Annotated in this window: 47 protein-coding genes (2 of these 47 cut by a window edge); 19 read left to right on the top strand and 28 right to left on the bottom strand. The window is 65.8% G+C overall.

Annotation, left to right across the window (positions count from 1 at the left end; all coding sequences use genetic code 11):
* Nucleotides 1-778, bottom strand: partial view of a glycosyltransferase family 2 protein gene (locus tag THIMADRAFT_RS13050; RefSeq protein ID WP_007193521.1) — the 5' portion only. 674 nt of this gene lie to the left of the window's left edge; only the first 778 of its 1,452 coding nucleotides appear in the window; it begins with the start codon at nt 776-778; its stop codon lies off the left edge, out of view.
* 334 nt (nt 779-1,112) lie between these two features.
* Between THIMADRAFT_RS13050 and THIMADRAFT_RS13055 the strand changes: the two genes are divergently transcribed.
* Nucleotides 1,113-1,496 (top strand): hypothetical protein, encoded by a 384-nt coding sequence (locus THIMADRAFT_RS13055; protein WP_007193522.1) that lies wholly within the window; start codon nt 1,113-1,115, stop codon nt 1,494-1,496.
* A 43-nt stretch (nt 1,497-1,539) separates the two neighbouring features.
* Here the strand turns inward: THIMADRAFT_RS13055 and THIMADRAFT_RS13060 are convergent, their stop codons facing one another.
* The 7 genes from THIMADRAFT_RS13060 to THIMADRAFT_RS13090 form a co-directional block, all read right to left on the bottom strand.
* Nucleotides 1,540-2,445, bottom strand: a complete 906-nt coding sequence (locus tag THIMADRAFT_RS13060; protein ID WP_007193523.1) for a Tim44 domain-containing protein — start codon at nt 2,443-2,445, stop codon at nt 1,540-1,542.
* A gap of 121 nt (nt 2,446-2,566) precedes the next feature.
* Complete coding sequence (ggt, locus tag THIMADRAFT_RS13065; RefSeq protein ID WP_007193524.1) at nt 2,567-4,309, bottom strand: gamma-glutamyltransferase; 1,743 nt, start codon at nt 4,307-4,309, stop codon at nt 2,567-2,569.
* Nucleotides 4,284-4,535, bottom strand: coding sequence for a YfhL family 4Fe-4S dicluster ferredoxin (locus THIMADRAFT_RS13070; RefSeq protein ID WP_007193525.1), 252 nt, complete (start codon nt 4,533-4,535; stop codon nt 4,284-4,286). The genes ggt and THIMADRAFT_RS13070 overlap by 26 nt, the downstream gene beginning before the upstream one ends.
* 67 nt (nt 4,536-4,602) lie before the next feature.
* A complete protein-coding gene (gene coaD / locus THIMADRAFT_RS13075; RefSeq protein ID WP_040731437.1) occupies nt 4,603-5,079 on the bottom strand; it encodes a pantetheine-phosphate adenylyltransferase in 477 nt (158 codons plus the stop codon).
* A gap of 186 nt (nt 5,080-5,265) precedes the next feature.
* Nucleotides 5,266-5,871, bottom strand: coding sequence for a 16S rRNA (guanine(966)-N(2))-methyltransferase RsmD (rsmD, locus tag THIMADRAFT_RS13080; RefSeq protein ID WP_007193527.1), 606 nt, complete (start codon nt 5,869-5,871; stop codon nt 5,266-5,268).
* Nucleotides 5,858-7,216, bottom strand: coding sequence for a M16 family metallopeptidase (locus THIMADRAFT_RS13085; RefSeq protein WP_007193528.1), 1,359 nt, complete (start codon nt 7,214-7,216; stop codon nt 5,858-5,860). Before THIMADRAFT_RS13085 ends, rsmD begins: the two co-directional genes overlap by 14 nt.
* Nucleotides 7,206-8,582: a M16 family metallopeptidase gene (locus THIMADRAFT_RS13090; protein ID WP_007193529.1), complete on the bottom strand. Its 1,377-nt coding sequence runs from the start codon at nt 8,580-8,582 to the stop codon at nt 7,206-7,208. The genes THIMADRAFT_RS13085 and THIMADRAFT_RS13090 overlap by 11 nt, the downstream gene beginning before the upstream one ends.
* Nucleotides 8,583-8,859: 277 nt before the next feature.
* Between THIMADRAFT_RS13090 and ftsY the strand changes: the two genes are divergently transcribed.
* The 8 genes from ftsY to THIMADRAFT_RS13130 all read left to right on the top strand — a co-directional run bounded on the left by ftsY (nt 8,860) and on the right by THIMADRAFT_RS13130 (nt 19,564).
* On the top strand, nt 8,860-10,167 hold the full coding sequence (gene ftsY / locus THIMADRAFT_RS13095) for a signal recognition particle-docking protein FtsY (RefSeq protein ID WP_007193530.1): 1,308 nt from the start codon (nt 8,860-8,862) through the stop codon (nt 10,165-10,167).
* Nucleotides 10,168-10,179: 12 nt separating this feature from the next.
* On the top strand, nt 10,180-10,848 hold the full coding sequence (gene ftsE / locus THIMADRAFT_RS13100; protein ID WP_007193531.1) for a cell division ATP-binding protein FtsE: 669 nt from the start codon (nt 10,180-10,182) through the stop codon (nt 10,846-10,848).
* A gap of 2 nt (nt 10,849-10,850) precedes the next feature.
* Nucleotides 10,851-11,849, top strand: coding sequence for a permease-like cell division protein FtsX (gene ftsX / locus THIMADRAFT_RS13105; RefSeq protein WP_007193532.1), 999 nt, complete (start codon nt 10,851-10,853; stop codon nt 11,847-11,849).
* A gap of 229 nt (nt 11,850-12,078) precedes the next feature.
* Nucleotides 12,079-13,491 carry an SLC13 family permease gene (locus tag THIMADRAFT_RS13110; RefSeq protein ID WP_007193533.1) on the top strand — a complete coding sequence of 471 codons (1,413 nt, stop codon included), beginning with the start codon at nt 12,079-12,081 and terminating at the stop codon, nt 13,489-13,491.
* On the top strand, nt 13,488-15,482 hold the full coding sequence (locus THIMADRAFT_RS13115) for a sensor histidine kinase (protein WP_007193534.1): 1,995 nt from the start codon (nt 13,488-13,490) through the stop codon (nt 15,480-15,482). The genes THIMADRAFT_RS13110 and THIMADRAFT_RS13115 overlap by 4 nt, the downstream gene beginning before the upstream one ends.
* Nucleotides 15,479-15,964 carry a response regulator gene (locus tag THIMADRAFT_RS13120; RefSeq protein WP_007193535.1) on the top strand — a complete coding sequence of 162 codons (486 nt, stop codon included), beginning with the start codon at nt 15,479-15,481 and terminating at the stop codon, nt 15,962-15,964. The genes THIMADRAFT_RS13115 and THIMADRAFT_RS13120 overlap by 4 nt, the downstream gene beginning before the upstream one ends.
* 413 nt (nt 15,965-16,377) lie before the next feature.
* Nucleotides 16,378-17,217, top strand: a complete 840-nt coding sequence (gene rpoH / locus THIMADRAFT_RS13125) for an RNA polymerase sigma factor RpoH (RefSeq protein WP_007193536.1) — start codon at nt 16,378-16,380, stop codon at nt 17,215-17,217.
* 250 nt (nt 17,218-17,467) lie between these two features.
* Nucleotides 17,468-19,564, top strand: coding sequence for a YgiQ family radical SAM protein (locus THIMADRAFT_RS13130; RefSeq protein WP_007193537.1), 2,097 nt, complete (start codon nt 17,468-17,470; stop codon nt 19,562-19,564).
* A 187-nt stretch (nt 19,565-19,751) separates the two neighbouring features.
* Here the strand turns inward: THIMADRAFT_RS13130 and THIMADRAFT_RS13135 are convergent, their stop codons facing one another.
* Together THIMADRAFT_RS13135 and THIMADRAFT_RS13140 are read right to left on the bottom strand one after the other, a co-directional pair.
* A complete protein-coding gene (locus THIMADRAFT_RS13135) occupies nt 19,752-21,044 on the bottom strand; it encodes a BPSS1780 family membrane protein (protein WP_007193538.1) in 1,293 nt (430 codons plus the stop codon).
* A gap of 99 nt (nt 21,045-21,143) precedes the next feature.
* Nucleotides 21,144-23,105: a hypothetical protein gene (locus tag THIMADRAFT_RS13140; RefSeq protein ID WP_007193539.1), complete on the bottom strand. Its 1,962-nt coding sequence runs from the start codon at nt 23,103-23,105 to the stop codon at nt 21,144-21,146.
* A 218-nt stretch (nt 23,106-23,323) separates the two neighbouring features.
* On the opposite strand from THIMADRAFT_RS13140, the gene THIMADRAFT_RS13145 reads away from it, so the two are divergent.
* Nucleotides 23,324-28,261: a WD40 repeat domain-containing protein gene (locus THIMADRAFT_RS13145; RefSeq protein ID WP_007193540.1), complete on the top strand. Its 4,938-nt coding sequence runs from the start codon at nt 23,324-23,326 to the stop codon at nt 28,259-28,261.
* A gap of 243 nt (nt 28,262-28,504) precedes the next feature.
* Nucleotides 28,505-28,900 (top strand): hypothetical protein, encoded by a 396-nt coding sequence (locus THIMADRAFT_RS13150; protein ID WP_007193541.1) that lies wholly within the window; start codon nt 28,505-28,507, stop codon nt 28,898-28,900.
* 12 nt (nt 28,901-28,912) lie between these two features.
* On the opposite strand, the gene THIMADRAFT_RS13155 is transcribed toward THIMADRAFT_RS13150, so the two are convergent.
* A complete protein-coding gene (locus tag THIMADRAFT_RS13155) occupies nt 28,913-29,236 on the bottom strand; it encodes an SEL1-like repeat protein (RefSeq protein ID WP_007193542.1) in 324 nt (107 codons plus the stop codon).
* Nucleotides 29,237-29,475: 239 nt separating this feature from the next.
* Between THIMADRAFT_RS13155 and THIMADRAFT_RS13160 the strand changes: the two genes are divergently transcribed.
* From THIMADRAFT_RS13160 to THIMADRAFT_RS13170, 3 genes are all read left to right on the top strand, one after another.
* Nucleotides 29,476-30,720, top strand: a complete 1,245-nt coding sequence (locus tag THIMADRAFT_RS13160) for a DUF1015 domain-containing protein (protein WP_007193543.1) — start codon at nt 29,476-29,478, stop codon at nt 30,718-30,720.
* 165 nt (nt 30,721-30,885) lie between these two features.
* Complete coding sequence (gene relA / locus THIMADRAFT_RS13165) at nt 30,886-33,099, top strand: GTP diphosphokinase (protein WP_007193544.1); 2,214 nt, start codon at nt 30,886-30,888, stop codon at nt 33,097-33,099.
* 1 nt (nt 33,100) lies between these two features.
* A complete protein-coding gene (locus tag THIMADRAFT_RS13170; protein WP_007193545.1) occupies nt 33,101-34,222 on the top strand; it encodes a phosphotransferase enzyme family protein in 1,122 nt (373 codons plus the stop codon).
* Nucleotides 34,223-34,394: 172 nt separating this feature from the next.
* On the opposite strand, the gene THIMADRAFT_RS25715 is transcribed toward THIMADRAFT_RS13170, so the two are convergent.
* Nucleotides 34,395-35,429 carry a GNAT family N-acetyltransferase gene (locus tag THIMADRAFT_RS25715; protein ID WP_007193546.1) on the bottom strand — a complete coding sequence of 345 codons (1,035 nt, stop codon included), beginning with the start codon at nt 35,427-35,429 and terminating at the stop codon, nt 34,395-34,397.
* Between the two features lie 67 nt (nt 35,430-35,496).
* Here THIMADRAFT_RS25715 and THIMADRAFT_RS13180 point away from each other — a divergent pair, with 67 nt between their 5' ends.
* The gene (locus THIMADRAFT_RS13180) at nt 35,497-35,856 is read left to right on the top strand and encodes a hypothetical protein (RefSeq protein WP_007193547.1); all 360 of its coding nucleotides are present in this window, start codon (nt 35,497-35,499) and stop codon (nt 35,854-35,856) included.
* On the opposite strand, the gene THIMADRAFT_RS13185 is transcribed toward THIMADRAFT_RS13180, so the two are convergent.
* From THIMADRAFT_RS13185 to THIMADRAFT_RS13250, 14 genes are all read right to left on the bottom strand, one after another.
* Nucleotides 35,828-37,369: a B12-binding domain-containing radical SAM protein gene (locus THIMADRAFT_RS13185; protein ID WP_007193548.1), complete on the bottom strand. Its 1,542-nt coding sequence runs from the start codon at nt 37,367-37,369 to the stop codon at nt 35,828-35,830. The two genes, THIMADRAFT_RS13180 and THIMADRAFT_RS13185, sit on opposite strands and share 29 nt — an antisense overlap.
* Nucleotides 37,370-37,541: 172 nt before the next feature.
* Nucleotides 37,542-38,873 (bottom strand): sensor histidine kinase, encoded by a 1,332-nt coding sequence (locus THIMADRAFT_RS13190; RefSeq protein WP_007193549.1) that lies wholly within the window; start codon nt 38,871-38,873, stop codon nt 37,542-37,544.
* Nucleotides 38,870-39,532 (bottom strand): response regulator transcription factor, encoded by a 663-nt coding sequence (locus THIMADRAFT_RS13195; RefSeq protein WP_007193550.1) that lies wholly within the window; start codon nt 39,530-39,532, stop codon nt 38,870-38,872. Before THIMADRAFT_RS13195 ends, THIMADRAFT_RS13190 begins: the two co-directional genes overlap by 4 nt.
* 197 nt (nt 39,533-39,729) lie before the next feature.
* Nucleotides 39,730-40,032, bottom strand: a complete 303-nt coding sequence (locus THIMADRAFT_RS13200; RefSeq protein ID WP_007193551.1) for a PepSY domain-containing protein — start codon at nt 40,030-40,032, stop codon at nt 39,730-39,732.
* Nucleotides 40,033-40,282: 250 nt separating this feature from the next.
* A complete protein-coding gene (locus THIMADRAFT_RS27925; protein WP_007193552.1) occupies nt 40,283-40,456 on the bottom strand; it encodes a helix-turn-helix domain-containing protein in 174 nt (57 codons plus the stop codon).
* 127 nt (nt 40,457-40,583) lie between these two features.
* A complete protein-coding gene (locus tag THIMADRAFT_RS13210) occupies nt 40,584-42,854 on the bottom strand; it encodes a TonB-dependent copper receptor (RefSeq protein WP_007193553.1) in 2,271 nt (756 codons plus the stop codon).
* A 168-nt stretch (nt 42,855-43,022) separates the two neighbouring features.
* Nucleotides 43,023-43,943 (bottom strand): cation diffusion facilitator family transporter, encoded by a 921-nt coding sequence (locus tag THIMADRAFT_RS13215; protein WP_007193554.1) that lies wholly within the window; start codon nt 43,941-43,943, stop codon nt 43,023-43,025.
* Nucleotides 43,944-44,252: 309 nt separating this feature from the next.
* The gene (locus THIMADRAFT_RS13220) at nt 44,253-44,585 is read right to left on the bottom strand and encodes a hypothetical protein (protein ID WP_007193555.1); all 333 of its coding nucleotides are present in this window, start codon (nt 44,583-44,585) and stop codon (nt 44,253-44,255) included.
* 193 nt (nt 44,586-44,778) lie between these two features.
* Entirely contained in the window at nt 44,779-45,870 is a 1,092-nt protein-coding gene (wecB, locus tag THIMADRAFT_RS13225) for a non-hydrolyzing UDP-N-acetylglucosamine 2-epimerase (protein ID WP_040731326.1), read from the bottom strand.
* Nucleotides 45,867-46,646: a sulfotransferase family protein gene (locus THIMADRAFT_RS13230; RefSeq protein WP_007193557.1), complete on the bottom strand. Its 780-nt coding sequence runs from the start codon at nt 46,644-46,646 to the stop codon at nt 45,867-45,869. Before THIMADRAFT_RS13230 ends, wecB begins: the two co-directional genes overlap by 4 nt.
* The gene (locus THIMADRAFT_RS13235) at nt 46,643-48,511 is read right to left on the bottom strand and encodes a glycosyltransferase (protein ID WP_158308383.1); all 1,869 of its coding nucleotides are present in this window, start codon (nt 48,509-48,511) and stop codon (nt 46,643-46,645) included. Before THIMADRAFT_RS13235 ends, THIMADRAFT_RS13230 begins: the two co-directional genes overlap by 4 nt.
* A gap of 659 nt (nt 48,512-49,170) precedes the next feature.
* Nucleotides 49,171-49,773: a diheme cytochrome c gene (locus THIMADRAFT_RS13240; RefSeq protein WP_007193559.1), complete on the bottom strand. Its 603-nt coding sequence runs from the start codon at nt 49,771-49,773 to the stop codon at nt 49,171-49,173.
* 16 nt (nt 49,774-49,789) lie between these two features.
* Nucleotides 49,790-50,158, bottom strand: coding sequence for a DUF1924 domain-containing protein (locus THIMADRAFT_RS13245; RefSeq protein ID WP_007193560.1), 369 nt, complete (start codon nt 50,156-50,158; stop codon nt 49,790-49,792).
* Complete coding sequence (locus THIMADRAFT_RS13250; RefSeq protein WP_007193561.1) at nt 50,155-50,784, bottom strand: cytochrome b/b6 domain-containing protein; 630 nt, start codon at nt 50,782-50,784, stop codon at nt 50,155-50,157. Before THIMADRAFT_RS13250 ends, THIMADRAFT_RS13245 begins: the two co-directional genes overlap by 4 nt.
* 200 nt (nt 50,785-50,984) lie before the next feature.
* Between THIMADRAFT_RS13250 and THIMADRAFT_RS13255 the strand changes: the two genes are divergently transcribed.
* The 3 genes from THIMADRAFT_RS13255 (at nt 50,985) to THIMADRAFT_RS13265 (ending at nt 53,617) form a co-directional block, all read left to right on the top strand.
* On the top strand, nt 50,985-51,350 hold the full coding sequence (locus THIMADRAFT_RS13255; protein WP_007193562.1) for a PepSY domain-containing protein: 366 nt from the start codon (nt 50,985-50,987) through the stop codon (nt 51,348-51,350).
* Nucleotides 51,350-52,018 carry a response regulator gene (locus THIMADRAFT_RS13260; protein ID WP_007193563.1) on the top strand — a complete coding sequence of 223 codons (669 nt, stop codon included), beginning with the start codon at nt 51,350-51,352 and terminating at the stop codon, nt 52,016-52,018. The genes THIMADRAFT_RS13255 and THIMADRAFT_RS13260 overlap by 1 nt, the downstream gene beginning before the upstream one ends.
* A 222-nt stretch (nt 52,019-52,240) precedes the next feature.
* A complete protein-coding gene (locus tag THIMADRAFT_RS13265; RefSeq protein ID WP_040731467.1) occupies nt 52,241-53,617 on the top strand; it encodes a sensor histidine kinase in 1,377 nt (458 codons plus the stop codon).
* Here the strand turns inward: THIMADRAFT_RS13265 and THIMADRAFT_RS13270 are convergent.
* Nucleotides 53,596-54,249 carry a cytochrome b/b6 domain-containing protein gene (locus tag THIMADRAFT_RS13270; RefSeq protein WP_007193565.1) on the bottom strand — a complete coding sequence of 218 codons (654 nt, stop codon included), beginning with the start codon at nt 54,247-54,249 and terminating at the stop codon, nt 53,596-53,598. The genes THIMADRAFT_RS13265 and THIMADRAFT_RS13270 overlap by 22 nt on opposite strands.
* Nucleotides 54,249-55,904, bottom strand: a complete 1,656-nt coding sequence (locus tag THIMADRAFT_RS13275) for a tetrathionate reductase family octaheme c-type cytochrome (protein ID WP_007193566.1) — start codon at nt 55,902-55,904, stop codon at nt 54,249-54,251. The genes THIMADRAFT_RS13270 and THIMADRAFT_RS13275 overlap by 1 nt, the downstream gene beginning before the upstream one ends.
* A gap of 534 nt (nt 55,905-56,438) precedes the next feature.
* Between THIMADRAFT_RS13275 and THIMADRAFT_RS13280 the strand changes: the two genes are divergently transcribed.
* Nucleotides 56,439-57,030, top strand: partial view of a cobalamin B12-binding domain-containing protein gene (locus THIMADRAFT_RS13280; RefSeq protein WP_007193567.1) — the 5' portion only. Its footprint extends 62 nt past the window's final position; only the first 592 of its 654 coding nucleotides appear in the window; the start codon lies at nt 56,439-56,441; its stop codon lies beyond the right edge, outside the window.

The raw sequence follows: 57,030 nt of genomic DNA on the forward strand, positions 1-57,030 counted from the left end.
CCTTCATGAATCCGGAGCGCCACCCGCGCAGGCGTGCCCGCAGACTCAGGTCCAGATCCTCCGTGAGCGTGTCGCCTTGCCAGCCGCCCGCATCATCGATTGCGCGGCGACGCCAGACACCGCAGGTCCCGTTGAAGGGGACCGGCAGACCGAGCCGCCAGCGCGCCTCCTGCTCGACCTGGAAGTGCGAATCGAGCAGGCGCGCCTGCGTGCGGGTGAGCAGGCTTTCGTCCCGGTTGCTGTGTGCCCAGCGGGCCTGAACGTAGGCGAGATCGGGCTGCGCAAGCAAGGGATCGATGGTCTTGCGCAGGAACTCGGCCGACGGCATAAAATCGGCGTCGAAGATGGCAACGAACTCCGCATCCGAGCGCTCGAGGCCGGCCGCCAGCGCACCGGCCTTGAAGGCGGTGCGCTTGATCCGATGCAGGAGCTCGATCTGAACACCTTCCCGGCGCAGTCTGGCGACGGCCCTCTGGCTGAGCGAGAGCGAATACGCATCGGTGCTGTCGTCGAGCACCTGGATCTGCAAGCGATCTCGCGGCCAATCCAGCGCCATGACGGCCTCGAGGACGCGGTCGATCAGCTCGCCCTCATTGAAGAGCGGAAGCTGAACCAGCACGCTCGGCAGCTGTGCGGGCGCGTGCGGTGCCCCGGGCAGACGTCGGGCCGGAGTGACGAGACGCGCGAACATCAAGCCGAGCAGGTTGAGCGACGATATCGCCAGGAGGATCAAGCCAAGCGTCAGGAGCAGCTCGACAATCGGTTCCGCTGCGAGCATGGGGATATATCCGTAGGATCTGGAACGGTTGAAGATCGGGTTGGCCGGCCGGCGGCGAGGGGGACGGGGCGAGCGGATGTCTAATATCCCCGCCAAGGACATTTCGATCCGGGTCGGGGTGTTCGGATCGTTCGCCGATCATCCGACCGATCGGCGGCTCAGGCCGAACGCGCAACAGAATAGAGCCAGCCGTATCGCGCGGCAAGAGCCGCCTCGCGAAGGGTCTCTCGATCGGTGCTCGAAAGCCCGTCGGGCGACAAAAGGAGGCATTCGAGCACGTCGGGCCACATAAAATAAGGCGGTTATCCTACCTTCAATCGACCAGGCACCGGACATGCTCGATCTCATGCAGCACATCGCCGTGCGTTGCGCACCGGCCCGCGCCGTCCTAATGGGCCTTGCCCTGGTCGGCGCATTGGCCGCGGGGATCTCGCTCGTCGCGTTCGAAGCGGCGAAAGGGGATCTGATTCTGTTTCCCGCGTTGGTCCTTCTTCTGTGGGCCGTGCTGGGAGTGGTGTTCATCGATCTGTTTGCCCGAATCCCGATGGCGCCGGCGGCGGGGGGCGGCTGGCGCCGATGGGTGCAGGGGCTGTTGCGAAGGCTCTACTGGCTTCTTGCCGCGGGGTTCCTGATCCTCGGCTTGGTCGCGGTAGATGTCAGTCTTTCCATCGCACGCGAGTGGTTGAACGACAGGGCACCGATCGGTCAAGCCAAGTGAGAGTGCCGCCCTGCGCCGCATGCGGCGCAGGGCGGCAACAGGATCAGCCTTCGACCTGCTGGATTCCGGCAATATGCCAGTCGCCCTCGGCGCCGTCCCAACGATGCTGGACATGCCAGATCTCGCTGAAGGCATCCGCGGCGCCCTTCTCGTCCTCGCGGATCAGGCCGGAGAAGAGCACGCTCGCCACCACCAGATCCCCCTCGCGACGGACCCCGATCAGCTCGGCATTCAAACGCACGACCTCGGTGGATTGGCTCCCTTCGGTCTTGAGGCGCTCGCGCTGCAGATCCGCGAAGAGCTCGGGCGTCATGTATTCGCGGATGCCGTCGAAGTCGGCTTGGTCCCAAGCCGACTGAAGATTGATGAAGTGCGACTTCGAGCCCTCCAGGAACCCGGCGCCGTCGAACCAGCTCGGTGACTGGTTGTCTCCGGCCACCGGGCCGCCCTGAGCCCCCATGCCGGGGTGCAGGATGCCGCTGTCTGCCTGTCCTCGGCGCTCGTAGGCCGGCGAAGATCCAGACTGCGGGAATCCGCCGCCCACGCCGGCCGCGGCCATCGCCGGTTTGGCCTGATTGCGCTTCCACATGCGAAACAGCATGAAACCTCCGACCGCAAGCAGCGCGATCAGCAGGAAGTCCATGATCTGGAATCCCTCGAAGCCGTCGCCGAAGAACATGGAGGCCAGGAGACCGCCGGCCGCGAGACCGGCCAAGGGTCCCAGCCAACGGCTCGCACCGCTTGCCGGGCGCTGTCCGGCTGCGGCTTGCGCTGTGTTGGGCTGGGCCGGACGCTGCGCGGCCGGTTGGGCCTGGCGTTGCATGCCGCTGGACTGCTTGCCGAGGTTCATGCCGCCGCCGAGGCGCTTGGCCTCGACATCGGCCGGGACGGATAGGACGGCCACCGCGATCATGGCGACGGCCGCAGTCATGAGTGTTTTGAATCTCATAGGATTCGGGACTCCTCGGTCGGTGAGTTGACGTGATGATGTCGGAATTCGACGGCAACCCCTTAGGATCCGGGTTGCCGTGCGAAAAACAATTCGGAGCTGGTCGCCGTAACCGGCGGATTCACCGAACCTCGGCGTGCCCGGCACCGCGCGGGTCACTCGCGGCCTTCACCTGCCCGTTCGCGCGATCCCACACGATCGCCTGCATGTCCCCGATCGGGCGACTCAGCAGCTCGAGCCGATGCCCCATCGCGGTGAGCTCGCCGAGTTCCGCCGGGCTCAGAGCGCCCGACTCGAACTCGAGTCGGTCCGGAAGGTACTGATGGTGGATCCGAGGTTGCGCGATCCAGTCCTCGAGCGGGACGCCGTCGACGACTCCCAGGATGCCCTGCAACACCATGGTGATGATGCGGCTGCCGCCGGGCGTGCCCAGGATGGCGACCGTCTCGCGCGATTCCAGAAAGGTCGGCGACATGCTCGAGAGCATGCGTTTGCCGGGGGCGATGGCGTTGGCCTCGCCGCCGACCAGCCCGTAGGCATTGGCGACGCCGGGTTGTGCGGAAAAGTCATCCATCTCGTCGTTCAGCAAGACACCCGTCCCTGGCGGGACGAACCCGGAGCCGAACGGATAGTTGATGCTGAGTGTCGCGGCGACCCGATTGCCCTCCCGATCGAGGATCGAGAAGTGGGTGGTGTCGCGGCCCTCGGAGGAGGCCGTGTCGGTTCCGGCGGTCGTGCTCGGCGTCGCGCGGGTGGGATCGACATCGCGGATCAGGCCGGCCGCGTAATAGGGATGTGTCAGTCGCTCGATCGGCATCTGCACATGATCGGGGTCGCCGAGATAGCGGGCGCGGTCGCGATAGGCCCGGCGCATCGACTCCGTGAGCGCATGGATCCGTGCGGCTCCCGACTCGGGGCGCGGCTCGATGGCCGAGAGCATGTTGAGGATTTGGACCAACAGCACGCCCCCGGAGGAGGGCGGCGCGGCGCTGACGATACGCCAGCCGCGGAAGCTCCCGACGATCGGCTCGCGCTCCACGGCACGGTATTCGGCAAGATCCTCGGGCGTCCAGATCCCGCCCGCTGCGCGCACGCCCGAGATCAAGCGTTCCGCGGTCTCGCCGGCATAGAATCCGGCGTGCCCGTCACTCGCGAGGCGCTCCAGGGTGTCGGCCAGATCCGGCTGGTGCAGACGATGTCCGCGGGGCGGGACCTCGCCGTCGAGCAGAAACTGCGCGGTGGCTGCCGGCGAGGCTCGCAGTGCCGACAGACGCCATGCGGCGACACGTCGATACCTGTCGCCGATCTCGAAACCGTCGCGTGCGAGGCCGATCGCCGGAGCGAGGGTCTGCGCAAGCGGAACGCGTCCGTACTGTTCTGCGAGTTGCACGAGTGCGGCCGGTGTCCCCGGGATACCCGCCGACAGGGGTCCGTCGAGGGCCGCCGCGGGGTCGAATTGCCCGGCGTCGTCGAGAAAAAGATCGCGATGGGCCGCCAAGGGGGCCCTCTCGCGTCCGTCGAGCATGATTTCGAGGCAGTCTTGCGCGCGGTGGAGCAGCCAGAAGCCGCCGCCGCCGATCCCCGATCCGTAGGGTTCGACCACGGCCAAGGCCGCCGTGACCGCCACGGCGGCATCGAAGGCGTTGCCTCCGGCTTCGAGGATCTTCAAACCGGCCTCGGTCGCCAAGGGGTGCGCCGAGGCAATCGCGGCCTGATCCGGCCGAATCTGCGGCCCGTCGCACGCGGCTCGGACGCCCGCGGATGCGAGCAGGAGTGCCGCGATCCAAGCCGCGCCGCGCCAAAAGGCTCGGATGCGGCCCGCGGTGCTTCGGACCCTGTCAGCTCTCGCCGGTGATACGCTCATATTTGGCCCGAAGCTCCTCCTCGGTTTCTTCGTGATCCGGATCCTTGATGATGCAGTCGACCGGGCAGACCTCGACACATTGCGAGGTTTCGTAGTGGCCGATGCATTCGGTGCAGAGCGAGGGTTCGATCACGTAGATCTCGTCGCCTTGCGAAATGGCGCCGTTCGGGCACTCGGGCTCGCACACATCGCAGTTGATGCACTCGTCGGTAATAATCAGGGCCATGAAAATACTCCTGGTCGAGGGGGTTAGAGTAGCTGAACCCAAAGGGGTGTATGGGGATGCGCGGATCTTATCCAAACCGATCGTTTAGTGCAGCCTGTACCGCAGGCGCCACAAAGGTCGACACATCGCCGCCGAGCCTTGCGATCTCCCGCACCAGCGAGGAAGAGATGTATGAATAGGTCTCGGCCGGCGTGAGGAAGACGGTCTCGATCGTCGGGGCCATGCGCCGGTTCATGCCTGCCAGCTGGAACTCGTACTCGAAGTCGGAGACCGCGCGCAGGCCGCGCATGATGACGCTGACACCGAGCTGTCGGGTGAATTCCACCAGGAGTCCCTGAAAGGGAACCACCTCGACATTCTCGCGCGGGCCGAGCGCCTCGCGAACCAGTGCGACCCGCTCGTCGGTCGAGAACAGCGGCGTCTTACCGGTATCCACCGCGACCGCCACGATGACACGGTCGAACAGTCGCGCCGCGCGCAGAATAAGATCGGTATGGCCATTGGTGACGGGATCGAATGTCCCCGGATAAACCACGCGTCGCAAACCCGTTTCCTCGCTCGGATGAACCCCCGGGGCCCCCGGGCCGTCGGCGGCCCGCAAGATACCACAGCGGACGCTCGGTTAGGAGTGATGCGGTTCCGAGGAGCACCGGGGGTTTGCCTCCGCCGCTGAACCCGGCGATGCCATTCGTCGGCGGGGTGTCGGGGCCCGTTGACCCGGCCCGACGCGTCAAGCCGGGTCCGATGCAAGGTCTTCGGCGGCGGCGTCGTCGCACGCGCCGACGATCGCAAGGCCGTATCGAACCTGCCCGGCGCACTTGTCCCGAACGAGCTCCCAACCCCGCGGCAGATCCGGAAACCCGATGCGCACCGGCGTCTCCAGATAGACCCGACTCCCCGGTTTGACCCAGCCTCGGAGGCCCAAAAGCGCGATTGCGGGCGCCCAGAGCGCCTCTGCAAAGGGCGGGTCGAGGAAGACGATATCGAACGGCCGGCCCGGACCTTCGAGCCAGCGGAGCGTATCGGCGTGAAGGATTCGCATCTGCTCGGCCCCCAGTCGCCGAGCGTTGGCGTCGAGCTGGCGCGCGACCGCACCGGACTTCTCGATCAGGACGACCTCGCCCGCCCCGCGCGAGACGGCCTCGAAGCCCAGCGCACCGCTGCCCGCAAAGGCGTCGAGACAGCGCGCACCCGGAATCACGGGTGCCAACCAGTTGAACAGGGTCTCGCGGACGCGATCGGAGGTCGGCCTCAGCCCGGTCTCGTTCGGGATCGGCAGGCGACGGCCGCGGTAGCGACCGCCGACGATCCGCAGCTCCCCTCTAACCCTCGCCACCGACGCGCGCGGTCTGCTCGGTGCCGCCCCCGACCGTCACGATGGCCAACCGATCCGGATGCAGCCGGCGCGAGAAGGCGTCCTTGATCTGCTCGGCCGTCACCGCCTCGATGCGGCCGGTGAAGCGGTCGAGATAGTCCAGCGGCAGGTCGTAGAAGCCGATCACGGCGAGATACCCGACGATGTCCGAGTTGCTTGCGATCCGCAACGGGAAGCCGCCGGTGATGTTCTTCTTCGCCGCGGTCAGCTCCGCCTCGCTCGGTCCCGATTCGATGAAGCGACGCAGGGTGTCGAGCATGACCCCGCGTGCCTGATCGGCCTGATCGTTCTTGGTCTGCAGACCCATCAGGAAGGGGCCGGGCTGCGCCAAGGGCAGGAAATAGCTGTAGGTGCTGTAGGACAGCCCGCGCTTCTCGCGAATCTCCTCCATCAGCAGTGAGACCAGGCCGCTGCCCCCGAGGATGTGGTTGCCCACGTAGAGGGTGAAATAGTCGGGGTCGCCGCGACGCATGCCGGGCTGGCCGGCCACCACGGTGGTCTGACTGGACGGGAAGTCGATCTGCTCCGTGATCGCGGCGTCCAGCTCGGCCACGTCCGGCAGCGGCCCCATTCGCTCGCCTTTCGGAAGCCCGGCGGTGATCCTCTCGGCGAGCGCCTCGGCTTGCGGACGATCGAGCGCGCCGACGATCGCCACCACCGCGTTTGCCGCCGTGTAGTGACGTCGATGAAAGTCGATCAGATCATCGCGCGTGATCGCCGTGACCGATTCGGTCGTGCCGGACGGGTCGGCGGCGTAAGGATGACTGCCGAAGATCTTGCGGTAGAGAGCCTTTTGCCCGACGGTGCGCGGCGACTCTTCGTCCTGACGCAGTGCGATGAGCCGATTGCGACGCTCTCGTTCGAGGTCTGCATCCGCGAAGGTCGGGGCGCTCACCAGGGTCGCGAGCGTTTCTACGGCCGTGTCCATCGCGGGCTGCCGGGTCAGGGTGCGCAGCGACACCGAGGTCTTGTCACGGTCTGCACCGGCGCCGAGCTTGGCACCGACGTCCTCGATCCGTGCGGCGATTGCATCGGCGTCCCAATCACCGGCACCTTGTGTCAGCATTTCGGCGGTCATGGAGGCTAGACCCGAGCGCTCGCCGTCGCGGGCACTGCCGGCGTCGAAGGCCAGGTTCACGTCGACCATGGGCAGTTCGGGCGATGCGACGAAAAGCACGCGCGCACCGTTCGCGGTATGCCAGGTCTGGATCTCGGGGGCGGCCTGAAGAGTCCCGACGCTGCCCAGGGCACCGAAGAGAACGAGCGCACTCGACCAAAGGGTGTAGCGGTGGTGGTCAGTGCACATTGGTCTGCATCTCCAGCGCGACCGGCGCTCGCGCGGTTTGGTTGTCGTCCATCGGCTGCGGATCGAGCACGCCGACAGTCAGCTTTTCGGGAACCAGATACTTCTGCGCGACGGCACGGACCTGCTCGGGCGTGACCGCCGCAAGCCGGTCCACGTAGGTTTCGGCGAGCTCCCAACCCAAGCCCACGGTCTCCAGCTGACCGAGGATCATCGCTTGGTAGAAGAGGGAGTCGCGCTCGTAAACCTTGTCCGCGATCAGCTGATTGCGCACGCGCTCCATCTCGCGCTCGTCCACGAGATCGGTTCGGACCCGCTCGATCTGGGCAAGCAGCGCCGCCTCGACCTGCTCGATCGTGTGGCCCTTGGCCGGAACGCCGCTCAGCATGAACATGCCGGGCAGGCGACCGAAGGCGCTGTAGCTCGCGCTTGCCGAGGACGCGACCTGGCTGCCGCGCACCAGCTCGCGCTCCAGGCGGGTGCTGCTCCCGCCGTCCAGGACCGAGGTCAAGACCTCGAAGGCGTAGGGCTCCCATGCCTCTTCGGCGTCGATCAGGGCCGGCGCCTTGTAGCCCATCAGCAGGTACGGCTCTTGTGCGGGCGCCTTCACGACCATGCGCTTCGCCCCCAGCTGCTCGGGCTCCGGCTGTAGTTTGGGTGGGCTGATGCGCTCGGGCTCGAGCGGACCGAAGTGTTTCTCGGCCAGACCAAAGACCTCTTCGGGGTCCACGTCGCCTGCGACGACGAGGGTCGCATTGTTCGGGGCGTACCAGAGGCGGTACCAGTCGCGCAGGTCATCCACGCTCGCCTGCTGCAAGTCGCCGGCCCAGCCGATGACCGGATTGCGGTAAGGGGAGGCGACGTAGGCAACGGCATTGAAGCGCTCGAAGGCGAGCGACTGGGGGTCGTCGTCGGTACGGGTGCGCCGCTCCTCCTTCACGACCTCCAGCTCCTTGGCGAACTCCTCCGCATCCAAGGCAAGATTGCGCATGCGCTCGGCCTCGAGCTCGAAGGCGATCTCGAGTCGGTCGTTGGCCAGCGATTGAAAATAAGCGGTGTAGTCACGTCCGGTGAAGGCGTTCTCTTCCCCGCCGTTCTCCGCGATGATGCGCGAGAACTCGCCCGGGGCGAGCCGCTCGGTCCCCTTGAACATCATATGCTCGAGCAGGTGCGAGACGCCTGTGATCCCGCCGTACTCGTAGCTCGATCCCACCTTGTACCAGACCTGCGAGATGAGGATCGGGGCGCGGCGGTCCGGCTTGACCAGGACCTTGAGCCCGTTGTCGAGTGTGCGTTCGTAGACGGTTTGGGTCGCCGCCGACGCAACGGCCGGCAGACACAGGAGTAGGCTGAGAAGGATTCGGTGCATGGAGACTCCGGTCGGATGCAATCGGACGGTAAAACGAACCCGCTGCGGCGATATTGGGGCAGAGCCGGGGCCTTGGTAGTTCCCGGAGATGACGGTTTGTTAAGACCGGGTCCGCTCCGGTTGGGGCGAGCATCGGGCGATCTGATCGCGCCAATCTGATAGCATTGCGGCCACACGGGCGGAGCGGTCTTATTCTGCGGTCGCGCCGCGGTACCCGTCGAGTGCTCGACGACGCGCTCGCCCGCCCCCCGGCGTCTCTCCCTTCAGGCATGTCGTTATGTTCGGTTTCGGAAAAAAGCACAGGAAAGCCGCGTTGCCGGCGTCGGAGCAGTCGGCTGCGGCCGAGCCGTCCGGCGCCTCGGACTCGGCAGCCAAGGCTTCGTCGGCGGATACCGAACGCGTCGCGGAACGGGTATCGCCGGGGCCGACCGGCGTTTCGCAGTCCGTGTCCACCGCGGAGTGGCTCGAGCCCGAGCCGGTCGAATCCGAGCCGCGCCTGAAGCGGGGCGGATGGTTTCGATCCAAGCGCCGGCCGGGCGAGGCGGACACGCCGAGCGCGTCTCCGCCCCCCGCCGTCGAGCCGCGCGCCCCCGAGCCGCGTCCTGCTCCTGCTCCTGCTCCCGCCCCGGCTTCCGCTCGGCCGGCGCGCGAGGAGCCGACGGATAAAAAGTCCGGCGTGTTCTCGCGACTGCGCGAGCGCTTGACGCGGACCCGCGAGACGCTCGGCGACGGTCTCGGGACACTCTTTATCGGTCGCAAGCGCATCGACGACGAGCTCATGGAGGAGCTGGAGACCTTGCTCCTCACGGCCGATGTCGGCGTCCCCACGACCACCCGCATCATGGAGGATCTGGCGAGCCGCGTGAAGCGCAAATCGCTCGCCGATCCGCAGGCGTTGCTCCAAGCGCTCAAAGGCGAGCTGCGCGCCGTTCTGCAGGCGGCCGATGCCCCGGTCCGTCAACCCGCACCCGACCGCCCTCAGGTGATCCTGATGGTCGGGGTCAACGGCGCGGGCAAGACCACCACGATCGGCAAGCTCGCCAAGCGGCTCCAGGAGGAGGGCAACAGCGTGATCTTGGCCGCGGGCGACACCTTCCGCGCGGCGGCGGTCGAGCAGCTGCAGACTTGGGGCGAGCGCAATCGCGTGAGCGTGGTCGCGCAGCAGACCGGAGCGGATTCGGCATCCGTGATCTTCGATGCCCTGCAGGCGGCCACGGCGCGCGGTGCCGATGTGCTCATCGCCGATACGGCCGGGCGGCTGCATACCAAATCCAACCTCATGGAGGAGTTGGCCAAGGTCGCGCGGGTCATGAAGAAGATCGATCCCGAGGCGCCCCACGAGGTGATGCTGGTCGTGGATGCCACGACCGGCCAGAACGCGCTCAGCCAGGCGATCCATTTCCATCAGGCGATCGGCCTGACGGGGATTACGCTGACCAAGCTCGACGGCACGGCGAAGGGCGGTATCCTCTTCGCGATCGCGGACCGCCTGAAGGTGCCGATTCGTTTCATCGGCGTCGGCGAGACCATCGATGACCTGCGCCCCTTCGATGCCGACGAATTTCTCGATGCCTTGCTGAGCTGAGGAGGCGGGGCCTTGATCTCCTTCGAGCACGTCTTCAAACGCTATCCGGAGCGCGGCGAGGCCCTGAGCGATCTCAGCTTCGAGATGGAGTCCGGCGAGATGGCCTTTCTCACCGGGCATTCGGGCGCCGGCAAGAGCACCCTGCTGCGTCTGATCGGCCTGCTCGAGCGACCGACGCGCGGACAGGTGATCGTCAACGGGCGCAATCTGGGCGCCTTGCCGAGGCGCAAGATCCCCTACCACCGTCGCGAGGTCGGCATGATCTTCCAGGATCATCGACTCCTGCCGGATCGCAGCGTCTTCGACAATGTCGCCCTGCCGCTGGTGGTCGCCGGTCTCGGGCACAAGGAGATCGGTCGTCGGGTTCGTGCCGCGCTCGACCAGGTCGGACTGCTCTCGCGCGAGCGCGCGACCCCGGTCGCCCTCTCCGGCGGCGAGCAGCAGCGCGTCGGCATCGCGCGTGCCGTCGTCGGGCGGCCGCCGCTGGTGCTTGCCGACGAGCCGACCGGCAACCTGGATCCGGACCTCTCGCGCGAGATCTTCGGCCTCTTCGAGCGTTTTCATCAGGTCGGCGTGACCCTCTTGATCGCGACCCACGACCTGGGTCTGGTCATGTCCATGCCCTATCGAACCATCACACTCGCCGACGGGCGCCTGGCGAACGACTCGCGGACCTGGTGACCATGGCCAAGCCCAAACTCAAGCCAAAGCCCAAAACGGCCAAGCGCAAAGCGCACCGCCGCAGCGGTCCTCGTCTGCTGGACATGCCCGGTCTTTGGGCGAATCGGCATCTGCAGAGCGCGGTCGCGACCCTGGGGCGTCTTATGCGCACCCCGCTTCCGACCGGGATGACGATTGCGGTGATCGGGATCTCGCTGGCCCTGCCCGCGGCGCTCTTCGTCGTCACCGAAAATCTGCGTACCATGGCCGGAGGTTGGGATCAGGCTGCGGCCATCTCGTTGTTTTTGAAGCAAGACATCGACGACGCCGCGGCTGCGCGGCTCGCCGAGCAGTTGCGCGCCCGATCCGAGCTTGCGCAGGTTCATCTGATCGGCCGCGAGCAGGCCCTCAACGAGTTTCGGGCGCTCGGCGGATTCGAGGACGCCCTCTCGCAGCTCAAGAGCAATCCGTTGCCGGCGGTTCTCGCGATCTACCCGCAGGCGGCCTCCTCGGCGCCGGAGCGACTGCAGGCGCTGCACGACGAGCTCATGACCTTGCCGGAGGCCGATTTCGCCCGAATGGATACGCTCTGGCTGCAACGTTTTCAGGCGATCCTCGACTTGGCCCAGCGGGTGGTTCTCCTGCTCGGCGGACTGCTCGGCGTCGGTGTGCTGCTGATCGTCGGCAACACCATCCGGCTCGAGATCCTGAACCGGCGCATCGAGATCGAGATCATGGAGCTGGTCGGCGCGACGGGTGCCTTCATCCGCCGGCCCTTCCTCTATGCCGGGGCCTGGTATGGGCTGCTCGGCGGTCTCACCGCCTGGTTCCTCGTCACCATCGCAGTGATCCTGCTCCAAGAGCCCGTCTCCCGTCTGGCAACCCTCTATCGCAGCGAGTTTCCGCTGACCGGTCTCGGCCCCTTGGCGATGCTGGTGATCTTCTCCGGGAGTGTGCTCTTCAGCCTGATCGGCAGCTGGATCGCCGTGAACCGTCATCTGCGCGGCGCGGAGCCCGGCTAAGCCGCGTCTCGAGCGGCATGCGCCGATGTCGGGTTAGGTCAGCTACAGCCGGAACCGGAGGTGTTGGCGCCGACACGCTTTCATTAAGATTCTTTTATCAGGTTAAACCGCGCCGCCTCCAACGCTCGTCAAGCCTGCCGGGGCCGATCCCATCCACAAACATCGCATACCGCCCGGGCGCGGTTTAAATCCGACTCAAACCTCGAATCCAATCAGGACCCTTTTACCGATGTCGACCGCGACCGCGCGACCGCGCGTCAACTTGCCCCGTCTCACCCTTGTTCAGCGTCTCGGGTTGCTCCTGGGCTTGATCGCATTTCTCGTTCCGCTCCTGATCGAGATCCCGAGCTTGGAGCCGGCAGGGCGCCGGATGCTGGCGATCTTTCTGCTGGCGATCCTCTTTTGGGTCTCGGAGGCGATCCCGCTCTACGCCACGGCCGTGCTGGTCATCCTGCTCGAGGTCCTGATGCTCTCGGATCAGGCGCTTGTAGGGGTCGCCGGCACCTTGCCGCCCGCGGCGAGCTATTTCGCGGCCTTGGCGAATCCCGTCATCATCCTCTTTCTCGGCGGTTTTCTGATCGCCGACGGTGCCCGCAAGTTTGGACTGGACCGCAGCCTCGCGGCCGTGATGCTGCGGCCCTTCGCCGGTAACGCCAGACTCTCGCTGCTCGGACTCATGATGATCACGGCGTTGCTGTCGATGTTCGTCTCCAACACCGCGACCACGGCGACGATGTTCGCGGTCGTCATACCGATCCTGGCCGCGCTGCCGAAAGGCCGCGCACGCACCGGCGTGGCCTTGGCCATTCCGGTCGCGGCGAACGTCGGCGGGATCGGCACGCCGGTCGGCTCGCCTCCCAACGCCATCGCGCTGGGCGCGCTCGAGGCGTCGGGTCAGGGCATTTCCTTCATCGGCTGGATGCTCCTGGCGGTACCGCTGATGGTGGTCGTGCTGCTGTTCGCCTGGTGGTTCCTGACGCGCCGCTACATCGCCGCGGAGACCCCGCTTGCGCTCGAGCTCTCGGCCGACTTCGACCGCTCGCCGGCCGCGGTGATCTTCTACCTCATCGCCGGCGCCACGATTCTGCTCTGGTTGACCGAGCCCTTCCACGGCATCGCCTCCTCGACAGTCGGCTTTCTCCCGGTCGTCGCGCTGCTGGCGACACAGGTCATGGGCGCGGACGACATCAAGCGGCTGCAATGGCCGGTGCTCTGGCTGGTTGCCGGCGGGATCGCCTTGGGGGCCGGAATCGGTGCGAGCGGTCTGGATCTCTGGCTGATCGGATTGGTCGCCTGGGAGGCGCTTCCGTTGACGCTCTTGCTGCTCCTCTTGGTGGGCGTCTCGGTCGGGCTCTCGACCGTGATCTCGCACTCGGCGGCGGCGAACCTGCTGGTGCCCTTGACCCTGAGTCTGGCGATCGGTCTGCCGATCGATCCGACCGCGGTGGGTGTCATGGTGGCGCTCGCCTGCGCACTCGGCATGGCGCTGCCGATCTCCACGCCGCCCAACGCCATCGCCTATGCGACCGGCGAGGTGCCGACCTCGGAGATGATCGTCAGCGGGGTCGTGATCGGCGGCTTCGGGGCGCTCCTGCTGGCGCTCGTGATGCCGTCGCTCTGGACCGCGCTGGGTCTGCTGTGAACGAGGTCTTCGATCGCGCCGGGCATGCAGGCTCGGGAGCGGGCGATCGGCTCGCGCCGCTGTGTGTCTTGGTCGTCGCGCCCGAACCCTTGGCCGCCTCGATCGCGGAGGAGGTAGCCCGCGGGTTGACGGACATCGCGGAGGTGGTCTGTGCGGACGATGTCGCGGCGGCCGGTGCCCTGGCGATTGCACATCCGGAGCGCGTCGTCCCTTTGGTGTTCATGACGGCCTCGCCCGTGTCGCTCGAGTCCTCCGATTCAATCGACGCGCGCATTGCGACGTTGGACGCCCAGCCGGTCCTGCGCCGAGCGAGCGTCTTGCTGCTGACCGACCGAGCGCTCCACGACGATCTATCCCGCTCGGTCGATCGTGACCGGCTCCATGCCGTGATCAGGATCCCGTGCTCGCCCGGCGTCCTTGCCTGGCACGCGCGTGCCCAAGCGGCGCGCTGGTTGAGTGCGCATCGACCGACCGATCCGCGGACCCTCGCCCTGGTGGCGACCGACGCCCGGCCGGTCGCGCAGCCCGAGAGCGATCTGCTGCGCCTGCTCGAGCTCGACACCCAAGAGGTGGCGACCCAGCTGCTCGCCGGGATCGAGCGCGTCCTCGGCCCGCGCCCGCGCCTGGTGCTGCCGGCCGGGACGCGCCTCATCCACGAGGGTGTGGATGTGGACGCCGTGCTGGTCGTGCTGCGCGGCCGGGTCGCGCTCGATCATGCCTCGGCCGCCGGCGATCTGCGGCTGCACCACGACTCGACCGGATCGGTCGTCGGCCTGTTGTCGCTGGCCCAGCAGCAGCGCGCCTTCTTCACCGCGCGTGCGACGACCGAGGTCGAGGTCGTACATCTTTCGTTCGAGCAGCTCGATCGTGCCCTCTCCGTGGATGCCTCGCTCGGTGCGGCGATGGCAGCGGTCTCCATCCGTGCCCTGGCCAAGCGGCTGCGACGCGCCGATCAGCTCCAGGTCGAGAAGACCCAGCTCAACCATGCGCTCGAACGCGAACGCCGGCAGCTCTCCGAGACACTGCATCAGCTCGAGCAGGCCCGTCTGGAGCTGGTCGAGCAGGCGCGCTATGCCACGCTCGGCGAGATGGCGGCCGGGATTGCCCACGAGCTCAACAATCCGGTCGCGGCCATGTTGCGCGCGACCACCTATGTGGGCGAGGACCTCGAGCGGGTGCTTGCGAGCCATCCGCAAGGCCGCCTTGCGAGCGAGATCTTCGCGACCGAGCGCGACCGGGCCCCGCGCACCACGCGCGAAGAGCGCGCGGCACGTCGACGCCTCGAAGCGGCCCTCGGCGACCTCGCTCTGGCGCAACGTCTGTTCGATGCCGGGATCGAAGACCCCGACCGGGCGCGCGCGCTCGCCGCCGATCCGCCGAGCCTCGATTTGGTGGAAGCCGTGGCCGGGATCGGCTCGGCGGTCCGCAACCTCGAGGTCGCCTCCAGACGGATGTGCGAGCTGGTGACCAGCCTGCGCGCCTACTCCCGTCCCAAGGGCGAGCCGGTCGCCGGGGTCGATCTGCATGCGGGTCTCGAAGACACGCTGCGTCTGATGGCGCACCGCCTGCGCGATGTCGAGATCCAGCGCAGCTACGGCGATCTGCCCGCGATTCGATGCCACCCCGGCGAGCTCGAGCAGCTTTGGACCAACCTCCTGGTCAATGCGCACGACGCACTTGGTGACGGCGCCGAGGGACACGGGCGCATCGAGCTGATGACGGATGCGCCCGACGCGGGGCACGTGCGTGTGCAGATTCGGGACAACGGCCGCGGGATCGATCCGGACATCCTGCCGCGTGTCTTCGAGCCGCGCTTTACCACCAAACAGGGGGCCGTGCGCTACGGGCTCGGGCTCGGGCTGGCCATCGCACGGCGGATCGTGGATGCTCACGGCGGGGCGATCGAGCTGAGCTCGCACCCCGGTTGCACGCGGGTGACCGTCACGCTGCCCGTGGCTGGTCCGCCGGAGGACGAGGACATCGAGACATGAAGCTTGCACTCTTGATTCTGGAAGACGAGCGCCCGGTCCGCGAGGCGCTCAAACGGGACCTGGCGGCGTTCGCGCGCCACCTGCGCATCGAGGAGGCCGAGGACGTGCCGACCGCGCTGGAGGTGATCGAGGAGATCGATGCAGCCGGCGACCGGCTCGCGCTCGTGCTGGCCGATCACCGTTTGCCCGGAACCAGCGGTGTCGACTTTCTGATCGACCTCGCGGTCGACGATCGGGCCTTCGCCACACGCAAGGTCCTGGTCACCGGTCAGGCCGATCAGGACGACACCATTCGCGCCATCAACGAGGCCGGACTCGACCGCTACGTTGCCAAGCCCTGGACGGCGGATGCCTTGCGCGAACTGGTTCGAGACCAGCTCACCGAATTCGTCCTCGCTGCGGGAGTGGATCCTTTGCCGCACCTCGCTGTCCTGGACGCGGAGCGGGCACTCTCGATCGTGGGAGAGCGCGGCGACCTGTGAGCCCGGATCCCGAGGCGTGCGGAAGCTCGATCGGCCCCGCACAGGCCCATTTCAACGCTCGAGGACGCGACGTGCGAGCCGAACGGCGTCTATGGCTTGAACAGATTTCCGATATTAAATCCCATGATTGTTCAGGTTTAAATCTCGTCGGCATGCGTCGTCCGCGAATCCCTTTGTCATCACAGTGGCCTGTTTTCAATGTTTATTTTTAGCCATCAGTGCTGACGATGACAATAATCGGAACATACGATCTTGATTTTGACCGTATCTGCCTTGTCGAATCCAACAACCTCTCCTAGAGTCTGGTGAACTTTTGTCGCGGTATGCGCTCCAAAACCCCGCCGAAAGTGCTGGCAAAATCCCGAGCGTACTGCTAGGATATTTTCCAAGGTAACAAACTCAGGTATTGGAACATGGCCAAAGACTTCGCTCTCATGCCGACGGGTACCATCGACTCCTACATCAGCGGCGCCTACCAGATTCCGGTCCTGACCCCGGAAGAGGAGAAGTCGCTTGCGATCCAGCTGCGCGACCATGGCGACATGGATGCGGCAAAACGGCTCGTGACGTCGCATCTTCGTTTCGTGATCCGCATTGCCCGGGGTTATCTCGGTTACGGGTTGCCGCTCCCGGATCTGATCCAGGAAGGTACCGTTGGATTGATGAAGGCGGTTCGCCGTTTCGAGCCCGATATGGGCGTGCGTCTCGTCTCCTTCGCCGTGCACTGGATCCGGGCGGAGATCCACGAGTACATCCTGCGGAACTGGCGGATCGTGAAGGTCGCGACGACCAAGGCCCAGCGTAAGCTCTTCTTCAACCTGCGCAGCGCGAAGAAGCGTCTGGGGTGGTTTACGAAGGACGAGGTCGAGGCGGTTGCCGCCGATCTCGGCGTGAAGCCCGAGACCGTTCTTCAGATGGAATCACGGTTGGCCAACCAGGATCTGTCGTTCGACGGTTTGGAGGACGACGATGACGATTCGCCCTCCGCGCCCTCGACCTACCTTCCGGATCTTCGGATGGAGCCCGGCAAGATCCTCGAGCGCCAAGACACCGAGCGCGATCAGCACGATCGGCTCTATGCGGCTCTAAAGGGGCTGGACGAGCGCAGCAAGACCATCCTGCGCGAGCGCTGGCTCTCCGAGAAGAAGCAGACCCTGCATGAGCTTGCAGAACAGTTCGGGGTGTCCGCCGAGCGCATCCGACAGATCGAGAAGAACGCGATGAAAAAGCTGAGGCTACAGCTCGAGGTGTAACGTGGCGAGGGCACGGGCGGGGAGCTTCGACTCTCGCGTCCCGTCTCGCCGCGGTTACCGGGGACGCTCCACCGGCTTTTGCGACTCTCTTGCACACCTGAACCAAGACGGTGGGTTACCTTAAGGGTGACCGCCGTCTTTTTTGTTGGCCCTTCCGACGATCCCGGGTCTGGCTGTTGATCGATGATCGGTCGATTCGGCAGATGGATAGGATCGAGCACTCCAGGGCCGTTCGACCGCCGGATCCAGGATGATGACTGCACCCGATATCTTCTCCCACCGCAAGCACTGGGCCTACAAGCTGGGGACGGCTCCGGAGCTGCCCATGTCGCGCGCCGAAATGGACCTGCTCGGTTGGGACAGCTGCGACATCGTGATCCTGACCGGGGACGCCTACGTCGATCACCCCTCGTTCGGGATGGCGATCATCGGTCGATTGCTCGAGGCGCAGGGCTTTCGGGTCGGCATCATCGCCCAGCCGGACTGGACCTCGGTCGAGGACTTCCGGCGCCTCGGACGGCCGAACCTCTTTTTCGGGATCACCGCCGGGAACATGGACTCGATGGTGAACCGCTACACCTCCGATCGGCGACAGCGCTCGGACGATGCCTACACCCCCGACGGTGCCGCCGGGCGCCGCCCCGATCGCTCGGTGACCGTCTATGCGCAGCGCGCGCGCGAGGCCTTCAAGGGCGTGCCCATCGTCATCGGGGGCATCGAGGCGAGTTTGCGTCGGATCGCGCACTACGATCACTGGTCCGAGCAGATCCGCCGCTCCGTCCTGGTGGACGCGAAGGCCGATCTCCTGATCTACGGCAACGCCGAGCGCGCACTGGTCGAGCTGGCGCACCGCCTGGCGCGCGGCGAGCCGATCGAGCAGATCCGCGACCTACGCGGGACCGCCTTCATGACCCGCGGACGGCCCGACGACTGGACGGAGATCGATTCGAGCGGGCTGGATCGACCGGGCCGAGTGGATCCGCATCCGGATCCGTACGCGGTTGCCTCGAAGGAGACCGACGCGAACGCCTCCCCGAGGGCCCCCGACGGGGCCCGGGTCATCCGGTTTCAGCCGCGCCCGCAACGCACGGATCGGACTCGCACGGTGGTGCGTCTGCCCTCGTTCGCGCAGGTCCGCGAAGACCCGGTGCTCTACGCCCATGCCTCGAGGGTGTTCCATCTGGAGACCAATCCGGGGAACGCCCGCGCGCTGGTGCAGGCTCACGGCGATCGCGATGTCTGGCTCAATCCGCCGCCGATCCCGCTGAGCACCGCCGAGCTCGACCGGGTCTACGAGCTGCCCTACAGCCGCCGCCCGCATTCGAGCTACGGCGAGGCGCGGATCCCGGCCTGGGAGATGATCCGCTTCTCGGTCAACATCATGCGCGGTTGCTTCGGCGGCTGTACCTTCTGTTCGATCACGGAGCACGAAGGCCGCATCATCCAAAGCCGCTCGGAGGAATCCATCCTGCGCGAGCTCGAGGAGATCCGCGACCGGACCCCGGGCTTCACCGGCACCATCTCGGATCTCGGCGGACCGACCGCCAACATGTACCGGCTCGCCTGCAAGGATCCGCGCATCGAGTCTTCGTGTCGGCGTCCGTCATGCGTCTACCCGGATGTCTGTCCGAATCTCAATACCGATCACGCCCCGCTGATTCGGCTTTATCGCCGTGCGCGTGCCATTCCCGGCATCAAGCGGGTTCTGATCGCCTCCGGGCTGCGCTACGACCTGGCGGTGCGTTCGCCCGAGTACATCCGCGAGCTGGTGACCCATCATGTCGGCGGTTATCTCAAGATCGCGCCGGAGCATACCGAGGCCGGGCCCCTAAGCAAGATGATGAAACCCGGGATCGGAACCTACGACCGCTTCAAAGAGCTGTTCGACCGCTATTCGCGCGAGGCGGGCAAAGAACAATATCTGATCCCCTATTTCATCGCCGCGCATCCGGGTACCAGCGACGAAGATATGCTGAATCTGGCGCTCTGGCTCAAGCGTAACGGCTTCCGCCCGGATCAAGTCCAAGGCTTTCTGCCCACCCCGATGGCGACCGCCTCCGCCATGTACTACTCGGGTCGCAACCCGTTGAAAAGGATCACGCGTGACTCGGAGCGGGTCCCCGTGGTGCGCAAGCAGCGTCAGCGCCGCCTGCACAAGGCGTTCCTGCGCTACCACGACCCGGAAAATTGGCCCCTGCTGCGTGAAGCACTGAAGGAGATGGGCCGCTCCGAGCTGATCGGCAACGGCAAGCGTCATCTTGTGCCGGCCTTTCAACCCGCAGGCACCGGTCTGTCGCCGGAAGGTCGCCGTCGTCCCGGTCGCCCGGCCGTGCGACATCGCCGCTAAACCGCGTCCAGAGCGGCATGCGTGGTTTTTATCGTTTGTTTGGCTTCGGAAGTATCCTTGATCCCAGTGAGAGGAAGTTTAGAATTTAAGATCTTTTAATACTCTAAACCGCGTCGGCTCCGACAGTCGTCGGAGCCGACGCGGCCAAGCCAACACAACAAACGACGCATACCGTACCGGGCGCGGTTTAGGGGTAAAAGATATCCCGATAAGCCGTATAAATCGCGATGGTCAAGACGGGCGCGACGACCAATAGCCCGAGCATCACGGGCAGGGATCCGAGGATCACCAGCACCATGGCGATCAGCCCGTAGATCAGGAAGGGCAGGATATTCTTCAGGCACCCGGAGAAGCTCAGTTTGAAGGCTTTGAGTACCGGGACCTGATCGAGCGCAACCAGGCTCGGGGCGAAGAACATGGCCATCGCGAGCGGGATCCCGAGCAGCATCGCCACCAGCACCGGAAGGAGGATCATCGGGTTGGCGAAGAGGATGCCGATGTCGTTCGGGTCCATCGTCGACAGATCCATCACGCTTCCCATGGAGGCGAAAACCGCGGCGAACAACACTCCCGCGACGATCACGATGCCGAGTGCGAGCAGCAGATAGACGACACCCACCAGGGCGAGCGGGCCCGGGCTCTCCGAGACACCCGCAAAGAGATGACTGATTGCGAAGCGGCCCTCCCGGTATTGGCGGTGCGCGCCGATGACGAGTCCGGCACTGAGCATCGGCGTCAGGATCGTGACGGCCAAACTGCCGACCAAGGGGACAATGCTCACCAGGATCAGGATGACGTAGAACAAGACCACTGCGCCGATCCAGGCCCACGGCTGTGATTTGAACAGCTGCCATGCCTCGGTGATCCACAGCCAACCGTGTCCGGCTGGCCGTGATCGGGGTGACTGCAGCATGTCTTCCTCTGCCTCGACGGACGGCGGCGTTAAATCGGCTCGCGGCGGTGCATAGGGGTTGTCGTCCCGGTTTTGCGGGTGCGGCGGGCTCATCCCTCGGTTGGCAAGGTAGCGCTCCACCACCACTCCGCAGGCCTGACAGACCCCGGTGAGCTCCGAGACGGCGTCGGCGCCGCACTTCGGGCAGCGTGTCGGATCACCTTCGGCGTCGTCCCCGGGTTCGCCCCCGAGTCGCGCCTCGCCGGTTTGTCGACCGCCTCCCTGCCGTTTGTCCCGGGGCCGAGACGATGCTTCGGCTCCGTTGGTCTGCGCTGCCGGCGACGCGCTCGTCGAGGATTCGGGTTCGATGCTCACCTTCAAGCCGATGGTGCTCAGCGCGTCCCGATAGCGCTGTGCGTCCGCGGCCGTCAAGCCATGTTTGAGCGCTCGACCGGAGCCGCCGAGGATCAGATCCCGTGCGGTTTCCTCCTGCAGCTTGAATTTCGCCGCCAGCCGCGGCACCACGTCCTGCAACGCATGGCCGGGCATCAGCTCGCCGGCGTAGAGGATCCGATAGCGTCCTTCCATCGTGGTTCTCCTGAATGACGGAAATTGGGGAGAGGCTCGGCCAATCCTTCTCGAACAAACCGCGACCGGGACAAAACGCGGTGTGCGCGTGTCGCTCGCCTAGGCGGTCAGGCGTCTCAGCCAGGCGAGAATACCCGGCTCCGCCGCCCAGACGTCACGCATCGCCTCGCGATACATCCACGCCTGGTCGTCGCCGCCGGGCAGGCTATCCGGCGGGGTGAAGCGCGGGCGTTTGATGCGTTTTCGGGTTAGGTAGTGCGGGATTCTCGGCAAGCGGTTGACCGCGGTCGTCAGCACCAGGCGCGCTCGGTCCTGTCGTCCGAGACGGTAGAGGGCCAGAACCTCGCCGTAGGCGAGATCCGCGAGTCCATCGTTCGGAAAGCGCCGGGCCAAGGCCAGTGCAAGCTCGTCCTGGCCGTGGCGCAGGTAGTGGTTCATCAGCTCCGCGCGCACGCCGTGGTTGTCCCGAGGGTTGAGGCGCAGCAGGGTTTCGAGCGTTCGCGCCGCACCGTTCGGCTCGTCTTCGTCGATCTGACACAGATATTGTCGAAAGAGTAGCCGCAACGCAGGGCGATTCGGCGCGGCGGACCAGGGAATCTGTTGCGGGGAATCCTCGGGGAGAACCTGCTCCAGAATGCCCCGTGCACGCTCGAGCAGGGGACGCAAGAGCAGGTGGGAGATCCACGGCAGCGTGCTCTCGGGATGCAGGTACAAGGCGGTCGCGAGATCGTCCAGCACATCCAGGCTGTCCGCGAGCGCGGGGTTCGCAAGCAGGTGGTCGAGCCAGTCCGGAGTCGACCAGAGATCCACGTCCTGCGCGGGAACGAGTCGGGTCGAATCGGGCTTTGCCGTCGGGAATACCGACTTCCACTCCGCTTCGAGCTGACGCACTGCCGGCGGGGCGCTCAGTCGCGCGGCGTCGGGAGCATACCGTGAGAGGCCGAGTCCCGCGTCATCCTCGGCGCCGTCCGGCACGGGTGCATCGATGTCGTCGAAGAGCGCGAGCTGACCCGGCAGCCAACCGGGAGCGTGGGCATTCAGGGGCTCCACGCGATAAACGGGCAACGCGCGGGCTCCAATCAAGGAGATCCAATCGTGAAGGTCGAGCAGGACCGGATCGAGGGCATCCGAATGACTGTCCACGAGGGCTTCCTGCGGGTCTTCGACGGCACGGTTGAGGAAGTCCAAGACACCGGGATGGGTGAACCCGATCTGGCGGAAACGAAAGAGCCAGAAGCGGGCACGCTCGCGAGCGATCCAGTCCTTGTGCTGGGCCGCAAGGAGCGTAATCTCGAGGATCGCCGTACCCGGATTGTCGGGGTCGCTTCGCAATGCGGCCGTGAAGGCCGCACCGGCCTCGGCGAAATCGCCGTCGTCGATTGCCATGGTGCAGCGCCGTTGCCAGGCGGCGGCCCGCAAGGATCGGCTGCCTTCGGTGCAGATCCGTCCGAGGAAGGTCTCTTTTTTGCGCCGATGACCGAGTCGATCGTAGGCATCGCAGAGGATGTCGATCGTCGGCTCGAACTCGCCGTCGAGCTCGTCGAGCGATCCCGCAAAGAGGGGCTCCAATAGAGCAGCCGCGCGTTTCGGGCGATCCTCCGTCAGCCAGCGATCGGCGATTCGGGCAAGCAGCGGCTCCGGCACGGCGTGCAGGTCCAGCGCTTCGCGCAGCCCTTGTTCGGTCAACTCGTCGAGCAGGATCTCCCAGACCAGATCGCTCGAGAGTTCCGGCACCTCGTCGATTGCGCCGCAGCACTCGCCGTAAGGGCTTCCCGAGCCGCAGGAGCAGGTTTCCTCCGGGCGTTGCGGCGTCATCAATCGGGTTTGGAAGGCGTAGGCCGGCTGCGGGGTGGCGTTCCAGATCGCGGTTCCGAGGAGATTGGCGAGGCGTCTCCGCTCGACCTCGTCGAACTCCGTCCCGGACAACCCCAGCAATTCGGGGAGGTGGGCGCGGGCCCAATCGAGGAAGCTGTCCGGATCCGGTGCAAGCAGGATTTGTCGCACTGAACGCTGAATCACCTCTTCGAAGCGCTCGGTGTCTGCCATGTCGTGGTCCAGCATCGCGATCTCCTCCGTCGGATGGAGGCAGTTTGGGGATGCGCCCGCCGGGGTCGAATCTGTCTCGCGGCGGATCCTGCATCGTCCGATTGTAAACCCTCTCGGCCCGGCTGTGTCGATGACCTGAAACAGTTGAATGCACAAACGGCGTGGCGTGGAATGCGGCGAAAAATCCGCGTGTGCTCGGTATAGTTGCGGCATGTCCGCTCTCGATCACCCCCATGCCTGAGCACAAGGTCAGAATCTTCGTCTCCTCGCCGTCCGATCTGGAGCATGAACGTGCCCTGGTCAAGGACGTGATCGAGGCCTTGGCTCAGGAGTATCTGCCCTACTTCAGCCTCCAGGCCATTCTTTGGGAAGAGGAGGCACTGACCGCCGCGCAAAGCTTTCAGGCGGGGCTCCTGCGTCCTTCGGAGTGCGAGATCGTGCTCGTCATGCTCTGGACGCGGCTCGGTACTCCACTCGCGGAGGATCCCTACGAGGGCATGACCGGGACCGAGTGGGAGTTCGTCGACGCGGTGCGGGCCTCGGCCCGCACGGGAACCCCCGAGGTCTTGGTCTACAAGAAGTCCGCGCCGCGCATGGTGGACGTCAACAATGCCGAGGCGACCCGCGAGGCGCTCGCCGACCGACATCGCCTCGAAGAATTCTTCCGCACCCATTTTTTCAATCCCGACGGCAGCTTCAGTCGCGCCTTCAGGCAGTTCGCCAACGACCGCAGCTTCCGCGAGCTGCTCGAGGGGCAACTGCGCAAGCTCCTGAACCGACGCATCAGCGCGGAGCGACGCCTGGCCTCGGATGCCGGCGACTGGCGGGGGAGCCCCTTCCGCGCCGGAACCGCGTTCGAGCTGGTCGACGACCGCGTCTTTACCGGCCGCGAGACCGAGACACGCGAGCTGGTCACGCGTCTCGAGGCTCTGCAAGGCCCCGGGCGCGGCCTGCTCCTGTTGAGCGGTCCGAGCGGGGTGGGCAAGAGCTCCCTGATCCGCGCCGGACTGCTGCCGCGTCTGATCCGGCCCTTTCTATTCCCCGGCATTGCCGGGTGTCGCTGGGGTTTCGTGGATCTGGATGAGCGCGACCCGATCGAGGCCCTGGCCGTCGCACTCGCCGCCCCCGGTCTATTGGGGCCGGCGCTGGACGGCTTCGGGCTCGATGTCACGCGCCTAATGCGGTTGCTTCTCAGCGAGCCGGAGGTCGCCGCCGATCAGCTTCTGGCCGCGCTTTCACGGTTGGCCGACGATCCGTCGAGCAGCAGCGACGCCGCGAACGGGCGCTTACAACTCGCGGTCATCGTCGATCCGCTCGATCGCCTCTTTACCGAGGCAACGCGGGCGGCACCTCGAACCCGGTCTTTCCTCGCTGCATTAGCCTTGCTCGCCGCCCGAGACGGCGTCTGGGTGATCTCTTCGCTGCGCAGCGACTACCTGCGCCACGTCGGCGAGATGCCCGAGCTCGCCGCGCTCCTGGACGACGAGAGCTGGTATCGCCTGGAGTCCCCGCCGGCGGCGCGAATCAGACAGGTCATCGAGATCCCCGCGCGTGTCGCAGGCATCGAGTACGAGGGGATGGCCGGCGGCGGACGCGGCCTGGTCGAGGCGCTGGAGGCGGAGGCGAGTCTGCTCGAGCACTGGCCGGCCGTCCTCGAACCGGCCCTCGACGAGATTTACCGCCTCGCGCGCGACGGCTCCGAGGATGCGTCATCCGACCGAAATCGGCCCCTCACCCTTGCCGACTATCGCCGCGTCGGGGGACTCTCCGGCTCTTTGCTGCGCCGTGCGGAGACCCTCTGGGAGGCTCTGGACCCCGAGGTCAGGGACGCGCTGCCGGTGCTCTGCCGCGCCCTGATTGCGCTCGAGGGCGGCGGCGCGTCGATGCTCGTTTCACGCCGCGGCGACCTGCACACCCTGACCCGTCAGCCGGGGGTCGCCAGGTTCGTCGAATCGCTCGTTCAGGCGCGCTTGTTGATCGCCGAGGGTGTGGCCGATCCCGCGGCACGACTCGGCTGCACGCAGGAGACGCCGCGCCTCATGGAAGATCTGCGGCGCATCATGATCCAGACCGGCGAGGAGTGGCGCGAGCGGTTGCGAAGCATGCGCGCAGCCGTCGGAAGCACTCGCACGGGGCACGCGGACGGCGATTTCGAGGTCGTACCCGACTCCGAGATCGTGGCCCCGGACGTGGAGCGCGGCGAGGATCCCGACGCCGTGTCGGTCCTGCACTGGGAGGACTACCGCGCGCTCGCGAGCTTCATCCATCCGGCCCTGTTCGAGCGGTGGTCGCCGATCCGCGACTGGGTCGCGGATCCGAGCAACCGGCGCGATCTCGTCCTGCGTTATCAGATCTCCCGCCAGGCACGTCTATGGAAGCGTACCGACTGCAATCGCGAATATCTCCTCGGAGAGGCCGGCTATGCCGCGGCGCGGCGCTTTGCGGATGCGTACAGCGCGGAGCTCGAGCCCTTGGAGCTGGAGTTTCTGGAGCACTCCCATCAACATCTGGTGCTGCAGCGACGGCGCAATCGGTGGGCCCGTCTGCTCGGCCTGACCTTGGCCACACTCTTGGTCCTCGCCACCGGGGCGGCGTTCTGGGCATGGGACGCCTCGCGCGAGGCCACCCTTAACCTTCAGCGCAGCCTGCTCAAGGCGGCCGATCTCGCCGTACGACAGGGCAACACCCCCGAGGCGGTGCGACTGGCCCTGAATGCCGGCCCCTATCTGCCCGAAGCGGCGACCGATACCCTGAGTCGCGCCTTCACGACGAACCGCATGATCGCGATGGTCCAATCCGAGGCGGTGGCTGGCGATCAGCCGCTGCCTCCGGCGTTCCGAGACGACGGCGAGCGCCTGGTCACTCAATCGCGGGGCGAAGGTGCACAGCTTTGGGCTCTGCGCGGGCAGAGCTACCAGCCCGAGTCGCGGCTGTCCGGTCCGGATACGCCGATCCACACGGTGCGCTTCGTGGGCAGCGGCGAGTCGCAAACCATCCTGGGGATCGGCGAGGGCGGGGTCTGGCGGCTCCCGGCCGAGCCCGGTCGAGCGCCCGACTGGAGTTGCGGTGCACGTCCGGACAGTCCGATCGCGCTGGACCGAGCCGGCCGCTTTCTCGCCCTTTCACACGGTGCCCTGCAGGACCGCTATGCCGTCTGTTTCCTGGACCTCGGCCGTGCCGGGGCACCGCTCTGGGACGTGTCCGTACACGCCAGCGAGGTGCGCAGCCTTGCTTTTGCGCCCGACGGCGGGCTGCTCGTCACCGCCTCGCGCGACGGCACCGCGCGCGTCCTCGAGACTCGTACGGGCGCCGAGCGGCTGGCCCTGCCGACCGGCGGCTCGCTCGGTCGGCCGGCCAACGATGCCCGGTTCGACCCCGCGGGTCGGCGGATCGCCGTGGCCTTCGCCGACGAACGGATCCGCGTCTACGACCTCGACGGCCGCGAGCTTGCCGAGCTCGGCGTGATCGAGCGTGACGGGCGGCGGATTCGCATCCACAAGTCCGCTGTGCGCGAGGCGGTGTTCTCGCCCGGCGGACAGTACTTGATCGCCGGAGACGATGCGGGTCAGGTGGTGCGGTGGGATCTCGAAAGCCGCCACGCCGAGGTCCTCGGGCATCACGGTCTGAGTGTGGAGCACGTGCGGGTCTCGCCGGGCATGGATGACGAGGACCGCGAACCCCTCGTGCTCAGCGCCTCGCTCGACAAGACCGCGCGGCTCTGGGGACTGCTCTCGGGCAAGGAGGTCGCGGTCTTCAGTCACGACGCCGCGGTGACGGATGCCCGCTTCAGTGCCGACGGCCGCCGGGTGCTGAGCTACTCGGATCCGGACGGCTCGGCCCGACTCTGGTCGGTCAAACCGACCGAAACCCTGGCCTTTCATCTCCCCAGCGCCGACCATGTCTGGCATCTGGCGATGGCCGAGACGCCCGCAGCGCCCGGCGCAGGGACAACGGAGTCGAGCTCGGGTTCGGTCATGCTCGCCACCGCGGCCTTCGACGGACGGGTCGAGGTCTGGCAATACGATCGTCGCGACGACGCGCCCCCGCCGGTGCGAATCTGGACCCTGACGGGGCATCAGGGGCGGGTACGGCGGGTCGTCTTCTCGCCCTCCGCGGACCGACTCGCCAGCGCGGGTCACGACGGCACCGCACGGGTCTGGGACCTGAAGACCGGCGGCGGCTGCCGCATCCTGGTTGCACCGGACGATGCGCCCTGCAGCCCGGATGGCGGCCGCGCCTGTCCGAACGTCCATCAGGTCTTGTTCGCTTCAGACGGACGGTGGCTTCTGACGACGTCGAGTCATCTCGCCGAGCCGGTTGGTTTTTGGAATCCGCAGACCTGCGCCCCGCTCGACGCTGCACCCGGCTGGGGAGAGGGGGGAAGCGGGGTGCAGGCCGCAGCGATCTTCGCGCGTACGGATGGAACGACACTGGTCGCGACCGGCGACGACGCCGGCGGTGTCCGGGTCATGCGCATGGACGGTGCCGGGGGCTGGGCGCCCGTATGCGCCGCACAATGGCACACGGACGCGGTCACGGACGCGGCCTTTTCACCGGACGGGCGGTGGCTTGCGACCTCGAGCGAGGACGGCAGCGCCGCCCTGGTGGCGCTGAACCAAGACGGCTGCGCGTCCCCCCGCGATCTGGAGCCCCAAGCCGGCATCCTCTACAGCGTTGCCTTCGCGCCGGACAGTCAGGCGTTGGTCACCGCGTCATTGGACGCGAAGGCCCAGGTCTGGGGCCTCGACGGCTCTCTGCTCGCCGATCTGGTCGGTCACAAGGATCGGATCTACGCCGCCAAGTTCAGTCCGGACGGACGCTGGATCCTAACCGCCTCGCGTGACGGCTCGGTGCGGATCTGGATGCGCCCCATGCGTCCGAGCACGCTGCCGGCGGAGTCCTTTCTGACCCTCGACGGCGACCTCGGCGGGGTCGCCTACGCAGACTTCAGCCCGGACGGACATTCCATCGGCGCGGCCTACTGGGAGAATGCCACCCTGCTTTGGCGTCTATGGACCGAAGAGAGCGCGCCGGACCGCCGCCTCGAGGCGATTTGGGGCCGGGACCGCGCGCGCCTTGCCCTGATCCGCGAGGCCGTGCGCTTCAAGGCGGAAAACCGGCTCGACCGGCGCGAGCGCGACTTCTCGGATGCGGCACCTCGGGTCGAGTAGCCTGCCCGCCTGCCGATCGGCATCGACCCTTGTTTCCGTGTCGAAGATGCACCAAGCTCATTGTCGGCATGCCGCGAGGGGCTCGTGACATCCGCTGCGCGATGTCACGCCTGCCCCGGGCGCTCCGCGCCAAGTGTCGTGACGACCGAAACGACGAACGCGTCACTCTTGCCGGCCGATCGGTGTCGGGCTAGCCTCTGCGGCGTGCACGCATCAGTCCGCTCAAGCGAACGAGGATTCACCATGAGCCGTAACCCGGTCCTCTCCTGTCTGCTCGGCGCCGTTCTCGCCACCGGCGCGACCCAAGCCGCCGCCTTCAAATGCATGCCCCTCTACGGCAATTGGTGCGGGGTCGGGTACCCGGTCGCCGGTTTCCCGCCGCCGGTCGATGCCTTCGATGCGGCCTGCATGCGCCACGACCTCTGTACCGCGGCGCCCGGCCCGGAGCAAGCCTGCGATATCGCCTTCGTCGGCGAGCTTCATGCCGTCGCTGCCCAAGTCGGCTACCTGCCGCGGCCGCTGCAATGGGCCGAGTATGTGATCCGCGTGAAGGCCGGCGGCCCCGTCGGCGGCATGCCGATGCCCTCGCCCTTCGACGCCTTCGGTCTGATGTCGAGCGTCGCCGCGCCCTGTTGGTAGGCATCGATCGGCTCAATGCTGCGATGTGGGGGCCGGATGGGTCGTGCGATGCGCGATCGCGAGGTCTTTCGCGGCGTCGAATTCGGCATCGGTCATTTGGCTGCCGATAATGTTGCGTAATTGATCGGCATCCGTATCGCCTTGCGCGATGGCCAGAGACAACCAAAAATGGGCACGGGCGAGATCGATCTCGACCCCGCGGCCCTCGGCATAGATCAGCCCCATCGCATACTGGGCGTCCATCTCTCCGCGCTCGGCGGCATCGCGAATGGGTGCCACCTTCGACGGGTCGTTGCGCAGCAGGATCAGATCTTTGAGGTAGTTGTTGTCGGCCATGCCGTCGACTCTGATTCGTGGGTGCCGTATCCAAACAAGTATAGAGCAACCTCTCCGCCCTCGCCTCCGGCCTCGAGCCCGTCTGATCCCGGTTCGCGCGGCTCGGGTCTGTCGGCGGTGCGGCGGTTCGACGCGTTGGATTTGGCCGAGGCTCGATCCGAGCTGATACCATGGACCCGCGGACACCGGCGTTCCGAACGCCATCCATCCAGTCTCGACGACACCGACGGTGAGTCTCCATGCCCCTGATCAAACCTTTCGCGGCGCTCCGGCCGGCCCTCGCGCATGCCGCGGACGTGGCCGCCCCGCCCTACGACGTGATGAGTGCTGCGGAGGCACGTCGGATGGTCGAGGGACGTCCTTGGAGCTTTCTGCATATCTCACGACCCGAGGTCGATCTGCCCGAGGGTATCGATCCCTACAGCCCGCCGGTCTACGCCAAGGCGCGCGAGAATCTCGATCGGATGTTGGGCGAGGGCGTGTTGGTGCGCGACGCGTCGCCCGGCTACTACATCTATCGCCTGACGATGGGCGCGCATCGCCAGACCGGTCTGGTCGCCGCTGCCTCGATCGATGCCTACGACAGGGATCGGATCAAGCGCCATGAGCTCACGCGCCCCGTCAAGGAGGACGACCGGGTGCGCCAGATCGATGCACTGAATGCGCAGACCGGGCCGGTGTTGCTCGCCTGCCGGGCGCGATCGGACATCGATGCCCTGCTCGCCGGTCTCGTCGCGGGTCCGGCGGAGACGGACGTCACCGCGCCCGACGGAATCCGACATGAGCTATGGCCGATCATGGACGAGAGCCTGATCGCCGAGCTGACCGCCGCCTTCGATGGCCTTGACGCACTCTATATCGCCGACGGACACCATCGCTGCGCCGCGGCCTCGCGCGTTGCCGCGATGCGCCGAGCCGCAAACCCGGATCACACCGGGGCCGAGCCCTACAACTTCATGCTCGCCGTCATCTTCCCGCACGATCAGATGCGGATCCTGGACTACAACCGTGTGGTCAAAGATCTGCACGGTCATAGCGTCGAGTCCCTCATGCAGCGTCTATCCGTCGCATTCGAGATCGAGGGCGCACCGGGTCCGGTCGCTCCCGGGCGTCCCGGCGAGTTCGGGATGTACCTTGCCGGTCACTGGTATCGGCTGGCGCTCGATCCCGGGCGGATTCCCTACGACGATCCGGTCGGGCGGCTCGATGTCAGCCTGCTCCAGGACAATGTCATCGGCCCGATCCTCGGCATCCAAGACCCGCGGCGGGACGAGCGGATCGATTTCGTCGGCGGCATCCGCGGTCTGGAGGCGCTCTCGGCGCGGGTCGACGCGGGCGAGATGGCCGTCGCCTTCGCGCTCCACCCGACGCGCATGGAGGATCTGATGGCGGTGGCGGATGCCGGCGAGGTGATGCCGCCGAAGTCGACCTGGTTCGAGCCGAAGCTGGCGGATGGGCTGGCGAGCCATCTGCTGACGGCTTGACCCCGCAGGGTCCTGCCCGACACAAGGCCCGCAAAGACGGGACTCGGATCCTTCAGGGCGCCGGCGCGTCGTCTTCTATGCCCTTCGCGCCGTTGCGGTTCAAACCCCGCGATTTCGTGGTCAAACACCAAGACCGACCGCCGCTACCGAGAGTCGCTCCAGATTATGGTCAAACCCACCTACAACCTCCCCGAGTCGCATGGCGACGACGACGAGGCGATCCGTCACTGGCTCGACGGGTTGGCAAGCCATTATCCGACCGATGAGCTCAAGCAGATCGCCGGCGCCTGTGCGGCGCTGACCCGTTGTCGCGGCGACCGACGTATCGAGACCGGCGAGACCCATGTGCGTCACGTGCTCTCGACCGCCGACATCCTGGTGCGTCTGCGGATGGACTTCGAGACCCTCATCGCGGCCCTGCTCAACGGCTGTCTGGATCAGGGCGACCTCACCGAAGCGCAGCTCGAAGACCGCTTCGGTCCGGGCATCGCGCGGATGGTCGGCGATCTCTCGCGCATCGGCCAAATCGCCAACATCGACGCCATCATCGCCGCCAAGGATCAGGACGAGCACGAGGAGAACCTGCGCCGCCTGTTGCTCGGCATTGCCGAAGACGTGCGCGTGGTGCTGGTGGTGCTCGCCGAGCGCGTCCATCTGATGCGGGCCATCAAGGACCTGGAGCCCGAGCGCCGGGCCAAGATCGCGCGCGACACCCAGCGCATCTATGCCCCGCTCGCCAACCGTCTGGGCATCTGGCAGGTCAAGTGGGAGCTCGAGGACCTGAGCCTGCGCTACCTCAACCCCGAGGAGTACAAGCGCATCGCCAAGCTCTTGGCCGAGCGCCGCGAGGAGCGCGAGCACTACATCGCCGCGGTCATCCAGACCCTGTACGACAAGTTTGCCGAGGCCGGCATCGAGGCCGAGATTACCGGCCGCCCGAAACACATCTACAGCATCTGGCGCAAGATGCAGCGCAAGGAGGTCGAGATCGCCGAGATCTTCGACCTGCGCGCGGTGCGCATCCTGGTCGGGTCGGTCGCGGACTGTTACGCCGCGCTCGGGCTGGTGCACGGACTCTGGAAGCACATCCCCAAGGAGTTCGACGACTATATCGCCACGCCCAAGGGCAACATGTATCGGTCGCTCCACACCGCCGTCGTCGGGCCGGAGGACAAGCCGCTGGAGGTGCAGATCCGCACCCACGAGATGCATCAGCATGCCGAATTCGGTGTTGCCGCCCATTGGGCCTACAAGGAGTCCAAGGGACATGACGCCGAGTTCCAACGGCGCGTCATCTGGATGCGCAACTGGCTCGAGCTCAAGAACGAGAGCGACGAGACCGGCGGCTTCCTCGAGCGCTTCAAGGCCGAGTTCGAGCCGATCCACATCTATGTGCTCACCCCGCAGTCGAAGGTGATCGAGCTGCCCAAGGGGTCCACGGCGCTCGATTTCGCCTACGCCATCCACTCGGAGGTCGGCAACCGTTGCCGCGGCGCGCGCATCAACGGACGGATCGTGCCGCTGAACTACGAGCTGCACAGCGGCGAGACCGTCGAGATCCTGACCCAGAAGAACGCCGCGCCCAGCCGTGATTGGTTGAGTCCGCATCATGGCTACCTGACGACGGCGCGCGCCCGCAACCGCGTGCGTCAATGGTTCAAACAGCTCGATCACGATCAGCATCTGCAAGGCGGCCGTGCCACCCTGGATCGCGAGCTGAGCCGACTCGGTATCGCGGAGAAGCCCAACCTGGAAGAGCTCGCGGTCCGCTTCAACTTCAAGCGCGGGGAGGATCTGTTGGCCGCGATCGGGCGCGGCGACCTCTCGGTCGGACAGGTCGCGCGTCAGGTCGGGGAGCGCAAGACCGACGAAGGCAAGGAGATCGAGCCCAAGCTGCGCCAGCCGCATAAGGCGCGACTGGAGGGCGCCACGGATGTGGTCGTGGAGGGCGTCGACGACCTCATGACCCATCTCGCCCCCTGCTGCAAGCCGGTCCCCTACGATCGCATCGTCGGCTTCGTCACCCGCGGTCGCGGCGTGACCATCCATCGCAAGGATTGCAGCAACCTGCGCAATCTGCCGCCGGCCGAGGCCGAGCGCCTCATCGATGTGCGTTGGGCGGACCAACCCGCCGATGCAGGCTATTCGGTCGACGTGCTGGTGATCGCCGCGGATCGTAAGGGTTTGCTGCGCGATGTCTCCTCGGTGCTCTCCGACGACGAGGTGGACGTGCTCGGCGTCAATACCCATTCGGAGCGCTCCACGGACACCGCCGCGATGCGCTTCACCTTGGAAGTGAAGAACATGGCGCACCTGGAGAAGATCCTCGCGAAGCTGCAGCAGATCCCGGACGTTCTCGACGTGCGGCGGTCTTACTGAGATGGGGCGTAAAGAGATCGACGGCGTGCACCAGGCGCGGACGCTCGCATCGCTCGGGACCATCGCCGAGGCGTTCGAGATCCCCTCGCCGGTGGAGACGATTGCACCCTACGGGCGCGGGCTGATCAACGATACCTTTTGCGTCGAGGCCGGCGGAACGCGCTACGTGCTCCAGCGCATCAACGGCGCGGTCTTTCCCGATCCGTTGCGGATCATGTCCAATATCCAGGCACTCGATCGACAGGCGCGGCAGCATGCCGATCTCGGGTTCCGCGTCCCGGCGTTGATCGCGACCCGCGCGGGCGACGCAGGTCTGCGCGCACCGGACGACAGCGTCTGGCGTCTGATGACGCTGATCGAGGATGCCGGCAGCCTGCCCCGCATCGAGGATCCCGAGCAGGCCCGCGAGGTGGGCAGGCTCCTGGGTCGCTTCCATACCTTGCTCCAATCGCTGCCCGCCGAGGCGCTGGGCATCACCCTCCCCGGATTTCACGACACGCCGGCCTATCTCGCGGGCTTTCTGTCGGCCCTGGCGCGGGTCGAGGGCGCCCGCAACGACCCGCAGATCGAGACCTGCGTTCGGTTCGCGCTCCTCCGCCAAGGGCTCGCGAGGCGACTCGCCGATGCGCGCGACCGGGGCGAGATCCCCGTGCGCGTCACCCATGGCGACCCCAAGCTCGACAACATCCTCTTCGATCGCGGCAGCGGGCGTGCAATCGCACTCATCGACCTCGACACCCTGCAACCCGGTCTCGTCCTGCACGACATCGGCGACTGTCTGCGCTCCTGCTGCAACTGCAGCGGCGAATCCGCCGACGGGCACACCCGGGTCAGGTTCGATCTCGCCGTCGCCGAGCCGATCCTCCATGCCTATGCCGAGCAGACGCGCGATTGGCTGAACCCCCAAGAGATCGCCCTGATCCCGGAGGCGATCCGCCTCATGCCCTTCGAGCTTGGCTTGCGATTCCTGACCGATCACCTGGAAGGCGACCGTTATTTCAAGGTCGCGCAGCCCGGCGAGAACTTGCGCAAGGCGGGGATCCAGTTCGCGCTGGTCACGGACATCGAAGGCAAGGTAGACGACATCGAGTCAATGGTCAGCCGCTGTTTTCAAGCTCCGTAGGCTGTGCCGAGCCCAAGCGAGGTACAGCCAGCCGCCGGCGGCTAATTGCGTCCGCCATGGTGGTCGGCGAACGGCGTTCTCACCTCGCCGCTTTGCAATCGAGATCAACACGCGCCTTGACTGATGCCGAGCCGAATGCCGGTCTGCGGCACACATGACTCAGGGTCGCGGTCTAACGCAGCCGCCTGAGGGCACTCTTTGTACGCCGAGTCGTCTGTCGCGTTACGCGGTAGAGTTTGAAGAGACGATTGCCGGGCCGGGTCGCCACCCAATTTTGCACAAGTTCCCCGCCGAGCTGCGCCTTGAAACGGGTGACGTCGTTCAACGCCGCATCGGTTAGATCATTGCCTGAATAGCCGAGCGCCGACAGCGACTCAAATGCCTTCCAGCGCAAAAAAGGTGAGCTGCCAAGCGTAAGATGGGCGGAATCTGCCCCGGCACAAACGGTGTGACTGACCGGGTGTCCTCCGGTCAAGACCAGTTGCGTCGCGACCGACTCGCCGGTGGGCAGGCGGGCGTGATAGAGCCTGCAGAGGTCCTGTGCTTTCAATGCCTGGACGTAGCGGCGAAATGCGGGCTCCTTCAAATAGAGCGGCGCGCCTTTGCGGCGATGTGTGTCGATGTGAAGTCGATAGAAGCTATCAAAATCGTCGTCATCCGTGACGGTGAGGCCGCTTGTCGTTGCCCGATCGATCAGGCGGCGAAGATTCTGATGCACCCGTCCCCAGGCAGATTGCAGGTCGGCGATATCCACTACGTAGCTGTAGTTCGGCCGAACGTCCCATCCTTTGGATAGAAATGCGCGGGCGTCTTCAATGGGGTGCCGCACATGCAGCAGCAGGTGAAGGCAGTCAAACGCCCGCAGATGGGACTCTAGTGTCTGCATGATCGCAAGCTGACGGGAGGTGCGTTCGTATGGGACTTTCGTGGAATACTCGCGAATCACCGGGCTATGGTAATAGAGCAGCAGCCGGTTGGCGGCTATCCAGCCAGGACCGAATCGGGATAAATACAGCGGCATGCCGCCGACTAATTCGCTACCCTTGAACAGGCCGACAATGCTGAATTTTGAGTTCGTCGCGCTGCACAACACATCCAAATAGGTTGAAAGTGCATAAACGCTTCCCGATGGCGAATCGGCGACGAATTGATTCCACGTCGGATAATCGCTTTGCGCGATCGTTCGAATCGACAGTTCGGTACTCATTGGGAATGGCCTTGCTCCACGGGTGTTGGTTCGTACACGATATCTCAGAAGCCCGCGAGGTGTAACCATGCACAAGTCCGAGGACCAACTGCTGTGCGCTCTTGGTCGTCTTGCCGAGCTGCTTCAGCGCATCGGGCATCCACGCGCGCTTGAGGTTGCTGATCACCTCGTCGGGTTCCGGCAGGCGCCCGGGCAGATGCTGCGCCGACTTAACGGAAACGACTGGTGGGCCGGCGCCGGCTCCTTGGCCGCCGAGACCATGGCCGACAATCCCGGTCTACCCGAGGCGCTCTGGTGCCGCGAGATCCGCGAGTTTCGCGAATTGATGATCGAGATCGGCGAGGCCCTGCAGGCCGAGGGCGCCGCCAATCCGGGCATCTCCTCCTGGCTCCTCGCCTTCAACAACTGGAACGCGTCCGAGGTGTGAGATGGCGCGCCTGGCGTGTCGGCAGCGCCCCCTCGGCCTTCGGCGTCGGCGGTGGGATCCGCCGCGTAGGGTCGAACGACAGGCGTCCACGCGCACCGCAGGCGGCATAGTCGCTGCGCAAAGCCTCGGTGGCCGGCTCCGCCATCCCCTGCAGGGACAGCCAGGCGTGCAGGCCCTCGTACAGATGTTCGAGCGGGATGCCGTGCGTCTTGCCCGATTGCGCGTAGAACCAGTCGGACCAGGCGAGAAAGCGCTCGAAGGGCGCATTGCCCAGCAGGAGCGGCAGCGTCAGGCCGAAGCGCCCCGAGTTACCGACTAGATCCCAGTAACGCGCGAACCGTGTCAGCCGCCGCATGGTCGCCCGGTCGATGCGGTCGCTCGCGAGCAGGCTGTAAGGCGGATCCGGGCTGAACACCAACCCGAACCGCTCGGCGTGCCGACAGACCGGCGCACCGCGCAGCCGCTTCAGAATCCCGACCTGGATCTCGTGCGGACCAATCCGCATCAGCCGGTCGAAGCCGGCCCCGAACGAGGCCGGATCCTCGCCCGGCAGCCCGATGATGAGATCGGCGTGCAGATGCGCGGTCGTGTGTGCATGCAGCCAGCGCAGATTGGCCTCGGCCTGCACATCGTCCTGGCGCCGCGAGATCAGCGCCTGCACCTCGGGATCGAAGGTCTGCACACCGATTTCCAACTGCAGCGTGCCCGCCGGAAACGCCGCAAGCATCCCCTTCAGCCGCTCCGGCAGATGATCCGGGACCAGCTCGAAATGCAGAAAGGGTAGGTCGTCCGGGCGCCCCCGGATGCGTTCCAGAAAGAACCCCAGGATCGCGGAGGCGTGATCGATCTTGAGGTTGAAGGTCCGGTCGACGAACTTGAAGCGGCGAGCACCGCGCGCATACAGCCGCTCCAGCTCCCCGATCAGCGGCGCGAGTGGAAACGGCCACGCGGTCCGATCCAGCGCGGACAGGCAGAAGGCACACTTGAACGGACAGCCGCGCGACGCCTCGACATAGAGGTTGCGCCGCCGTAGATCCTCGTCCGAGAACTCGTCGTAGGGAAAGCGGATGCTGTCCAGAGGCGGCTGCTCGCCCGCCTGCACCTTCGCCGCAGGGCGCTGCCCGTCCAGGATCGCGCGCGCCAGCCGGGCGAAGGTCACCTCGCCCCAACCCGTCACCACATAGTCCGCCAGCGCGCAAATCCGCTGGGCATCGACCTCGTGACTCACCTCCGGACCCCCGAGCACGACCACCACATCCGGAGCGGTTTCCTTGAGCAGAGCGACAACCCGCGTCAAAGGCGCGACGTTCCAGATATAGACCGACAACCCCACGATGCGCGGTCGTTCGGCCAGCAGCTGCTCGACAACGGCCTCGCCTGTCGCGCCGAGCACGAATTCGCGCAGCGCGCTGACCTCGCGCAGCGGCCCGAGATTTGCCCGCAGATAACGCAACGCCAGCGAGGCATGCGCATAGCGGGCGTTCAGGGTGGCGAGGACGATCGCAGTCGGCATGCAGGGCTCCTGGTTCGGTGCACAGGTTAACCTGATTGCCCGGAAGGAATCGAACGAGAGGCAGGGGCAGCGTCAGCCGCCCGCTAATCGAGGGGGCTTCGTCCACGATCCTCAACCCCGGACTCAGAGGCGTTGTCCGCGTCGACCGACCGCGGCGCAACGAGGCTTCACCTCATTCGCTCGTCGGCACCCTGACCTCTGCACACAGGCCGCCGAGATCGGAGCGATGAAAGGAGATCCGCCCCCGATAGCTCTCGACGATCTCCTTGGCGATCGCCAGGCCGAGTCCGTGGCCGCTGACCTCCTCGTCGAGACGCACGCCGCGACCGGTGATCTCTGCGATCTCGGTATCGGAGCAGCCGGGTCCGTCGTCCTCGACCATGAAGACCAGTGCCTTGCCCTCCGTCACTAGGCTGCACCTCACCCGCGCGTTCGCCCATTTACAGGCATTGTCGAGCAGGTTGCCGAGCAGCTCCAGCATGTCCTCCCGGTCGACATCGAGCGGGCCGGATGTACGGATGTCGAGCTGGATGTCGAGGACCTTCGGGGCGTGAATGCGGCCGAGGAGCCGGACGAGGGTCGGCAGCTCTTCGTCAGGGTCGAAGCGCAGGCCGGCCCCGCCGGCACCGGCGAGGCGCGCGCGCTTGAGCTGGCGCTCGGCGAGACGGTGCAGGCGCTCGACCTGCTCGATCAGTGCTTCACGCATCTGCGGATCGACCGACAGCGCGGGGTCGAGAAGCTGTTGTCGCAAGAGCCCGAGCGGGCCCTTGATCGCGTGCGACAGGTTGCCCGCCGCGGTGCGGGAGCGCTCCAGGCGCAGGGTAAACAGCAGCAGCAGCCGGTTGAGCTTGCGCACCAGGGGGAGGATCTCGCTCGGCACTTGCTCGGTCAGGGCGACGGTCTCGCCGGACTCCAGGCGGCCGATGTCGCGGTAGACGGGGATCAGGGTCGCGAAGGCCCGGCGGACGACGAAGCGCTGCACCAGCAACATCAGGAGCAGTCCGCCGACCGCCATTGCAGCGAACAGCCTCTCATAGTGCACCAAGGCATGATCGAGCGGCGTGACATCCTCGGCGACCGCAAGCGAGAAGTCGCCGTCCTCCAATCGGTAGCCGCCTCCCAGCACCAACAGTCGCTGCTGCTCGGGGCCGACGGCGCGCCAATAGTCCGACACGCCAGGTGCAAGCGGCCGACCGGCGAGATCCTGATCCCAGAGCGAGCGCGACCGGATACGCTGCCCGTCGTGCGTCTCGATCACGAAATAGTGCCCGGAGTAGGGCTGATGATAGACCGGCGTCAGACGCTGCTGCCCGAGCTCCAGATGCCCGTCGGCTGCGCGGGACAGTGCGCCGACGAGCCCCTCGGCATCGTGCTCGAGTCTCGAGAGCACGAAGGCGTCCGCGGTGCGATGCAAGGCCGCGTGACCGACCCACCAAACCGCCCCGATCAGGATGACCAGGCTGGCGGCCAGGCCGAGTTGTAGACGACCTTCCAGCGATCTCATCGGCGCGGGAACAGATAGCCTTGACCCCGCAGGGTCTGGATGCGGTCCTTGCCGATCTTCTCGCGCAGACGCCGCACGTAAACCTCGATCAGATTACTGCCCCGGTCGGCCTCCAGGTCGTAGACGTGATCGATGATCCTGGTTTTGGAGAGGATTCGGTCGGGATTGAGCATCAGATAGCGGAGGAGCCGAAATTCGGTGCCGGTCAGCTCCCGGACGCTGCCGTCGGCGAGGACGACGCGTTGCAGATCCTCGTCCAGACACACCCCGCCGACCTCCAGACCGCTGCGCAGATTGCCCGCCGCGCGTCGCGTCAGGGCATTCAGGCGCGCGATCAGCTCTTCCATATGAAAGGGCTTGCCGAGGTAGTCGTCGGCCCCGGCCTTGAGTCCGTCGACACGCTCGTGCCAGGCATCGCGCGCGGTGAGCACCAGCACAGGTGTCGTCACGCCACGCACGCGCCAATTGCGCAGTACCGTCAATCCGGGCCGCCCGGGGAGCCCGAGATCCAGGACGATGGCGTCGTAGGGCTCGCCGGCGCCGAGCGCCTCGCCCGTGACGCCGTCGGCGGCGTGATCCAGGACAAAGCCGGAGGACTTGAGCGCCTTTTGCAGCTCGGCCGCGAGGGCGAGGTCATCCTCGACCAGCAGCAGGCGCATTAAATCGCGTCCCGACTGACAAGCGGCGTTTGCCTAGCTCTCCAACTCCGGAGCGACAGGAGATCCTTGGAGTCGACGCGATTTAAGATAATAAAATTCAATATCCTGAACCGCGTCTGCTGCGGCGTCTGTCGGTGACCGAAAACTTGCCTAAGGATACAGTAGCGCATGGCGTGCCGGACGCGGTTCAGCGCGGTTCAGCGCTCGAGCACTTCGCCCGTGGCGGCGTCGAGCTCGAGCTTGTGGACCGTCCCGTCCGCGGCCAGGATCTTGATCTCGTAGAGATAGGCGCCGTCCTCGCGCTCGAGCTCGGCCTCGACGAGCTGGCCGGGCTGCACGGTCTGTGCGCTGGCCATCACCTCGCCCATCGGCAGGATCTGCCCGGCCTCGCGCAGTTGCTTGATCTCGTCGTGGTCGAGCCGATCACCGGCGATGGCACCGCCCGTGACCGACAAGAGCCCAACCGAGACAGCGATGGCCGTCAGCCGTGGTCTCTGCATGCGTCGGGTCCCCTTGGGTTGGATGAGTAGCCTTTGTGGCTCGTCTTCCCTTTGAGGCAGAGCGAGCCGACTCGGCCGAGGGCGACCCATGTGTCGTCTTCGACCCGAATGCAGTCTCGTTCCCGAACCTGAATTGGCGCTGAACTGGATTTCAAAGCGAGTGCGGAGGAGAACGCGGGTGGGTTGAGTGTCCACGCCTCGGTGTTCCGAGGTTACCCCGGGGTCATGCGTTTTGCCGCCGTGTTGACGATCACCTGGTCACCGTTTCGGCGATCAGTACCTCCGCGGGAATACCGAGGTGCCGGTGAAGCCTGCGAATCATGGGCAGCGTCAACGGACGTTTGCGATTGAGGATCTCGTAGACCCGGTTGCTCTTGCCGATGAAGGGTTCCAGGTCTTTGACGGACAGGCCACTCTGCTCCATCCGAATCGTATTCCTTGTGAGTGCCGATGAACTTCACGTAGACGATCTGTAGCTTATAGGCAATGGCGACGATCAGCCGGTAGTCATTGCCCTTGATGTTGAAGACGACGCGACGGTTCTTGAGTCGTCAAAAATCAAGCGACGCCCGCGCCCACAGCTGCCGTCCAGGCTCGTTGACCTGCACCGGACCCGGGTTGAAGGGATCGACGTTGGCGCGGTTCACGGCATAGGCGTAAGCGCGATCGAAGAGGTTGTCCACGCCGAGGCTGATGGTTGCGAACTTGGTGATCCGCGCCTGACCATAGAGGTCGAGGATCCACCAGCCGGCCGTCGGGCCGACGTCCAGACCGCTGCCGGTGATCGGGTCGTCGTCCACGCGGTCCTGGGTGTCGTTCCAGTTCAGCCGGGTGCCGACGGACCAACGCTCGGCGAGATAGTCGAGGCTGACGGTGCCGCCGAGCGGCGGGGTTTGGGCGATGGGTGTGGAGTCCGTTCGATTCTGTGCATAGACGTAGGCCAGCGACGCGCCGGCTCGCCAGTGGCGGGCGAATTCGAGCGAGCCGGTCCATTCTCCGCCGGTGAGCTCGGCATCGACATTCCGATAGATAAAGGTGCCGTCGGCCAGCAAGATCCCCGGCTGGCCGTGGGCGCGATCGCGCAGGATGTAGTCGTCGACCCGATCGTAAAAGAGGTCGAGCTGGGTGTTCCAGTGCTTGGCGACCTTGGCCAGCGTCACGCCGATCTGATGATGCGCCTCGGGATCCAGGCCGGGGTTACCGACCCAGCGTTGATTGTTCGCGACCGTCGAGGGCGCGGCGTTCGAGGCGATGTAGCGCTCGGTGGCATCGGCCGAGCGCAGGGTGCGGCTGACCCCGACTGAAAAGGAGAGGCCGTCGTCCAGGTTGTGCGCGTAGGTCAGGAATCCGCCGAGATTGTCATCGTCCGTGTCTTCGGCACCGACACCATAGTAGGCCTGATACAACTGCTCGGCGGAACGTACCCAGGCCGGTCCGACGGGCACAAGCGCGGCACGCGACCGCGAGACGCTGGCTTCGGTCCGGTCGTAGCGCAGCCCGGCGGTGAGTCGGGAGTGCTCGGTCAAGGGCCGCTCGATCTCGACGAAGAGGCCGAGGTCGGAATTCACCACGTCCGGCCAGAGATACGAATTGGGCACATCGACCGCTGTTGATTGGAAGTTCCAAAAGCGTGCGGCATCGCGATCGACCTGGAGATAATCGGTCCCGAGGGTCCAATTCATGCCCATCGCGTCCAGATCCGCGGTCAGACGCCCGCCTGCGGTATCGGCGGTGCTGGGGGCGCGCATCTTGAACATCGAGGTCAAGGGTCTGAGGCTGTAGTTGTCCATCAGGTGATCGACCGAGACACTGTAGAGCTCCGCGTTTACCGCGGCGAAGGGGCCGATCGGGGTGTCCTGACCCAGCCGCAGACGCCACTGGTCGCTGTCGCTGTAGATGCCGTCCATGCCGGCGCCGGCGTAGAGGACATCCCAATCGTGGGTATAGTCGTAGCTCAGTACGGCACGGGTGTCGTCGTTCGGGGTGAGGCCGAGCGACAGACCGGCGCCCTCGGTGTTGTAGGCGCTGCGCACCGAGTTGCCGTTGCCGTCGTCGTAGTTGTCCGCCGTCTGATACTGTCCGGTGGCGCGGGCAAAGCCTTCGGGGATGCCGACGGTGACGTCCGCGCCCAGGTTGCCGGTGTGCGAGTTGTCCGTGATGCCGCCGGTGAAGCGTGCGCGGAAGACCTCGTCGGGCTCGAAGCGGGGGGTGTCGCGCTCGAACAGGACGGTGCCGCCGGTTCCGCCGCCGCCGTAACGGACCGTCTGCGAGCCCTTGATGACGGTGACCGAGTCGTAGTTGTCCAGATCCACGTAGACCGTCGGCGGGTCCATCCGGTTGGGGCAGCCGCCGAAGGCGTGGGCACCGTCGATCAGGATGTTGAGCTGCCCGGCGGTCTGGCCGCGGATGATGGGGTCGATCCCGAAACCACCCATTCGGGAGCCGCTCACGCCGGGGACCGAGCGCAGAAGGTCGCCGCCGTCCGCCGGCAGCCCAGGCGTGACCTCGACGATGGGTGCGACGAAGGTCGCGGGCGGTAGGGCGTCCGGGCGATCTGCGGTCACCTCGAGCTCGGGCAGGACCACGCCGCCGTCATCCGGGGTTTGCGCGGTCGCGGTGTCGACCCGGAGCGCGAGCGATGCTCCCGCCAGCATCGCGATCAGGATGCCGGTCCCGGCGGTGATCTCGTTGCCTGTACGGTTGCCGAGCGGGATATCGCGTCGTGCCGGTATCGATGTCCTGTTCGGGGCTTGGAGTGTTGCCGGGCGCGTCTCTAGGTTCGGGAGTGGACAGCTGCAAGACCTTAATTTTATTGTGCTCATTGGATGTGCCTCCGCGCGTCTCGTCTGCTTGATCGAGTTGCGGATGAGCCTATCCAAGTTTTTCGCCCGCTCACCGGGATTTGAGGTTTTACTGATCGGAGACAGAAGAGAGTGCGTGATATCGCCGACTCTGTGCCCGATATCCCGCAGGGTCGCGCCGAGCGCGTTTTAACCAGGCAAGCCCTCTTCGCCGAGGCTGACCGGATCCTGATGGATCGTGATGTCCGAGTCCGGATACAGAGTACGAATGCACGCCTCGACATCGAGCGCGACCTGATGGGCGGCGATCAACGGCATCGTGTCTTCGAGCGCGAGGTGCAGTTGGATGATCAGGGATTGTCCGGATCGGCGTGTCCGCAATCCATGCACGCCCAGCACACCGGGAACCGATGCCGCAAGGTCGAGGATCTGGCCGCGTGCCGCTTCGGGAAGCTCGCGATCCATCAGGAGTTGGACGGCGTCGAAGCCGATCCGCAAGGCGCTGTAGAGGATGTAGGCCCCGATCGTCAGTCCGAACAGCGGATCGAATCCGGACCAGCCGGCGGCGGCGAGCAGCAAGGCCACGACCGTCGCGGCATTGGTGGCCAGGTCCGTCGCGTAGTGCAGGGCATCCGCCCGAATCGCCGCCGACTCGGTCCGGCGGATGACATGCCGCTGGAAGGCCAACAAGGCCAGCGTGACCAGGATCGCGAAACCGATCACCAGCAGGCCGACTCCGGCCTCCGCGACGGGTTGCGGATGCAGCAGACGATCGACCGCCTGCACGCCGAGGAACACGGCCGAGCCGGCAATCAAGGTCGCCTGTCCGAGCGCGGCGAGGGCTTCGGCCTTCCCGTGACCGAAACGGTGCTCCGCATCCGGCGGCATCAGCGACCAATGAACCGCCAGCAGATTGACCAGCGAGGCGCCGGCGTCCATCAGCGAATCCACCAAAGAGGCCAGCACGCTGACCGACCCCGTGACCAGCCAGGCCCCAAGCTTGGCCAGGATCAGCAGACAGGCCGTGGCGACCGAGGCGTAGGTGGCCAGACGCAGCAGTCGGTCGTTCGCGATGGTGGACCTGTCCGGCGGCGATTTGATCTGAGCCATATCCCGGCTCCCGAGTGCGGCTGATGCAGTTGTCCCCGGCCGGAGATATCCGGCTCTCCGTGATGCGGCGTGCGCCCGAGCGCAGCGACCCGATTACCGAGCGGGGAATACAAACGCCGATCTTGCCTGAACCTCTCGATATGTCCATGCGCCTTCTCAATCGAATCGACTCTCATCGGCCGGGTAAGGCGCAATCAAGCATCGGGTCGACATGCGGGCGTCCGGGCCGTCTCCCTCGCTCCCGGCGGCAGCCGGGCGGAGACGGTGCCCGGCGCCCGTTTTGGCCGGAATGGGTCCGCCGATGCCGCGTCAATCGATCGGAACGTCATATGTCCGATAGCATTGGCACTCAGGTATATAGATCTCGACGCGCTTATAGGTCTTGCCGGGTGCGCTCTCGATGACTTGCACCGGGCGCTCGACGACCACCGTGCGCGGCTGCGCGACGAGAACCGCCCCGACGATCGCGCCGGTCACGGCGGGAGCGATCCAGGCGTCGGGTCGCGCCGGATATGCGGGTTCCGAATAGTAGCGGGCTCCCGGCGGCGGGAACGGTCTCGGAAATCCCGGGCCGGCGATGGCCGCACCGGTTGTCGCAAGCGCGACGACACCCGCGGCAAGTTGCTTGAATCGATTGACCATACTCTAAGACTCCTCTCGGATGGTTGACGATGGGGCTCCACTGCCGGGGTGGGGACATGGATGCCGGCGTTTGATTTGCTCTTGGTTTGGGGCAAATACTCGTTTGATGTTCACCGCTCTGCCGTTCTTGTCGAGAACCTGCGCGTCGGCGGCAGGCTGACAGCCGATCGCCACTCGGATCGCGTTGCGACGCTCACAGGGTGCGGCGGATGGCTGCGTGGATTCGTTGCGCTGCATGACCGTCCCCATAGGGAGATACGCCGCGGGCCATTGCGGCATACGCCTTTGCATCGTCCAAGAGCCGCCGAGCCGATGACAGAATCCGATCCGGATCGGTGCCGACCAGCTCTACGACGCCTTCGGCCACGGCTTCGGTCCGTTCGGTCTCATCGCGCAGGACAAGCACGGGTTTGCCCAATGCCGGGGCTTCCTCTTGAATCCCGCCCGAGTCGCTGACGACAAAGAAGCTGCGCTTCATCAGCCGGACGAAGTCGAAGTAATTCAGGGGAGCGCAGAGGAGAATGCGCGGATGTGCGCCCAGTACCTCGTGAGCGAGTGCACGGACGTGCGGGTTCGGATGCACGGGGAAGACCAGCTGCACGTCGGGGTAGCCGTCGGCGAGTGCACGCAGCGCACCGAAGGCCGCGCGCATCGGAGCGCCAAGGCTTTCGCGCCGGTGTGCGGTGATCAAGAGCACCCTTGCGCTCGGATGGACCGGAAGGTCCATCGGCAGGTCCATCGCCGCAACCTCGAGCAGGGCATCGATCACGGTGTTGCCGGTAATCTCGACCCTGCCTGGATCGACGCCCTCGGCGAGGAGGTTGTCGCGTGCTGCCGCGGTCGGCGCGAAATGATCGGTCGCGAGCCGGCCGACGATCGTGCGGTTCAGCTCCTCCGGAAACGGAGAGCTCACGTCGTGCGTACGCAGACCGGCCTCGACGTGACCGAAGCGGATTCCGCGATAGAAGCACGCGAGTGCGGCGCAGATCACGGTCGTCGTGTCGCCTTGGGCGAGCACAAGCTCCGGCGCTTCCGCCTCCAGGACGGGATCGAGTTTGCGCAGCAGCCGGGCGGTCAACCGAGCGAGTGGCTGATCCGTCGCCATCACGTCCAGGTCCGCGTCGATGCGCAGCTCGAAGCGCTCGATGACCGCGTCGAGCATCTCGCGGTGTTGAGCCGTCGCAACAACGCGCGACTCGATCTCCGGATCGGCCTCCAGGCGGCGGATCACGGGTGCCATCTTGATGGCCTCCGGGCGTGTTCCGATGACGCTGAGGACTTTCACGGCGTCAGACCTGCCGTGCGGTGGACGGTACCGCAGATCCCTGCGTAGCGGACTCGCCGCATCCAGCTCCAAGACCGCCAACGCTCGACATGCAGGGAAGCGGTATCCTTGGCGCGACGAATGTCACCGGGCCGCTCGTTGTCGTAACTGCTGTTGATGCGTGAGCCGGCGATAAAGGCTGCCGGCCCTGGATGCTGCGGCTGACCCAGGAAGCTCAACACCTCCTCGAGCATGGTTTGCGGCTCACTGAGCAATCGCGCGTGGGACACGCGCAGGATACGATCGCCGAGCATCTTCTCGGCTTCCAGACCCTTCACGACGAAGTGGCGCCAGGTCGCGCAAGCCGTTGCGAAAGATCTCGCCCAGGGTGATGTAAAGCCCGAGTGCAGCATCGAGTCGACGACGGCACGGCCGTCCCTGACCAGGTGCAGGAACCGCGCATCGGGAAGCAGCTCGGCGAGCTCGCGCGCCATCAAAACGTAGCCTGGCGTGGAGTCCACCCACACCGGCGCGGTGCTGCGCGAGGCGTACAGGGCAGCCACCCCGAGTCCCAGATGGGCGGCGAATTCCGCGCGCGCCACATCATGCTTGCGCAACCAACCGTTGTCCGGACGATCGAAGGACACGCGATAGGCGCGATCGAGGTTCCCGCGACCGAAAAGGGGCAGCAAAAAATCGGTCTCCGACGACACCCACATGCCCGGGTGTTGCGCCAGGGCCCAGGACAGGGCGCTGGTGCCGGAGCGCGGCGCGCCGAAGACGAAGACGCCGGTCATGCTGGCTCGCTCCTGTAGCGGTGCGGGTGCCAGGGCCCCCACTTACTCTCGTAATAGGCCTGGCTGCGATGGAAGACCGCCCGATGCTCAGGGTTCTTGCGGCGATCGAAGGTCGCGGACAGCTTGTGATGGATGAATAGGTCTTCGGCGATGGCGACCCGCCGACCGGATGCGCCTACACGCCTGCAGTAGTCGTCATCCTCGAAAAAACCCAGACCGAAGCCCTCGTCCAGCAGCCCCACGTCGTCGATCACGGCCCGCGGCATCGCGACGCAGAAGAAGGCCACCGTTTCGGTCACGAGACGCCGGCCGCGATGCTCCACGGCGCGCAAGCGAGCGACTGAGGCAAGGTCGGCGCCGACCGGCACCCGAACCCTCGCCTCATTGCCGATGTTGTCGGTGACCGGACCTAAGAGGCCGAGGCCGGGATCATCGGCGAGGTGTTCGATGATCCGGTGCAGCCAGCCGTCGAAGACCTCGGTGTCGTTGTTGAGCAGGACCAGGATCTCCCCGTCCGCGCGCTGGATGCCGCGGTTGTTGCCGGCGGCGAAGCCGAGGTTGCGCGGTTCCAGAATGACTTCGACACGCTCGTCGGTCTCGGCGAGCCCTCGCAGGTAGGCGGGGCTGCCGTCGTCCGAGCCGTTGTCTACGACGACGACCTGCAGGTCCGGGTAGCGGCTCCGCGACAACACCGACGAGATGCAGCGGCGGGTCAACGCCTCGTTGCAGTAGCTGAGAATGATCACCGAGATGCGGGGCAGCTTGGCGTCGAGCTGGGTGCGGAGGCGCTCGCTACGCGCAGACCAGGTCTCACCCTCGATCCGCGCCCGCCGTGCCGCGATCTCTGCGGGATTGCGGGAAACGGCGATGGCCGCATCGAGCGCCGCGGCGAAGGACCGCGCGTCGTCGGCGAAAGACACCACATCGGACAGCCGCTTGATCTCGGGAAGCGACGTACTGACGACGGGAAGGCCGGCCGCAAGGTACTCGTAGACCTTGACCGGATCCGTGTGAACCGTGAGCGGGTTGATGATGAAAGGGATGGTCGCCACGTCCCACCTTGCGACGATGTCGGGTAGCGATCCGAACGGCACCTCGCCGCGCACGACAACGTTCTTCGGGAGATCGGCCGGTCCGAGACCCGGGCGGCTGACGGCGCCGACGAGCTCAAAGCGAAGGTCCGGTCGGGCGCGGGCGACGTCGAGCAGCAGGTCCGCATCGAACCAATCGGCGATGGCGCCGTAATAACCGATCAACGGCGGCGCGTCGGCATCGCGGGCGCGAGTCGGTACCGCCAGGAAGGGTTCGGCAGCCGCCGCGTTGCGCACGAGCGTCGCATCGGGGCGCACCGCAGGCACCAGCCCCTCGGACGAGACCACCACGCTGTCCGCGCCCCTGATCAAAGCCGCTTCGAGATCCTCCATGGCTCTAGAGGCCATCCCGAAGCCGGTATGCAGGTCCATGCGGTCGTAGACGCAGCGCAGCGACGGCAGTCGCTCGACAACCGGAGACCAGTAGGGGTACTGCAACACCGCGGTGGCTGTCCGCGAGCCCACCGTCGCGAGGAGGTCGTCCAACGCCTCGGCCATCAGGTCGGCGATCGCGGCGGAGGGGGGGTGGGTGTAGATGCGATGTTGCGGGATGCGGCCGAGCCGTACCTCGTAGACACCGGTCGCGACCTCGCGTTCGATCAGCCAACGGCGGGGCTCGGCGGAACCCAAGAAGTGCAATGATATGAAGAATACGCGGTGTCCCCGTGCCGCGAGCCCTGCTGCCAGGTGTTGGGGTCGCTGCGTGCGCAAATCCCAATCGATAATGGGCAAAATGATGACGTCGACTGCATCGTCGGCAGCGGAGATATCCACGTAGGTCTCGCCTGGCTTGCCTCGTGAAGCAGTGCGCGCGCCAAGCAGCCCGCTGGCCACAAGGTCATCCTGTGCCTTTGATAGCCTGTTTCGGAGACGCTCCCTAAGCGATGTCGGCAAGAGCCGGGTCGCCGTACGCATCAAGCCGCGCAATGGGCCCGGAGCAGCCTGGTAGAGAAGAACCAAGCGGCGCGAGGCGTTCACACGCCATACCGAAAGGGTGGGTGGCTGCGCCAGGGTAGCGGTGTCGCTGAGGGTTGCGGCGCCGATGGTAAGCGCGGCAGCGGTCTTGTTCACGGTCGATATCCTCCGTTGCGCTCGTGATGGTGGGTCAGGCAGGTTTGCCTTTCCGACGCCCAAGATACGCGCAGAGGTTGACGTGGCTGCGGAGGAACTGTGGGAAGAATATGGAGGTTGGGCGGCCACGGTGTCCCGCGTCCTCATACCGATCGCCGACGCCTTAGACCGTTTGACGGAGACTCGGTCGAGTCCGGATTGCGGGCGATCCGAAACCGAATAGCGCCGCAGGATGCGCTTGCTCGATCCGGACCCGCTGTTGCTGTTTTCAACTGAGTCCCGGCGGCCGACCGAGGTACATGCCGCATTCGGCCACCGGGTAGGAGATCGAGGTCAGATCTCGACGCAGCCCGAGCAGTCTCTCAGTCGTCCCAGCGCCCATGACCGGGGATGGAGACCTGCTTTTCGTTGTAGACGCCCTCGGCGGCGCCTCGGTGGCAGCTGTTGCATTGGCTGAAGCTGCCGACCTCCGGGTTGCCGGTCACCAGACGACCTGGGATCTCGTCGTGCTCATGCAGGAAATAGCGGGTCTCGGTGATGCGCGGGAGCGCCGTCGCTTGGCCCGACGCCGATGTGTTTGCGCTCACGGCAAAGGCCCGCGAGCGCGAACGCTCGGCTTGGTCGGCCGAGTTGCTCAGCAGAAAGGCGGTGATATCGGCGCGGACGTCGTCGGCCAGCGAGGCGTCGTCGCCGTAGTGGTCGCTCAACCCGGCCGGGCTCATGATCTGCGTCCAGGCATCGGCGGGCAGCAGGCCCGGCTGATAGGCCATGTGGCAGGAGCCGCATTCCTCGCTGTAGGTTGTATTCACGACCGGGGCGACATCGGGGCGGGATTTCAGCCAACCGTCGCCTTTTTCATGCCTGTCGTGATCGTCGTCGTCGGAATCGCCGAGGGCCAAGCCGACGGCGCCCAGCGAGAGCAGGGCGACGGCAAGGATCGCGAAGGTTCGGGTCGATGGACGCATGGGTATGATCTCCTGGTTATTGAGTCTGGATGTAGCTGACGAAATCGGCTTTTTCCGCGGCGGTGCATTCGCGCCCGAGGGTCCAGCGGCAGTTGCGCAGCAGCCACTTCTCGACCTTTGCCTGATCCGTGAGCCGCTGAGGATTCACCGAGGGCGCCAAGGGTTCGATGACCTTGTTGGTCACTGCGTGCCGGCCGGGTTTGGTCAGGTCGCGGCCGTGGCAGGTGACGCAACTGCGCGCCGGCGAGCCATCGGCTTGCGGGTATTCCTTGGTCCAACCCGCAGCGCCCGCCGTCGGGTCGGCGGCGAAGGTCGCGGTCGGGAGTGACAGGGCCGTGGACGCGAGGATCAGAATGGCAAGAGTCGCTTTCATCTCGGGTTTCATGCGACGTCCCTCCGCTTGAAGCCGGTGATCATGCCGCCGATCAGGTTTTCCCGATGCGAGAGGCTCGAGAAGATGACGCCGGCCACATGGGCGACGATGAGTACGAGCGTGAGATTGGCCATGACCTCGTGGATCTCCTCGAAGAGATGGCCCCAGGATCCCGGCAAGCTGCTCATCAGCGGGGCCAGCGGACCCGAAAGCTCCTCGGTGCCGTAGACCGCGAGCCCGCTCAGTCCAGTGAGCGCGACCGCGATCATCAGGGCGATCACCATGGCGCCGCCGGCCGGGTTGTGTCCCAGGTAGCGCGGTGCGCGCAGCCTCAGGGCGTCTCGAACATAGGTCAGGACGTCGCTCGGCTTGCGCACGAAATCGCTGAAACGGGCGTGACGGGTGCCGATCACACCCCAGACCAGGCGAACGGCGATCAGGCTCAACACCAGATAGCCGGCCCAGACATGGACGCCGAGAAGGTCGTCCTCGACGATGAAGGCCGTGGCGAAACCGCCGACCAGCGCCCAATGAAAAACCCGGACCAAAGGATCCCAGACACGGACGCGTGTCGTGGGGTCGATCTCGGCAGCCCCGGATCGAGGGGTCGCCGAGGCGGCGATAGTGTTTGTCGTCATCTGCATGTTCTCCGTTGTCGATTGAATCTGAACCGCGACCGCTGCAGCGGCTCCGAAGCCGCCCCGGCCGACCGCGAGGTCGACTGCGGAGGAGCGCGTTGCCTGTCGAGCCTGTCGCGGTTGGGTGCAGATTACGGGGGCGACACTGACGAAATCCTGTGCGCCCTTGTCAGCAAACGGTCAGCTTGGTTCGGTCCATAATGGCTGCCATGCACACCCAGCCGTATCGTCGTCGACTCTTGGCCGCCCTCGTGGCGTCCGCGATGGCCCCGACCCTGTCTCTCGCCAATCCGCCCGGACATGCGGGAGCGGGCGAGGCGCGCCATGATCACGACCGTGCCCGCAACGCCTTCCAGCAGGGCGAGGTCCGACCGATCGCAGAGATCCTGCGGGGAGTTGCGGACGCGGTTCCCGGAGAGGTCATCGAGGTCGAGCTCGAGCGTGAGACGTGGCTCGGCGAGAGGCGCTGGGTCTACGAGATCAAGCTGATCGCGCCCGACGGGCGAGTGCTGGAGGTGATGGTCGACGGGCCGACGGCCGAGATCCTCGCGGTGGAGGAGGACTGATGCGCCTGCTCCTGGTCGAGGACGACGAGCGGCTTGCCGAAGGCTTGGTCGCCGCGCTGACGGGCGCGGGTTTTGTCGTGGATCACGAGGCCGACGGCGAGGTCGCCTGGTTTAAGGGCGATACCGAGAGCTATGCGGCGGCAATCCTGGATCTGGGGCTGCCGAGCATGGACGGGCTCTCGATCCTGCGCAAATGGCGGGCGAACGGGCAGCGGTTTCCGGTGCTGATCCTGACCGCGCGGGGCGACTGGCATGAACGGGTCGAGGGTATCGACGCCGGCGCCGACGACTATCTCCCCAAGCCCTTCCGGATGGAGGAGCTGCTGGCGCGTCTGCGGGCCCTGGTCCGCCGTTCCGCCGGGCAGGCCAGCGCGGTGCTCGTCAACGGCCCGGTTGTACTCGACACCCGACGGATGGCCGTCACGGTCGAGGGTGTCCCGGTCCGCCTCTCCCCGCAGGAATACCGCCTCGTCAGCTATCTGATGCAGCACGCCGGGCGCGTCGTTTCCCAGCTCGAGCTCACGGAGCAGCTCTATGCGCAGGACTTCGAGCGCGAGTCCAATGCCGTGGAGGTCCTGGTCGGGCGGGTGCGCCGCAAGCTCGGGGTGGATCTGATTCAGACACGGCGTGGGTTCGGGTACTTGATCGAGGAGGTCGCCGATGATTGAACCTGTTTGCGTCACCCCGACGCGCCCTGTCCGAACAGCGGTGTAGGGTGCGGTGAGGTACGAACCGCACCGATTGACGCTCCGGTCGACGCACGGTGCGGTTCGTACCTCACCGCACCCTACGCGGGCCGGAACCCGACGAGTCGACGCACGGTGCGGTTCGTACCTCACCACACCCTACGCGTGCCGGAACCCGACGAGTTGCGCGGGACGGGTTTTAACATGACCCGCCGCTCGCTGCGCGCTCGTCTCTGGATCGGCGCCGCGCTCTCGATCACGTTGGCCCTGGCGGTCTCGGGCCTCGGCCTCTTGACCCTCTTCGAGCGCCATGTCGAGCGTCGTATCGGCGAGGAGCTGCGGGCGCAGCTCAACCAGCTCGCCGCGGCGGTGACGATCACGCAGGAGGGGGAGATCCAACTTGCCCGCGAGCCGGCCGATCCCCGTTTCGAACAGCCCTTGAGCGGGCTCTATTGGCAGATCGATGGTCCCGCCCGGCAGGGTCTGCTGCGCTCGCGCTCGCTCTGGGATCACCTGGTGGAGCTGACCGACGACGACCTGGATCCGGGCAGCGTCCACGCCCACGAGGTCATGGGTCCCGACGGGGGGGCCCTATTGGTCCGCGAGCGCCGGATTCGCTTGCAGGCGACTGACGGTCTCGCCGCCTTGCGTCTCATGGTGGGCGTCGATCGAGCGGAGCTGATCACGGCGCGGGACGCCTTCGCGGCCGACATGCTGCCCTATCTTGCCCTCATCGGGCTGGTCCTGGCGCTGGCGGCCTTCGTCCAGATTCAGACCGGTCTCGCACCGCTCGACGCGGTGCGACGCGGTCTCGGGGAGATTCGCGCCGGCGGGACGCGGCGCCTCGGCGAAGCCTACCCGGACGAGGTCATGCCGCTGGTCGGCGAGGTCAACGCCCTGTTGGAGGCCCGTGAGCAGGCGATCGAGCGGGCACGGGCCTGGACCGCGGATCTCGCTCACGGACTCAAAACCCCGCTCGGGGCGTTGGTGGCCGATGCGCAGCGTCTGCGCGAGGATGGCAACGCACCGCTGGCCGATGACCTGGAGCACCTGGCGATGGGCATGCGGCGGCGGGTCGAGCGCGAGCTGGTCCGCGCCCGGCTGCGTTCAGGCGCCGGCGTCCAGCCGCCGGCCCATGCCGACGTGGTCGAGACCATTCACCGGCTCCTGCGCACGCTGCAACGCACCCCGGAGGGCGCGCGGCTGGACTGGCAGCTGGTCGCACCGGCGCAGGCCGGTGCCGCGGTCATCGCCGACGATCTGCTGGAGTTACTGGGAAATCTGCTCGAGAACGCGGCCAAATGGGCGCGAAACGAGGTGGACATCCGAGTCACTGCCGGCGATCGAATCGAGATCTGCATCGAAGACGACGGTCCCGGCGTACCGGCAGAGCAGACGCCGAGGCTCGGCGAGCGCGGCTTGCGGCTCGACGAGCGCAGAGAAGGCAGCGGCCTCGGACTCGCGATCGCCCGGGATGTGGTGGATGCCTACGGCGGAGCGCTCGATTTCGAGCGCGCAAGCAAAGGCGGGCTCTCGGTCCGGGTCTGGCTGCCGATGGATCAGCGGATGTCCCCCGGTTGATCCTTGCTTAGATAGGCCTCTTCTTCCGGCGTGAGATCCACCTCGTCGAAGCCGTTGATCATCGGCATCACATGCTCGCGGAAGGAGTGGCCGATGGTCAGCATGTAGACATGGATGAGCACGAACGCGAGGATCATGAAGGCGGCTGCCGTATGCACCACGGCGACGCCGTTGAGCCATTGCGTGGCGTGGGGCACGTCGCGCCACGCGAAATAGAAGAGGTAGGCGAGTCCCGAGATCCAGATCGCCGGGAAGAGCACGATCTTCAGCATGAGATAGGCCAACGCCTGCAAAGGGTTGTGTTTGCGCCAATAGGCCTTGCGGTAGGGATGGCGCTCGCCCTTGAAGATACCGTAGCTATAGAAGCGCAGCACACCCCACATCCCCGATGCAGAGGGGATGAAGTGGCGCCAGGTGCGGGTCGTAAAGAGCCAGAACACACTGAAGATCCAGAGCAAGAGCAGCGCGAAGGCAGCAGAGGTATGCAGGGTGACGGCCTCTTCGAAGGTAAAGAGATCATGGAAACCGTGCAGCCCGAAGCCCGTGATCAGAAGTGCGACGATGAGCAGCATCTGGGACCAGTGCCAGAAGCGCTCGAACAGGCTGAAGATCTTGACGCGGCGTGTGGCCATCAGTGGTGCTCTCCCTTGGAGCCATGGGACGGCGAGAAGAAGCGAACCAGGCCGTGGATGAGGATGCCGCCCAAGGTGCCGGCGACCAGAAGTGTGCCGATGATGTCGAGCCAACGGTTATGGTCTCGGCCCGGCATGTAGACACCCTCGACGAACTGAAGGCGGCTGTCCTGCGGCGTATGACAGTCACCGCAACCCAGCGCCTGCTCTTTGGGTGCGACCATATGGGTGATCGGCCACCAGGAGATGGTCTGGATAAAGCCGAACTCGCCTGAATAGGGCAGTCCGAAATCGGCCATGCCTTTGGCGATGGATTTGCCCATGTCGTAGTTGCCCCAATAGGCGGCATCGTCCTCGCCCCACAGATGGGCATAGACCAGTGTGCCGTTGCCCTTGTCGTAGGGCTGCCAGGTGTGCATGCGCTTGAACGGCCAGATCCGGGATTTCGGATCCTCGCGCGAGCCGGTGAATCCGTTGATCTCGATGGACTCGGCTTGCGGATCGAATTGGGTGTCGATGGTGGTGTAGAGCATCTGGCCATCGAACCATCCGTATGCCGGCGGGAATTCCTCGTCGTAGGTGAAATTGCCCTTGATCGACTTGTAGGTGTAACGGTGGTTGCCGTTGCCCTGGATGTAGCCTTCCTCGTGATAGCCTTCGCCGTCTTTGGTCTTGCCGGCGGTGCGCCAATCCCAATCGACCACGGTGGCGACCCCGCCGCGTGCGATCTCGGGGATGTGGCAGGTCTGGCAGGCGATGCTTTGTACATGATCGTTGAGCTTGAAGCCCGCGAGCGAGTCCACCGGATGCGGCGAGAGACCGTGACAGGATTCGCAGGTGGCCACGTCGGAGCGTTGGCCCGGCTTGCCCGTGCCCTCGGTATCCTTGGAGACGACTTGGTAGCGGCTGCCGGCCCAGACATGGCGGTTGGTGATGTGGCAGGCCGTGCAGGCGAAGTTCAGACCGTCGACACCCATGTGGACGTCGAGTGTCCTCGGCGGGCTCTTCAAGGCCGAGGAGAGGTCGCCGTGCTTGACGTTGTCGCCGCCGCCGCCGTTGAAGTGGCAGGCCCCGCAGTTGGCCCGTTGCGGGAGCGTCACGCTCTGCGCGACCGCGGCGAGATCGATCGGGGGTTTGCCCTCGAACATGACCGAGCAGGCGGCATTGCCGGCGTTGTTCGGCGTCTTGTAATAGGTGCCGGTGGTCTCGTGACAGACCAGACAGTCGATGTTGGTCTCGTCGGTGAAGTCGAAGCTCTCGTCCTTCCACCCGTAGCCGGCGTGGCACTGGGCACACATGCCTTCATTGCCGCGCGAATTGGTGCAGAAGTTGTTGATCAGATAGCGCTTGCCGAGCTGCTGGCCGGTCTCCTCGTTGGTGTAGGACCAGGTCCAGTGGATGTTTTGCATGAAGTGATCGCCGGCCTCGGTGTGGCAGCCGAGACAGGCGACGGTGACCTCCGGCCCGGAGCTGAACGGCCCCTTGAGCTGGTCGAATTTGGTGTGATCGGCGGTGCCGCCTTGCAGCGGGCCCGAGACCTGGGGCGGCGGAACAGCGGCTGCCGGCGGTGTCGGCCAGGTATCCCGCGCGCCGGCGTTGACGCTGAAGAGTGCGATCAGAAGAAAGCCGGCGACGGCGCCGATCGAGGCTCGCATGATGTGGCTCCGGATGGTGAGCTGAGGCCGGGTCTGCGCCCGGTCGTGGTCCGGACATGCGCTACCGCTGCCGCCCGCCCGTTTACGGTCTAGCAGATTAGTTCAGATATGGCGCCTTTTCCCTGACAAGGCGCAATGATTTTCGCGGTAGGTGGCTTGCCTGCGCTCGGTACATCCAAGCTCGCGCGGGGCCGCGCGGGTCAGTCAAGGGGGACGAAGATCGATCTCCGGTAATATTACCCATAAAAAGTCTGATGAATCCCTTTAAGATGACCGATGTCTCGTGCGGGGGAGTCGTCGTTTGATGCCCGTCCGTAAGCCTTCAACGGTCTCAACCGCGTCCAGAGTGACATGCGTCGTTTTCATGTTGTGTCGGGCTCGAGGATTTTTCCGACCTTCGTCGTGACGCGGTTTAGATTTTAATATTTTTGAATATGTTAAACCGCGCCGGCTCCGACAGTTGTCGGAGCCGGCGCGGCCAAGCCAATCCAACAAGCAACGCATACGGCACCGGGTGCGGTTTAAGAAGCAACAATGACAAGCGCTGATCCCGTCGAGACCTTCCTCAATGCACTGCTGGCGATGGACCGCGTCATGGCGAAGCGCGCGCTCGGCGGGCCGGCCTCGGCGGATGTCCGGCTCGATGTCGTCGAGCGCTTGGTCGTGCCGTCCCTCGAGCGCATCGGGGACCTGTGGGAGCGCGGCGAGGTCTCGCTGTCGCAGGTCTATATGAGCGGTCGAATGTGCGAGGAGATGGTCGACGCGATCCTCCCGCCGTCCGATCCGCGTCGAGTGGATCAGCCGCCGATGGCGATCGCGGTGCTCGACGACTATCACCTGCTTGGAAAGCGTATGGTGTACTCGGTCATGCGCGCCAGCGGCTACGAGCTGAAGGATTACGGCACGGTCGACGCCGATGCCCTGGTCGGTCGGGTTGTTCGCGACGGCATTGTCGTGCTGTTGATCTCGGTCTTGATGCTCCCCTCCGCGCTGCATATCAAAAGGGTTCGGGAGGCGCTGGGCCGGGCCGGTTCACATCCGTTCATCCTGGTGGGCGGCGCGCCTTTTCGTTTCGACACCGAGCTGTGGCGGGAGGTCGGCGCGGACGCCATGGCGGGCACCGCAG

This window comes from Thiocapsa marina 5811, assembly GCF_000223985.1.
Classification (GTDB): Bacteria; Pseudomonadota; Gammaproteobacteria; order Chromatiales; family Chromatiaceae; genus Thiocapsa; species Thiocapsa marina.

Excerpts from the sequence above, each read along its gene's own strand:
- THIMADRAFT_RS13055 (WP_007193522.1), top strand. The coding sequence starts at position 1,113 with ATGCTCGATCTCATGCAGCACATCGCCGTGCGTTGCGCACCGGCCCGC.
- THIMADRAFT_RS13060 (WP_007193523.1), bottom strand. The coding sequence starts at position 2,445 with ATGAGATTCAAAACACTCATGACTGCGGCCGTCGCCATGATCGCGGTG.
- ggt (WP_007193524.1), bottom strand. The coding sequence starts at position 4,309 with ATGAGCGTATCACCGGCGAGAGCTGACAGGGTCCGAAGCACCGCGGGC.
- THIMADRAFT_RS13070 (WP_007193525.1), bottom strand. The coding sequence starts at position 4,535 with ATGGCCCTGATTATTACCGACGAGTGCATCAACTGCGATGTGTGCGAG.
- THIMADRAFT_RS13085 (WP_007193528.1), bottom strand. The coding sequence starts at position 7,216 with ATGTGCACTGACCACCACCGCTACACCCTTTGGTCGAGTGCGCTCGTT.
- THIMADRAFT_RS13090 (WP_007193529.1), bottom strand. The coding sequence starts at position 8,582 with ATGCACCGAATCCTTCTCAGCCTACTCCTGTGTCTGCCGGCCGTTGCG.
- ftsY (WP_007193530.1), top strand. The coding sequence starts at position 8,860 with ATGTTCGGTTTCGGAAAAAAGCACAGGAAAGCCGCGTTGCCGGCGTCG.
- ftsX (WP_007193532.1), top strand. The coding sequence starts at position 10,851 with ATGGCCAAGCCCAAACTCAAGCCAAAGCCCAAAACGGCCAAGCGCAAA.
- THIMADRAFT_RS13110 (WP_007193533.1), top strand. The coding sequence starts at position 12,079 with ATGTCGACCGCGACCGCGCGACCGCGCGTCAACTTGCCCCGTCTCACC.
- THIMADRAFT_RS13120 (WP_007193535.1), top strand. The coding sequence starts at position 15,479 with ATGAAGCTTGCACTCTTGATTCTGGAAGACGAGCGCCCGGTCCGCGAG.
- rpoH (WP_007193536.1), top strand. The coding sequence starts at position 16,378 with ATGGCCAAAGACTTCGCTCTCATGCCGACGGGTACCATCGACTCCTAC.
- THIMADRAFT_RS13130 (WP_007193537.1), top strand. The coding sequence starts at position 17,468 with ATGATGACTGCACCCGATATCTTCTCCCACCGCAAGCACTGGGCCTAC.
- THIMADRAFT_RS13135 (WP_007193538.1), bottom strand. The coding sequence starts at position 21,044 with ATGGAAGGACGCTATCGGATCCTCTACGCCGGCGAGCTGATGCCCGGC.
- THIMADRAFT_RS13140 (WP_007193539.1), bottom strand. The coding sequence starts at position 23,105 with ATGCTGGACCACGACATGGCAGACACCGAGCGCTTCGAAGAGGTGATT.
- THIMADRAFT_RS13145 (WP_007193540.1), top strand. The coding sequence starts at position 23,324 with ATGCCTGAGCACAAGGTCAGAATCTTCGTCTCCTCGCCGTCCGATCTG.
- THIMADRAFT_RS13150 (WP_007193541.1), top strand. The coding sequence starts at position 28,505 with ATGAGCCGTAACCCGGTCCTCTCCTGTCTGCTCGGCGCCGTTCTCGCC.
- THIMADRAFT_RS13155 (WP_007193542.1), bottom strand. The coding sequence starts at position 29,236 with ATGGCCGACAACAACTACCTCAAAGATCTGATCCTGCTGCGCAACGAC.
- THIMADRAFT_RS13160 (WP_007193543.1), top strand. The coding sequence starts at position 29,476 with ATGCCCCTGATCAAACCTTTCGCGGCGCTCCGGCCGGCCCTCGCGCAT.
- relA (WP_007193544.1), top strand. The coding sequence starts at position 30,886 with ATGGTCAAACCCACCTACAACCTCCCCGAGTCGCATGGCGACGACGAC.
- THIMADRAFT_RS13170 (WP_007193545.1), top strand. The coding sequence starts at position 33,101 with ATGGGGCGTAAAGAGATCGACGGCGTGCACCAGGCGCGGACGCTCGCA.
- THIMADRAFT_RS25715 (WP_007193546.1), bottom strand. The coding sequence starts at position 35,429 with ATGAGTACCGAACTGTCGATTCGAACGATCGCGCAAAGCGATTATCCG.
- THIMADRAFT_RS13180 (WP_007193547.1), top strand. The coding sequence starts at position 35,497 with ATGCACAAGTCCGAGGACCAACTGCTGTGCGCTCTTGGTCGTCTTGCC.
- THIMADRAFT_RS13185 (WP_007193548.1), bottom strand. The coding sequence starts at position 37,369 with ATGCCGACTGCGATCGTCCTCGCCACCCTGAACGCCCGCTATGCGCAT.
- THIMADRAFT_RS13190 (WP_007193549.1), bottom strand. The coding sequence starts at position 38,873 with ATGAGATCGCTGGAAGGTCGTCTACAACTCGGCCTGGCCGCCAGCCTG.
- THIMADRAFT_RS13195 (WP_007193550.1), bottom strand. The coding sequence starts at position 39,532 with ATGCGCCTGCTGCTGGTCGAGGATGACCTCGCCCTCGCGGCCGAGCTG.
- THIMADRAFT_RS13200 (WP_007193551.1), bottom strand. The coding sequence starts at position 40,032 with ATGCAGAGACCACGGCTGACGGCCATCGCTGTCTCGGTTGGGCTCTTG.
- THIMADRAFT_RS27925 (WP_007193552.1), bottom strand. The coding sequence starts at position 40,456 with ATGGAGCAGAGTGGCCTGTCCGTCAAAGACCTGGAACCCTTCATCGGC.
- THIMADRAFT_RS13210 (WP_007193553.1), bottom strand. The coding sequence starts at position 42,854 with ATGAGCACAATAAAATTAAGGTCTTGCAGCTGTCCACTCCCGAACCTA.
- THIMADRAFT_RS13215 (WP_007193554.1), bottom strand. The coding sequence starts at position 43,943 with ATGGCTCAGATCAAATCGCCGCCGGACAGGTCCACCATCGCGAACGAC.
- THIMADRAFT_RS13220 (WP_007193555.1), bottom strand. The coding sequence starts at position 44,585 with ATGGTCAATCGATTCAAGCAACTTGCCGCGGGTGTCGTCGCGCTTGCG.
- THIMADRAFT_RS13230 (WP_007193557.1), bottom strand. The coding sequence starts at position 46,646 with ATGACCGGCGTCTTCGTCTTCGGCGCGCCGCGCTCCGGCACCAGCGCC.
- THIMADRAFT_RS13240 (WP_007193559.1), bottom strand. The coding sequence starts at position 49,773 with ATGCGTCCATCGACCCGAACCTTCGCGATCCTTGCCGTCGCCCTGCTC.
- THIMADRAFT_RS13245 (WP_007193560.1), bottom strand. The coding sequence starts at position 50,158 with ATGAAACCCGAGATGAAAGCGACTCTTGCCATTCTGATCCTCGCGTCC.
- THIMADRAFT_RS13250 (WP_007193561.1), bottom strand. The coding sequence starts at position 50,784 with ATGACGACAAACACTATCGCCGCCTCGGCGACCCCTCGATCCGGGGCT.
- THIMADRAFT_RS13255 (WP_007193562.1), top strand. The coding sequence starts at position 50,985 with ATGGCTGCCATGCACACCCAGCCGTATCGTCGTCGACTCTTGGCCGCC.
- THIMADRAFT_RS13260 (WP_007193563.1), top strand. The coding sequence starts at position 51,350 with ATGCGCCTGCTCCTGGTCGAGGACGACGAGCGGCTTGCCGAAGGCTTG.
- THIMADRAFT_RS13265 (WP_040731467.1), top strand. The coding sequence starts at position 52,241 with ATGACCCGCCGCTCGCTGCGCGCTCGTCTCTGGATCGGCGCCGCGCTC.
- THIMADRAFT_RS13270 (WP_007193565.1), bottom strand. The coding sequence starts at position 54,249 with ATGGCCACACGCCGCGTCAAGATCTTCAGCCTGTTCGAGCGCTTCTGG.
- THIMADRAFT_RS13275 (WP_007193566.1), bottom strand. The coding sequence starts at position 55,904 with ATGCGAGCCTCGATCGGCGCCGTCGCCGGCTTTCTTCTGATCGCACTC.